The organism is Acinetobacter sp. ANC 4779 (assembly GCF_004331055.1).
GTDB lineage: Bacteria > Pseudomonadota > Gammaproteobacteria > Pseudomonadales > Moraxellaceae > Acinetobacter.
The window spans coordinates 1-57,671 of the sequence record NZ_SJNU01000006.1; the positions used below are offsets into that span (position 1 = coordinate 1).

Annotated in this window: 50 protein-coding genes and 1 tRNA gene (1 of these 51 running past the window's edge); 25 read left to right on the forward strand and 26 right to left on the reverse strand. The window is 40.9% G+C overall.

Annotation, left to right across the window (positions count from 1 at the left end):
* Positions 1–140 precede the first annotated feature (140 nt).
* From E0H80_RS08305 to E0H80_RS08335, 8 genes are all read left to right on the forward strand, one after another.
* Positions 141–1,349, forward strand: a complete 1,209-nt coding sequence (locus E0H80_RS08305; protein ID WP_131364851.1) for a replication initiation factor domain-containing protein — start codon at positions 141–143, stop codon at positions 1,347–1,349.
* 2 nt (positions 1,350–1,351) lie between these two features.
* On the forward strand, positions 1,352–1,639 hold the full coding sequence (locus tag E0H80_RS08310) for a hypothetical protein (protein ID WP_131364853.1): 288 nt from the start codon (positions 1,352–1,354) through the stop codon (positions 1,637–1,639).
* Positions 1,640–1,963: 324 nt separating this feature from the next.
* Entirely contained in the window at positions 1,964–2,248 is a 285-nt protein-coding gene (locus tag E0H80_RS08315; protein WP_131364855.1) for a hypothetical protein, read from the forward strand.
* 130 nt (positions 2,249–2,378) lie between these two features.
* Positions 2,379–3,680, forward strand: coding sequence for a hypothetical protein (locus E0H80_RS08320; RefSeq protein ID WP_131364857.1), 1,302 nt, complete (start codon positions 2,379–2,381; stop codon positions 3,678–3,680).
* The gene (locus E0H80_RS08325; protein ID WP_131364859.1) at positions 3,680–3,967 is read left to right on the forward strand and encodes a DUF2523 domain-containing protein; all 288 of its coding nucleotides are present in this window, start codon (positions 3,680–3,682) and stop codon (positions 3,965–3,967) included. Before E0H80_RS08320 ends, E0H80_RS08325 begins: the two co-directional genes overlap by 1 nt.
* Positions 3,968–3,975: 8 nt before the next feature.
* Positions 3,976–5,403 (forward strand): zonular occludens toxin domain-containing protein, encoded by a 1,428-nt coding sequence (locus tag E0H80_RS08330; protein WP_165494298.1) that lies wholly within the window; start codon positions 3,976–3,978, stop codon positions 5,401–5,403.
* Between the two features lie 181 nt (positions 5,404–5,584).
* A complete protein-coding gene (locus E0H80_RS17005; RefSeq protein ID WP_265937225.1) occupies positions 5,585–5,710 on the forward strand; it encodes a hypothetical protein in 126 nt (41 codons plus the stop codon).
* A gap of 254 nt (positions 5,711–5,964) precedes the next feature.
* Positions 5,965–6,201, forward strand: coding sequence for a VF530 family DNA-binding protein (locus E0H80_RS08335; RefSeq protein WP_004649279.1), 237 nt, complete (start codon positions 5,965–5,967; stop codon positions 6,199–6,201).
* A 353-nt stretch (positions 6,202–6,554) separates the two neighbouring features.
* Here E0H80_RS08335 and E0H80_RS08340 read toward each other — a convergent pair whose 3' ends face one another.
* The 8 genes from E0H80_RS08340 to E0H80_RS08375 form a co-directional block, all read right to left on the reverse strand.
* Positions 6,555–6,848 carry a TetR/AcrR family transcriptional regulator gene (locus tag E0H80_RS08340; RefSeq protein WP_131364863.1) on the reverse strand — a complete coding sequence of 98 codons (294 nt, stop codon included), beginning with the start codon at positions 6,846–6,848 and terminating at the stop codon, positions 6,555–6,557.
* A gap of 191 nt (positions 6,849–7,039) precedes the next feature.
* Entirely contained in the window at positions 7,040–8,371 is a 1,332-nt protein-coding gene (locus E0H80_RS08345) for a DcaP family trimeric outer membrane transporter (protein WP_131364865.1), read from the reverse strand.
* 143 nt (positions 8,372–8,514) lie between these two features.
* The gene (gene aliA, locus E0H80_RS08350; RefSeq protein WP_131364867.1) at positions 8,515–10,164 is read right to left on the reverse strand and encodes a cyclohexanecarboxylate-CoA ligase; all 1,650 of its coding nucleotides are present in this window, start codon (positions 10,162–10,164) and stop codon (positions 8,515–8,517) included.
* A 156-nt stretch (positions 10,165–10,320) separates the two neighbouring features.
* The gene (gene aliB, locus E0H80_RS08355; RefSeq protein WP_131364869.1) at positions 10,321–11,478 is read right to left on the reverse strand and encodes a cyclohexanecarboxyl-CoA dehydrogenase; all 1,158 of its coding nucleotides are present in this window, start codon (positions 11,476–11,478) and stop codon (positions 10,321–10,323) included.
* Positions 11,479–11,489: 11 nt separating this feature from the next.
* The gene (gene badI, locus E0H80_RS08360) at positions 11,490–12,272 is read right to left on the reverse strand and encodes a 2-ketocyclohexanecarboxyl-CoA hydrolase (protein ID WP_131364871.1); all 783 of its coding nucleotides are present in this window, start codon (positions 12,270–12,272) and stop codon (positions 11,490–11,492) included.
* A 75-nt stretch (positions 12,273–12,347) separates the two neighbouring features.
* Positions 12,348–13,115 (reverse strand): 2-hydroxycyclohexanecarboxyl-CoA dehydrogenase, encoded by a 768-nt coding sequence (gene badH, locus E0H80_RS08365; RefSeq protein WP_131364873.1) that lies wholly within the window; start codon positions 13,113–13,115, stop codon positions 12,348–12,350.
* A gap of 470 nt (positions 13,116–13,585) precedes the next feature.
* The gene (locus E0H80_RS08370; protein WP_131364875.1) at positions 13,586–14,782 is read right to left on the reverse strand and encodes an acyl-CoA dehydrogenase; all 1,197 of its coding nucleotides are present in this window, start codon (positions 14,780–14,782) and stop codon (positions 13,586–13,588) included.
* Between the two features lie 36 nt (positions 14,783–14,818).
* A complete protein-coding gene (locus E0H80_RS08375; RefSeq protein WP_131364877.1) occupies positions 14,819–15,973 on the reverse strand; it encodes an acyl-CoA dehydrogenase family protein in 1,155 nt (384 codons plus the stop codon).
* Between the two features lie 255 nt (positions 15,974–16,228).
* On the opposite strand from E0H80_RS08375, the gene E0H80_RS08380 reads away from it, so the two are divergent.
* From E0H80_RS08380 to E0H80_RS08395, 4 genes are all read left to right on the forward strand, one after another.
* Positions 16,229–17,008, forward strand: coding sequence for an enoyl-CoA hydratase (locus E0H80_RS08380; protein ID WP_131364879.1), 780 nt, complete (start codon positions 16,229–16,231; stop codon positions 17,006–17,008).
* A gap of 54 nt (positions 17,009–17,062) precedes the next feature.
* A complete protein-coding gene (locus E0H80_RS08385; RefSeq protein ID WP_131364881.1) occupies positions 17,063–18,583 on the forward strand; it encodes a 3-hydroxyacyl-CoA dehydrogenase in 1,521 nt (506 codons plus the stop codon).
* Positions 18,584–18,623: 40 nt separating this feature from the next.
* Positions 18,624–19,832: a 3-oxoadipyl-CoA thiolase gene (locus E0H80_RS08390; RefSeq protein ID WP_131364883.1), complete on the forward strand. Its 1,209-nt coding sequence runs from the start codon at positions 18,624–18,626 to the stop codon at positions 19,830–19,832.
* A 139-nt stretch (positions 19,833–19,971) separates the two neighbouring features.
* Positions 19,972–20,826: an IclR family transcriptional regulator gene (locus E0H80_RS08395; protein WP_131364885.1), complete on the forward strand. Its 855-nt coding sequence runs from the start codon at positions 19,972–19,974 to the stop codon at positions 20,824–20,826.
* Positions 20,827–21,035: 209 nt separating this feature from the next.
* Here E0H80_RS08395 and E0H80_RS08400 read toward each other — a convergent pair whose 3' ends face one another.
* The 3 genes from E0H80_RS08400 to E0H80_RS08410 form a co-directional block, all read right to left on the reverse strand.
* Positions 21,036–21,968: an FAD-binding protein gene (locus tag E0H80_RS08400; RefSeq protein ID WP_131364887.1), complete on the reverse strand. Its 933-nt coding sequence runs from the start codon at positions 21,966–21,968 to the stop codon at positions 21,036–21,038.
* Positions 21,969–21,985: 17 nt separating this feature from the next.
* The gene (locus E0H80_RS08405; protein ID WP_131364889.1) at positions 21,986–22,735 is read right to left on the reverse strand and encodes an electron transfer flavoprotein subunit beta/FixA family protein; all 750 of its coding nucleotides are present in this window, start codon (positions 22,733–22,735) and stop codon (positions 21,986–21,988) included.
* 500 nt (positions 22,736–23,235) lie between these two features.
* Complete coding sequence (locus E0H80_RS08410; RefSeq protein WP_131364891.1) at positions 23,236–23,841, reverse strand: LysE family translocator; 606 nt, start codon at positions 23,839–23,841, stop codon at positions 23,236–23,238.
* 114 nt (positions 23,842–23,955) lie between these two features.
* On the opposite strand from E0H80_RS08410, the gene E0H80_RS08415 reads away from it, so the two are divergent.
* Positions 23,956–24,450: an Lrp/AsnC family transcriptional regulator gene (locus E0H80_RS08415; RefSeq protein ID WP_131364893.1), complete on the forward strand. Its 495-nt coding sequence runs from the start codon at positions 23,956–23,958 to the stop codon at positions 24,448–24,450.
* Between the two features lie 330 nt (positions 24,451–24,780).
* On the opposite strand, the gene E0H80_RS08420 is transcribed toward E0H80_RS08415, so the two are convergent.
* From E0H80_RS08420 to E0H80_RS08445, 6 genes are all read right to left on the reverse strand, one after another.
* The gene (locus E0H80_RS08420) at positions 24,781–25,152 is read right to left on the reverse strand and encodes a hypothetical protein (RefSeq protein WP_131364895.1); all 372 of its coding nucleotides are present in this window, start codon (positions 25,150–25,152) and stop codon (positions 24,781–24,783) included.
* Positions 25,153–25,417: 265 nt separating this feature from the next.
* Positions 25,418–26,314: a tyrosine recombinase XerC gene (locus tag E0H80_RS08425; RefSeq protein WP_131365142.1), complete on the reverse strand. Its 897-nt coding sequence runs from the start codon at positions 26,312–26,314 to the stop codon at positions 25,418–25,420.
* Between the two features lie 256 nt (positions 26,315–26,570).
* A complete protein-coding gene (gene dapF, locus E0H80_RS08430; protein WP_131364897.1) occupies positions 26,571–27,416 on the reverse strand; it encodes a diaminopimelate epimerase in 846 nt (281 codons plus the stop codon).
* 13 nt (positions 27,417–27,429) lie between these two features.
* On the reverse strand, positions 27,430–28,674 hold the full coding sequence (gene lysA, locus E0H80_RS08435) for a diaminopimelate decarboxylase (RefSeq protein ID WP_131364899.1): 1,245 nt from the start codon (positions 28,672–28,674) through the stop codon (positions 27,430–27,432).
* A gap of 37 nt (positions 28,675–28,711) precedes the next feature.
* Positions 28,712–28,930, reverse strand: a complete 219-nt coding sequence (gene lptM, locus E0H80_RS08440; RefSeq protein ID WP_131364901.1) for an LPS translocon maturation chaperone LptM — start codon at positions 28,928–28,930, stop codon at positions 28,712–28,714.
* A gap of 132 nt (positions 28,931–29,062) precedes the next feature.
* Complete coding sequence (locus tag E0H80_RS08445; protein ID WP_067863590.1) at positions 29,063–30,466, reverse strand: amino acid permease; 1,404 nt, start codon at positions 30,464–30,466, stop codon at positions 29,063–29,065.
* 411 nt (positions 30,467–30,877) lie between these two features.
* Between E0H80_RS08445 and E0H80_RS08450 the strand changes: the two genes are divergently transcribed.
* The 4 genes from E0H80_RS08450 (at position 30,878) to E0H80_RS08470 (ending at position 35,813) form a co-directional block, all read left to right on the forward strand.
* Positions 30,878–32,233, forward strand: a complete 1,356-nt coding sequence (locus E0H80_RS08450; protein ID WP_067864493.1) for an alanine/glycine:cation symporter family protein — start codon at positions 30,878–30,880, stop codon at positions 32,231–32,233.
* Between the two features lie 113 nt (positions 32,234–32,346).
* A complete protein-coding gene (gene radA, locus E0H80_RS08455) occupies positions 32,347–33,738 on the forward strand; it encodes a DNA repair protein RadA (protein WP_131364902.1) in 1,392 nt (463 codons plus the stop codon).
* Positions 33,739–33,851: 113 nt separating this feature from the next.
* A complete protein-coding gene (locus E0H80_RS08460) occupies positions 33,852–34,823 on the forward strand; it encodes a Tim44 domain-containing protein (protein ID WP_131364904.1) in 972 nt (323 codons plus the stop codon).
* 477 nt (positions 34,824–35,300) lie between these two features.
* Positions 35,301–35,813 (forward strand): tetratricopeptide repeat protein, encoded by a 513-nt coding sequence (locus tag E0H80_RS08470; RefSeq protein ID WP_131364906.1) that lies wholly within the window; start codon positions 35,301–35,303, stop codon positions 35,811–35,813.
* A 53-nt stretch (positions 35,814–35,866) separates the two neighbouring features.
* On the opposite strand, the gene E0H80_RS08475 is transcribed toward E0H80_RS08470, so the two are convergent.
* Positions 35,867–36,391, reverse strand: coding sequence for a cysteine peptidase family C39 domain-containing protein (locus E0H80_RS08475; protein ID WP_131364908.1), 525 nt, complete (start codon positions 36,389–36,391; stop codon positions 35,867–35,869).
* Positions 36,392–36,626: 235 nt separating this feature from the next.
* Between E0H80_RS08475 and ahcY the strand changes: the two genes are divergently transcribed.
* The 6 genes from ahcY (at position 36,627) to E0H80_RS08505 (ending at position 46,523) form a co-directional block, all read left to right on the forward strand.
* Complete coding sequence (gene ahcY, locus E0H80_RS08480; protein WP_131364910.1) at positions 36,627–38,009, forward strand: adenosylhomocysteinase; 1,383 nt, start codon at positions 36,627–36,629, stop codon at positions 38,007–38,009.
* Positions 38,010–38,160: 151 nt separating this feature from the next.
* Positions 38,161–38,997 (forward strand): methylenetetrahydrofolate reductase [NAD(P)H], encoded by an 837-nt coding sequence (gene metF / locus E0H80_RS08485; protein WP_131364912.1) that lies wholly within the window; start codon positions 38,161–38,163, stop codon positions 38,995–38,997.
* 30 nt (positions 38,998–39,027) lie between these two features.
* On the forward strand, positions 39,028–39,744 hold the full coding sequence (locus E0H80_RS08490; protein WP_131364914.1) for a 16S rRNA (uracil(1498)-N(3))-methyltransferase: 717 nt from the start codon (positions 39,028–39,030) through the stop codon (positions 39,742–39,744).
* A 170-nt stretch (positions 39,745–39,914) separates the two neighbouring features.
* Positions 39,915–42,776, forward strand: coding sequence for an EAL domain-containing protein (locus E0H80_RS08495; protein ID WP_131364916.1), 2,862 nt, complete (start codon positions 39,915–39,917; stop codon positions 42,774–42,776).
* A 149-nt stretch (positions 42,777–42,925) separates the two neighbouring features.
* On the forward strand, positions 42,926–45,199 hold the full coding sequence (locus tag E0H80_RS08500; RefSeq protein WP_067863560.1) for an NADP-dependent malic enzyme: 2,274 nt from the start codon (positions 42,926–42,928) through the stop codon (positions 45,197–45,199).
* An 88-nt stretch (positions 45,200–45,287) separates the two neighbouring features.
* A complete protein-coding gene (locus E0H80_RS08505) occupies positions 45,288–46,523 on the forward strand; it encodes a multifunctional CCA addition/repair protein (RefSeq protein WP_131364918.1) in 1,236 nt (411 codons plus the stop codon).
* A 95-nt stretch (positions 46,524–46,618) separates the two neighbouring features.
* Here E0H80_RS08505 and epmA read toward each other — a convergent pair whose 3' ends face one another.
* The 5 genes from epmA to E0H80_RS08530 form a co-directional block, all read right to left on the reverse strand.
* Positions 46,619–47,605, reverse strand: coding sequence for an EF-P lysine aminoacylase EpmA (epmA, locus tag E0H80_RS08510; RefSeq protein ID WP_131365145.1), 987 nt, complete (start codon positions 47,603–47,605; stop codon positions 46,619–46,621).
* 2 nt (positions 47,606–47,607) lie between these two features.
* Entirely contained in the window at positions 47,608–48,675 is a 1,068-nt protein-coding gene (locus E0H80_RS08515) for a 4-phosphoerythronate dehydrogenase (protein WP_131364920.1), read from the reverse strand.
* 236 nt (positions 48,676–48,911) lie between these two features.
* Positions 48,912–50,141, reverse strand: coding sequence for a CaiB/BaiF CoA transferase family protein (locus tag E0H80_RS08520; protein ID WP_131364922.1), 1,230 nt, complete (start codon positions 50,139–50,141; stop codon positions 48,912–48,914).
* Between the two features lie 44 nt (positions 50,142–50,185).
* Positions 50,186–51,592 (reverse strand): MFS transporter, encoded by a 1,407-nt coding sequence (locus tag E0H80_RS08525; RefSeq protein WP_131364924.1) that lies wholly within the window; start codon positions 51,590–51,592, stop codon positions 50,186–50,188.
* 236 nt (positions 51,593–51,828) lie between these two features.
* Positions 51,829–53,046, reverse strand: a complete 1,218-nt coding sequence (locus E0H80_RS08530) for an acyl-CoA dehydrogenase (RefSeq protein ID WP_131364926.1) — start codon at positions 53,044–53,046, stop codon at positions 51,829–51,831.
* A gap of 248 nt (positions 53,047–53,294) precedes the next feature.
* Here E0H80_RS08530 and E0H80_RS08535 point away from each other — a divergent pair, with 248 nt between their 5' ends.
* Positions 53,295–54,251: a LysR substrate-binding domain-containing protein gene (locus E0H80_RS08535; protein WP_131364928.1), complete on the forward strand. Its 957-nt coding sequence runs from the start codon at positions 53,295–53,297 to the stop codon at positions 54,249–54,251.
* Positions 54,252–54,438: 187 nt separating this feature from the next.
* Here E0H80_RS08535 and E0H80_RS08545 read toward each other — a convergent pair whose 3' ends face one another.
* From E0H80_RS08545 to greB, 3 genes are all read right to left on the reverse strand, one after another.
* On the reverse strand, positions 54,439–55,830 hold the full coding sequence (locus tag E0H80_RS08545) for a hypothetical protein (RefSeq protein WP_131364930.1): 1,392 nt from the start codon (positions 55,828–55,830) through the stop codon (positions 54,439–54,441).
* Positions 55,831–55,987: 157 nt separating this feature from the next.
* Positions 55,988–56,078, reverse strand: a tRNA-Ser gene (locus E0H80_RS08550).
* A gap of 90 nt (positions 56,079–56,168) precedes the next feature.
* A complete protein-coding gene (gene greB, locus E0H80_RS08555) occupies positions 56,169–56,663 on the reverse strand; it encodes a transcription elongation factor GreB (protein WP_131364932.1) in 495 nt (164 codons plus the stop codon).
* A gap of 365 nt (positions 56,664–57,028) precedes the next feature.
* On the opposite strand from greB, the gene E0H80_RS08560 reads away from it, so the two are divergent.
* Positions 57,029–57,671, forward strand: the 5' portion of a protein-coding gene (locus tag E0H80_RS08560) for a transglycosylase SLT domain-containing protein (protein WP_131364934.1). It continues 467 nt past the right edge of the window; only the first 643 of its 1,110 coding nucleotides appear in the window; its start codon is at positions 57,029–57,031; the stop codon falls past the right edge of the window.

The following is a 57,671-nucleotide window of genomic DNA, read 5'->3' on the forward strand; positions in this document are numbered from 1 at the left end:
TCTGCTTTTGAATCTGAAAAGGCTCTTTTCCATATTGAAATGTGCATGAACGAGTGGGGCTATAAGTCCGCTTTAGTTTCTGAATATTGTGATGCTGTACAACAAGAAAACGACAAGATGCGCGATTTGGGGATCGAAGAATGAAAAAGAATCCTGTTTGGTCTCTCAATGAATCTTTCTATGGTTCTTCTTTCGAAAAGTCAAAAACACCGAGTTTACAGTGGGGGTTGGAAATAAATCCTTTAAATACCCCCATTAATAAGATGGGGGTAACGGTATCGAATTCATGCACTCCACCTACGGATTCTGATATTCCATTCCCAACCGAATTTCCTACGCTTTATACGCATTTAGTTAAAACAAGTTCTGGCGTTAAAGAAGTTCCAGTACGTTTACCTGCTGATAATGAAATTGCAATTGTTGATTGGGTCAATTTTACGATTGGTCTTGAAACTTTAGGTTCTGCATTTTTTGAACCTGTAACCGATGAAAACATAGATGAAGTATGTCGTTCTGCAATTCATGTATTAGATGATCACCTCGAATATATTTTCGGTTTTTCATCTACTGCTAAAAATCAGTCAGGTCGTAACTTCTATAAACAGTCTTATGTACTTGGTCGTGATATGGGTCAAATCTGTATCGGTGGTCAACGAAATACAATCCTTGTAATGCTTTCAGGTAAAGGCTGTTCTTTTGCTTCCGAAGGTTGGGAAAGACGTTTATATACCTTCCTTACAACTATTGCTAAACGTCCAAAGCTGACCCGAATTGACTTGGCTCATGATGACTTTTCAGGTGAAAAGATCAGTGTTGATTGGGCTGAAGCTCAAGATACTAATTCAGAGAAGGGTACTGGTTTTCAAAATGGTGCTAGAAAACCGAATGTAGAGCATAAAGGAAACTGGAAGCGTCCTAATGGCCGTGGTCGTACTCTAAATATTGGTAGCCGTGAATCTGGAATGTATGTCCGTGTCTATGAAAAGGGTCGTGCGGAAGGTGATCCTGAAGATAACTGGCAACGTGCGGAAGTTGAATTTAAAGCATCTGATCGCATTCTTCCTTTTGAAATGCTTCTTGCACCTACCGAATATTTTATGGGTTCTTATCCGTGTTTTGCTGAATTAAAAAATGATTTGCAACCTGCAAAAATTGAAGCTCTAAAAAAGAATGCTTCTATCACGATGACAGCTGCACTGGCCATCATTAAGCACCAGTACGGAAAATATATAACCTTCTTTTCTAAAATTTTTGAAGATGCTGAGCTTATTCAGCTTATTTCACATAGTGATCAACTCGCCTTTCCAAAACGAATGGACAGCGCAATTTTAACTGCAATGAGGATGTAAAAATGACACAAAGCAAAGTAACTCTAGTTGGTGCTAAATCTACAGATTGGAAATCGGAAGACGGTCGTCATTACGATTATGTAAAGTTATTTGGAATTATTCCTTTAGATCTTTCGCAAGGTAATGCAGTCGGTCAGGGTGTAGTGGAATTTAAATGGCAGGATTCAAGAAATATCGTTCAGTTGCAAGGTCGTCAATTTCCGTTAGAAGCCATTTTAGAGCTTGATATGGTTTCGACTGGTAAAGAAATGAAGCAGGTTTTAACCAACGTTATTTTGCCGACTAAGTAACTATGAAAATTAAATCAGTGCATCAGATAGATATTGTTGATTGCCCGATCTGTTACGCGATTATTTATAAAGGCACTCTTTTTCAGCATGTTTCTGTTTGTACTGGTTAAGGATTTTAAGAAATGGACACTGATCAAACTACCCAACAACTAAATCAGTGTCTAATTGCACTAAGCAACGCTAACGTGCATTGGTGGGACGCTATGGCAATTACGCAATCTCAAGCTGACGCTTTTTCATTAGTAATAGTGAAATTGATGGCTGCTGCAATTGCGTATGCACTCATAGCGTACTTATTAAAAACTGCCTAAAGGGGGATTTCCAATGGGTGAATTACAAAACGTAGAGATTGAACAGCAACAAGTTCATCAAAAAACATGGTTTAAACGTCACTGTCCAACATTTGCCGCTGGTGCTGCTGCTGTTGCTGGTTCTATGGCCATTACTCAATCTGCAAATGCAGCTTTAGCAGCAACGATTTTGGAAGCTGTAACAGGTGAAATTACAGCAATTGGCAATTCACAAGAAGCAATTTACGGTCTGTTAGTTATTGTCTTAATTGGCTTCCTGATTTGGCGTTACAGCAAACGTACTGTCAATAGTGGTTAATGAAAATTGCCCTTGCCATTGCAGGGGCTTTTTTTACAACAACGAGCGTGCTCACCGTAACGCGGGTCACGCGAAAACGGGGAGAGCGCGAAGTGGAAGAAGCTTCTGTATTATTTTGGATTGAGCCGGCATGTTATTTTCTAATACTTTTTCTCATAGTCTTAAAAATATAACTTTTCCTTTTTTAAAAGTTCTACTTTCTTTTGTCCTTTATTTTAATTTAATAACTCAAGCCAATGCTGGAACTGTTGGCGGTTGGTCCATGGGTAATCCTGTTGCTCAAGGCGCTTCTACTGTCTATACAGGTACAAAAAATATTGTTTTAAACGGTGCTGATTACGTTAAAAAAGGCACTGCAATTATTGCTCCAACTGCTACTGGTGTTGCTAAAGTTCTTGCTCGTGGTGTTGCAGGTGTTGCTTTATCTGTCGCTGTTGAACAATTACTTGGTGCTGTAGATTGGGTTCTTGATCCTGCTAATAATCGTATTGTTTATTATGAAAATCCCGTTGCTTCTCCGTCTTCATGTAATCAGATTTTAGCATCTTCTGGCATGGGTCCTAATTGGCAAACGTCACTCGGTGTTACTTCAATTTCTTGTTCTGCAATTACATACGATAAAGCTTCTAATGTTTCTTGTTCAAAAATTACTTACACTTATAAAGATAAAAATACAGGTAAATCTATTACTATTAATTCAGGTAATTATTGTGTTTCGGGTCAATTAGTTAATGAGAGAGAAGAAAAATATCTACCTTTACCCGTTGTTGCTCAAAAAGTTATTTCAAATGCTGAATCTGGTGATACACGCGCACAAGTTGCTACTCTTGCTGCTGCTGCTGATATCGTTGCTGAAGCTGAAACTGATGATGCTAAGGCTCGTCCCATTGCCCAACAATTAGAATCTTCTTCAAAAACACAACCTGCAGATCAAGCTGCTGCTGATAAAGCCAATGAAGCTACTGGAACACAAACACAAAACCCAACAAAACCTGATACTACTGATTTAAAACTTGAATTTCCTATTTTCTGTAATTGGGCACCTATTGTTTGTGAAGCTGCTCAAAAAGTGATTTCTTTCCCTATAACACTTACACAATGGTGGGAAACTGGAAAAGAAAAAGCAGAAGGTTGGGCTACTTCAATTTCACAAGCTTGGGCTTCTACTAAAGAATATTTTAAAGAAGAAACCAAAGAAAAAGAAAATACAGAAGTTGATATTGAAGATATTCCAATCCCACAAAAGGGTGTAACTGTTTCCATTGGTGACAATACATGTCCCTCTATGCCAGTCAACATACATACACCTTTTAAAACGATTCAGTCTGACATAAGTCCTGTTTATCTTTGTCAAATTGCTACTGGCATGAAAGCTTTCTTTATTGCTCTAGGCTTTTTTACTGCCTCTCTTATTGTCGGTAGGAGAAATTAATGTCTTTTTGGTCAGCTTTAGCTTCTGTCACTAAATCATCACAAGATGGATGGTTATCACGCGTTCTTACTGGTGCAGGCATTTCTGTAGCTTCTTTTGCCCTTCATAGCCTTTTATTAGAACAATACATAAATGACTACGTTAATTCACTTTCAGGTGTTTCGGGGTTTGGTGCAAGCCTCATACATATGAGTGGCTTGGATATTTATATACAGATTGTTTTAACAGCCCTTATTGCTGCAATGGCTCAAAACTCATCACAATTATTTTTAAAGGCTCGCTCATGATAAATCTAGTGACTGCTCCTCCAGGCGTTGGCAAAACTCTTTATGCAACAATGCAACTTATTAAAGCCCATGAATTAAATCAGGCTAATTTACCTAAAGCACGTGATTACTATATTCATAACCTTGAATTGCTCGCAAAAAATCTTGATAAAAAACTCGTTGTTGATCTTGTTGAATTTAAAGGTAATCAAAACCTATTTGCTGAATTACGGCTTGCTTTGCAAGCATATGATGGCAAAGAAATAACACTTGATGAATATTTTACCTGTTTTAATCATTATGATTTCACAGATTTTTATTCTGAAAAGGTCACACCAAAACATTATTATCTTTCTACTTCTTATAATTTGATTGCTAACTTCGTCAATAAAACGACTGGCCTTAGCTTCAAAATGATTCCTCCAGTACGTCAGATTTATTCTGATATTAATGGGCTTCGTGTAGAAGATGTTTTGCATAGTCCTGATGATTGGCGTGAATGTCCTGACGGTTCAATTATCTTTTATGATGAAGTACAAAACCGTCCGATTTATAAAAATACCAAAGCAAAGAATCCAATCATTGAGGATCTGACTGTACATCGTCACCGTGGCTTTGATATTTGGTTTATCACACAATTTCCTATTTTGATTCATACAGAAGTTCGTGCTGTAGTTGGTCAACATTTTCATTTATTCAGACCTTGGGGATTACCTCAAGCTTATGTTCATGTCTGGTCTTATTCCGTTGTTGATCCCAATTCATTCTCTAAAAAACGTGCTGCTGAGCGTACCTTTCGATTTTCTTATCCTAAGAAAGTTTTCAAGATGTATACCTCATCAACTATGCACACTCATAAGATCAATTTACCTAAAAAATTGCTGCTTTATGGCTTCGGTCTTTTAATAGGTATTGTTATGATGTATCGCGGATTTTCAGGGGGTACTATTTTTAATGAAGGTACAGACAATAAAAAGCCTGAAACTGCTCAAACTTCTGGAATTATGCAAAAAGTTGATACTGCAAAACAATCCAATCCTTATGCTAAACCGAATGACACTTTGAGTTTAGAGTGTCGTAAAGCAGTTAATGTTGAAAAACCTGAATGCGTTGAATGGTTCAATAATCTTTCAAAAAATGGTTCATCTGTAAATTCTACAGGTTCAGTTGTACAAGCTGTCTCTTATAATCCAAGTAAGCCTTATGATTTCGATTATCAGCCACAAGTTACACCTACTGATTTTCCTAGAATGTCAGGTGTTATGAAGCTCTCTAGTGGTAAATTAATGGCCCTTGATCAGCAAGGCAATTACATGCAAAACGTATCACAACAAGATTGTCAGAAGTGGCTTAATGGTTATCGACCTTTTAATTACTTTGCACAAAACCAAACCCAACAGAGGGAACGGAGTGTTCCCGAACAGCCGCAAATGAATCCTGAAACTTCTTCTCTCTGATTACAAGCTCCCTTGTAATTCTAAAACTTAGAGTGAAAGCACCGTAGCTTGCGTAGGTGCTACAAATGGCAAGTGAGGGGTGGAAAGGTTAGCTTGATCGAGTGATGATTTTTTTAATTCTGGTAAGTTAATGAACATATATGCATTAATAAGATGCAGGTAAAGATCACTGGAGAGATCAATGCAACAAGAATATATAGATCAGGCTTTAGTGGTTGCAGATTCTTTTTATAATTTGGGATTTGCTCAAGGTCTAGCTTTCGGTATTTTTATTGCTTTTATGGTCTACATTAAAGTATCAGACTGATTTCGTATAATATAGATTATGTTAAATTGAGTGCACTTTAAAGAGGTCGTTTTCTTATAGCTTTTTAAAGGTAGCAGATATTAAAAAGCTTTCTTTGAATTATTAATTATTTGAAATATTTTATTCATCAGAGCTGTTGTAAATAGCAATATAAGCTGTAATTTTCTATGTTAATTACATTTAAATTCCAACCCTCTCATTTTTCAACTAGCTCAGGTTATAATAATGGCCTTCCAAAATATGGTTAATCTATTATGAACACCCCCAATGACCCTTTACACGGCAAAAAACTTGCTGACATTTTGGATGAATTATTGGATTACTACGGTGGCTTTGAAGGCTTAAATCGTAAAATTGAAATTAGATGTTTTTGCATAGATCCAAGTGTTAAATCATCATTGCGATTCTTACGTACCACACCATGGGCACGTGAAAAAGTAGAAAGCTTATATTTGTATGTCTTACGCCAAAAAGCCAAACAGAAATCGTAGCTATCAAAACCCTAGCCTCAGCATAATATTTTATACCAAATAGTAAACTACACTTATTGAATAGCCACCGATTTTGTAGACACCTTTTAATTAGTGGTGGACTGCCACCACTCTCCTAGACAAATTTGATCTATTCTTAAGACATTTTTAGTCGAAAAATATATGTATTTAACTAGGTTCATGAAGCAAGGATTTTATAAACTAGTAATTTAATCGTCTAAGTTATTAAAATTATTGTTAATTAAATATAATTTTAAATATGAACTAAACTTTAGGGAAACATCAGTTAAATGAGATACACCACGCCATAACTTCATGTAGCTTCTACTTTGCTTAGATTTCAATAACTTAATTTAGTACCTAATTACTTTTAAATTGTGATATGTCGACCTGTGAAATACCTCATATATATCTTTACTGTAATTTATTGAAATATCCAACAAGCGTTTTTCATTTTGAATTAAAAGCTCCAGAGATATTCGATTTTTACTCTTAAAATATTTATAGATTGTGCCTTTTGCCATATCTACTTCTTTTGCTAAATCATCAATAATAATTTCCTGATAATTATCAATTATAAGCCTTTCTGCTACCTCCATAATTTTTTGTTTATTTAATATAATTTTTTGATTTTCCACTGAACTCATATAATTTATCCCTGATAATTCTTACAAAATTAGGGTTATTTTAGTCCAGTGAATCCTATCTGATTGAGATAAAAATGACAGCTCATTAGAAGACCTATACGTATTCCGCATAGGCCTAAAGATCATCTAAAGAAGCTTGATTTTATAAAAAGATAGAACCCACACTAAATTAACTTCTAGTTAAAATTATCTTAAAAATCATAAATTGCGGTGAAATTCACCCGGTTATCTATACCTTTCTGATCGGCAAAAGTTTTTCGTTCACCATACATATATTCAATCCCCAAATTGATAGGTTTAACGGGGTTATAGAACATATTGATCCAACCTTCTTTTAGCTCTTTGTTTTGAGTTGGATCATTACCTACTAACGCTGCAAAACTGTTGTCATTATTCGCTTTCATATAACCAAACCCTAAGGTAGAACGAATTTTGGGGCTAATCTGCTGTGTTAATCCTAAAGTGACTGTATCAAATTCATTCGGTTTCATCTTATTATTGGCATCGAAGACATAGGCATAATTGGACCAGAGTACATTTTTGGTATCACCTTTGATGTGGTTATAATCAAAACGCACTAATGTTGTGTCTGTAACCTGATATTTTCCGCCTAATGCAGCCCCCCACGCCAAGAAATCATCATTTCCTTCATGATTGGTCGATTTTTCGGTTAAAAACATCCGTCCTGAAAGTGCAGCACCATTATCAAACTTATAGTTCAACCGGCCGACCGCAGAAGGAAGTTTCAATTTCGCCTGAGCATCCGTGGTGAATCCTTGGGTGCCTGAGGTTGTCATCGTTTCAGCTTTAGAATCCTCTAAGCTAAAGGCAAGATTCATATTTTTATCTACGGGATAGCTGAATTTTAGTTGTGGAACACGGGTTAACGATCCTCCCAAAGATAAAGAAGCATCCACAGTTTCCGGGAAATATTCAATTGCATTGAAGTTTGACCAGGTTTGACCAATGAGCCACTGATCATAAGTTAAATAGGCATGACGGATACGGAAGGAATCCCGTCCAGCCCCTCCAAAAAAATCCATTTCGACTTTACCGCCAACGCTGTGTTCACCCATTTTTGGCGTTTTAAAATTAAAGCCGAATCGCGTTGCACTTAAGGTGCTTTGAAATTTATCTGAGTTATTTCTTTCATTGACACTGCCTTCTAAAGGTACCGCACTAATATAGTTATACATGGTGCTTGGCCCTTTGAACTGATAACTCGCATCCGCACGAACGTTCCCATACAATTCAAATTCAGCTCCCCCTTTGCTCAACAACTGTTTGAATTGCTCAGGCTGAGACGGTTTTTCTGCTGGTCTTTGTATTAGTGTTGGCAGCTCGGCAGAAATTTTTTCACTGGCTTGGCTTTGCTGCTGCATTAAAGTCTGCAATTCCTGAACTTGCTTTTGCAAATGGGCCACCTGTTCTTCCAGGGTCATTGCCGCATAGTTTGAAGTCGTAATCATTAATATAGCGAGACCAAGTGCAGGTTGAGCCATGTGAGCTAAATATTTTTTCATTGTTAAATTCCCTTTTTGTTCTAGATTTATCAAATTTTCCTTATTGAAAATCTATTTTTAAAGATGCAGTACTTCCTTGATCAATATCAGCAGAGATATTTATCCAGGATAAGTTTTTTATTCATTCTTAAATCTAATACTTTTTATACTTGTGCACTTTGCAGCAACAAGTCACGAAGTTTAAATTTTTGAATTTTGCCGGAAGGCGTCATGGGTATGTCCTCCCATATTTCCAAACGCTCTGGCAAATACTGATTGGCCAGATTATGCATTTTCAAGAAATCGATAAGATCCTTTAACACAATTTGGTCAGCACCTTCTTTTAGCTTCACAATTGCACAGGCTTTTTCACCCATTCTATCGTCTGGATAAGGGACTAAAGCGACGGTGGCAACAGCTGGATGTAAATAAATTAATGATTCCACTTCGGCAACGGGAATATTTTCACCGCCCCGAATAATGACATCCTTTTTACGGCCAGCAATACGGATATAGCCCTGTTCGTCCTGATAAGCGATGTCACCCGTGTCAAACCAATCTTCTCCGTTAGTTTCATTTAAATGAGGACGCTTCAGATAGCCGCCAAAATTCGAGCAACTGCGAATCATCAGCGTGCCCGATTGATGCGGTGCTAGTACCTCACCATGATCATCCACAATTTTAACTTCAACCCCGGGAAGTGGTAGTCCATCCGTATTAAATGAACGCTCGTCATCATCTTCTGGGCAAGTCGTCGTTACAGCACCACACTCGGTCATGCCCCAAGCTGAAATGACTTTAACCCCCATGTTTTGACGTGCTTTTTGAACCAAGGTACTTGGAATGGGCGCTCCCGCACATAGGAACAACTTCAAGCTATCTAACGATTGATGGGTATCTACTACCGCTTCAGATAAATCATTTAAAAATGGGGTAGAAGCCATGGTAAATGTAACTTTATGCTTATGAATTAAATCAATGGCAGTATTTACCTCCCAAACATCCTGTAATACGGCTTTGGCTTTTAACAAAACCGGCATAATTAGGCCGTACATAAAGCCGGTTTGGTGCGCCATTGGCGAACCCATAAAAATCACATCGTCTTTGCTTAAATGTAAACGCTTGGCATAGGGTACAATATTGGCAAATAAGGTATTCGCTGAATGCATTACCCCTTTAGGTTCGCCTGTAGTACCTGAAGTAAACACCAGTTGAGCAATATCATCCGCCGTAATCGTGACATCATTTAGGGTATTTAAGATTTGCGGGTCATTATCCAGCCCGTGATTGAGTAATAATTTTTCAAAACTATTCTCGCCCTCTCCACCCACGACGACGACGTGCTCTAGGCTTTCAGTATTTTTCTGTAATTGATAGGCCAGTTTTTCATGATCAAACTTGCGAAAGACTTTAGGGACAATGAACACTTTACTTTCAGTATGTTTCAACATAAATGAAAGTTCGCGCTCTCTAAAAATTGGCATGAGCGGATTAAGGATGGCGCCTATACGACGACAAGCGATATACAATAAAGTGAACTCCCACCAATTGGGTAACTGGCAAGAGACAACATCTTGCTTTTGAACACCTAAACGCTTCAGTCCCAAGGAAATTTTATTGGCAGTATGCAGCATTTCCCGATAGGTAAAGCTTTTTTCAGATTGATCTTCAGTTTTATAACTAACCAATGCCACTTTATCAGGATATTGCTGTACCGCTTCATTCAGTGACTGAAGAATGGTTTTATTTAACCAATAGCCTTGTTGCAACATTTCTTCCCGACGTGGGGGTAAAAGAACCGCATCGAAATCCATTTCATAACTCCAATTTATAATTATCCAATTGTTCTCTTTGTTAAATCACACAATAGACGTCAGCCATCAAATTGCAGATCCAAATTTTCCAGATTGCTCAAATCGCTATTTGAACAATCTGAACGATTGATTACGAATGATGGTGATGCGTTGGTTTTAAGCGGGTACCGCTTTGCGTCCTGCTTTTTTACGCGCAATAATGGTTTTCATGATTTGTGCTGTACCATCCCCAATCTGGAAGCCCAATACATCACGCATGCGTTGTTCGATCACACCACGGTCATAACCGGCATGACCAAAGGTTAGCAAGCATTGATGAATCACGTCATAAGCCAGTTTCGGTCCCCACCACTTACACATCCCGGCTTCGGAAGTGTGCGGTAAGTCATGATCTTTTAGCCATAAGGTTTGCAAGCAGAGTAAACGTGCCGCTTCTACCTGAGTTTCATACTCGGCCAAGGGATGCGACACCCCTTGGAAAGCCGTGAGAGGCTGGCCAAACGCTTGACGTTGTGCCGCATATTCCCAAGCTTCATCCAGACTGACACGAGCCACCGCCAAAACCTGCAACCCAATCAAGGCACGTGAAAAGTCAAAACCTTGCATGACTTGAACAAAGCCCTTATTTTCATCACCAAGACGGTGATTCACAGGGACACGCACATTATCAAAAAAGATAGAACCGCGCCCAATCGCACGCTGCCCATGACAGTCAAACCGTGTCGTGGTAATACCCGGCAGATTCATGGGAACCAGTACCGCTGTGACGCCATGTGCACCTGATTCTACCGTTCCGGTACGACCAAAAATCACCGAAGCATCCGCCTGATCGGCAGCTGAAATCGAGGTCTTTTCACCATTTAAAATATATTCATCACCATCACGTTCGATTTTCAAGCGTAGACCACCCGCATCCGAGCCCCCACGTGGCTCAGTTAAACCAATCGAAAAGATCGCTTCACCCGCGGTGAGTTTTTTCAGCCAAGGTTCAACCACTTCAGGTTCACCATGTTCAGCCAAAATTTGGCCGTTTAAAGAAGCCAGTAAATTAATATATGAAAAGCTCAGATCAGCTTTGGCTACCGCTTCATGAATTATGCCAGCAGCCAGACGCCCCATGCCTTGACCACCATATTGCTCAGGTAGCTCAGGGGCAATAAAACCCATTTCACCCATTTTTTTGACCAGATCACGGTCAAAGTTACGACTTTGATCACGCGCTAAAAATCCTGGAGCAATATATTTTTGCGCAAACTTATCTGCTGTTTCTGCTAAAAACTCTAAATCTTCGGTAATGTAAGGATTTTTACTCATGCGATTACTCCTTACTTAAAGAATTTACGGAATTCTGGTTTGCGTTTTTCTTTCAATGCATTTACGCCTTCACGTGATTCTTCAGTGTCGTAATACAGTTTCAAGGCATACATGCCCATGCCGGCAATACCTGCTTGATGTGCAGTATCCATATTGAAACTGCGTTTTGCGATTGCGAGGGCTGTAGGGCTGCGTTCGCACAGTTCTTCACCCCAGGCTTGTACTTCTGCATCTAACTGATCTGCCGGAACGCACTTATTTGCTAAGCCAATTTCAACAGCTTCCTGGCCTGAATAACGACGACACATGTACCACATTTCACGTGCCTTTTTCTCACCCACCACACGAGCGAGGAAAGCGGTACCATAACCTGGATCAACTGACCCCATTTTTGGGCCAACTTGACCAAAAATGGCTTTCTCGGAACAAATCGTTAAATCGCAAATGGTTGCCAATACATTACCGCCACCAATGGCATAGCCCTGCACGCGCGCAATCACTGGTTTTGGCACATCACGAATTGCCGTATGCATTTCTTCCATCGGTAAGCCAATGGTGCCACGACCATCATAATTGCCATTGTGGGCAGATTGGTCTCCACCCGTACAGAAGGCTTTTTCACCCGCACCTGTCAGGACAATTGCCCCCACGTCACGGTCATAACCCGCCTTATTCAGTGCGCGGATAATTTCATCACAGGTTTGACCACGGAAAGCATTCATTTTTTCAGGGCGGTTAATCGTAATCCAAGCAACGCCATTTTTTACTTGGTACAAAATATCTTCAAAATTCATTGTCTTTTCCTTTCCTTGAAAACTGCAATTGACAGTTTAATTTTATTTTTTATTCCTGTTAAAGGCTTAGATCCCTTAACCATTCATTGTTAGACCGCCAGATACACTCAATACTTGACCTGTAATAAAGCTGGCATCATCACTTAAGAAAAAAGCGATAGATGATGCAAGATCATCAGGTTGGCCTAAACGACCTAAAGGAATAGCACGAGTAAACGCTTCACGGAGTTTTTCTGGATTTGAAGCACCTTCAGTCACACCTGCCAATAACGCCGTGTCTGTTGGGCCTGGGCAAATAACATTCACAGTAATGTTATTGCGAGAATGTTCACGAGCTAAGGTTTTAGAGAAAGCCAGCAAGCCACCTTTACATGCTGCATATACAGCTTCCCCGGATGAGCCTACACGCGCAGCATCAGAGGCAATATTGACAATGCGCCCCTTATTGCGCTCTACCATGCCTTTTAGCACCGCATGATGCATATTCAACATGCCTACTAAATTAATTTGAATCAGTTTTTCCCATTCATCTGGAGTAGATTTAATGAATGGCTTAAAAATGTCCCAACCTGCGTTATTTACCAAACCATCGATTGGGCCAAGTTCAGATTCAGTAATAACAATCGATTGATCAACAACTTCTTTATTTGTGATATCACAATGCACTGCAAGGGCTATACCGCCAGCATTTTTAATATCATCCACTACCCGCTGTGCAGCTTCTAAATTCATATCAAATACCGCAACCTTTGCACCCTCTTGAGCTAATCGTTTACAAGTCGCGCCACCAATACCACCCGCACCACCCGTTACAATAATTACCTGATCCTTGAGCCCTTGCATACCGCTATCCTTTTTGGTGTTATTCAAAATAATGATTCTTCGTTCATAATTCCAACATAGACAAAAAGGAAAATAATTTCAATTATCAAATATGATATTTCGCGATGCGAAATATAACGAAAAAGAAATAAATTAAACTAACATATTGTTAATTATAATTTTATACAAATTAAAACCATCAATAATGAAATATTTAGTTACATATTTTAATAGAAAGTAAATTAAAAGCTAAAGTTTGATTTAAAATTAACTTTAAAACGTAAATAGATGGAAAGAAACAAAGCTTATTTTAAGTATATATTTTGCAATACGAAATTTTATTACTAATAAAAACACACTTTAATGATAAAAGTTGAAATAAAAAGGCATTACATGCTGATGTAATGCCTTGGAGAATAAAAGTTGAGTCAAACCGACATATTGCCTTTATGAAGCAACAATAAAAATGTTTTTATATTTTTTATTCTGCATTAATTACAAAATGCAGCAATCCCGGTCTGTGCACGACCCAGAATCAAAGCATGCACATCATGAGTACCTTCATAGGTATTCACTACTTCCAAATTCACCAGATGACGTGCCACACCAAACTCGTCGCTAATCCCATTACCACCAAGCATGTCACGTGCCAGTCGTGCAATATCCAGTGCCTTGCCACAGTTATTGCGTTTGATCAGCGAGGTTCCTTCCACCGAAGCAATACCTTCATCTTTCATACGGCCAAAACGGAGGGCCACTTGCAGGCCCAAGGCAATTTCAGTCTGCATGTCAGCCAGTTTTTTCTGAATCAGCTGATTCGCCGCCAATGGACGGCCAAACTGTTTACGGTCCATGGTGTATTGATGTGCGGTATGCCAGCAGAACTCTGCTGCACCCATTGCACCCCAGGCAATGCCATAACGTGCACTGTTCAAGCAGGTAAATGGGCCGCGTAAACCACGGATTTCCGGGAAGGCATTTTCTTCAGGCACAAAGATATTGTCCATCACGATTTCGCCGGTGATTGAAGCACGTAAACCGACCTTGCCGTGAATCGCTGGGGCAGAAAGCCCTTCCCAGCCTTTTTCCAGAATAAAGCCGCGGATCTCGCCGACATTGCCCTCTTTGGATACTTCTTTGGCCCAGACTACAAAGACATCGGCAATCGGGCTGTTGGTAATCCACATTTTCGCGCCCGATAAACGATATCCTCCGTCGACCTTTTTGGCTCGGCTAATCATGCTGCCCGGGTCAGAACCATGATCAGGCTCGGTAAGCCCGAAACAGCCGATGTATTCACCGCTCGCCAGTTTGGGCAAATACTTCTGCTTCTGTTCTTCAGAACCAAATTCATTGATCGGTACCATCACCAGCGAGCTTTGTACACTGGCCATGGAACGGTAGCCCGAATCGACATATTCAATTTCACGTGCCACCAGGCCATAACTGACATAGTTCAAGCCTGCACCGCCGTAGGCTTCCGGAATGGTTGGGCCCAGCAGACCTAACTCGCCCATTTCACGAAAGATGGAAGCATCAGTTTGTTCATGACGGAACTGTTCCAGTACCCGCGGCAACAATTTGTCCTGACAATAGGCATGGGCGGAATCGCGGATCATGCGCTCTTCTTCTGTCAGTTGCTGCTCGATTAAAAATGGGTCTTGCCAGTTAAACTTTGCTGTTTTCATGAGTCATCCTTAAATCTAATATTTAATATTTAATATTTATGCAGTTGCCTTTTTAATCATGTCACGCGCAATAATAATTTGCTGAATCTGTGTCGTTCCTTCATACAAGCGGAAAAGACGTACATCACGGTAAAAGCGCTCTATCGAATATTCACTGATATAGCCTGCACCACCGTGGATTTGCAAACAACGGTCTGCAACACGGCCACACATTTCCGTGGCAAACATTTTTGCACATGAAGCTTCGGTACTGATGTTTTCACCTAAATCACGACGTCGCGCTGCATCCAATACCATACATTTCGCTGCATAAATTTCAGTTTTAGAATCGGCCAACATAGCTTGAATCAATTGAAAATTTGCAATTGGCTGGCCAAATTGCTTACGTTCAATCGCATAATTCAAAGCATCATCCAGCATTCGTTCCGCCATACCGGTACTGTAAGCAGCAATATGTAAACGCCCCTTATCCAAAACTTTCATGGCAGTTTTAAACCCGACACCTTCGACACCGCCAATCAATTGATCTTTATGCACTCGGCAATTATCAAAAATTACATCACAGGTATATGAACCTTTTTGACCCATTTTTTTATCGATTTTTCCCAGTGACAAACCTTCTGTTCCCGCTTCCACGAGGAAAGCAGAGATTGCAGAAGCACCTTTGATTTCAGGATTGGTTCGCGCCATAACAGTAAAGGTCTGCGCTCGCGGCGCATTGGTAATAAAGCGTTTAGTGCCATTCAAAATATAATAGTCACCCTCTTTAACCGCTGAGGTTTTTAAGGCTGCGGCATCAGATCCTGAATCTGGTTCAGTTAAGCAAAATGAACCGATAATTTCACCACTGGCATAACGCGGAAGATACTTGTGCTTTTGCTCATCCGTGCCATCAATAATAATACCACTTGACCCAATACCGTTATTGGTACCAATTAAAGAACGAAATGCAGCCGATGTATGCCCCAATTCAAAGGCCACTTGAACCTCTTCTTCCATGGTAATGCCTAGCCCCCCAAACTCCTCAGGAATGGTTAAGCCAAACAACCCCATTTCCCGCATTTGTTGCACAATATGTTCTGGAATGGCATCCGTTTCATCTACTTCATGCTCTAAAGGTCTTAATACATTTTGAACAAAATCACGCAGGGTGGATAACAATTGTTCTAACATCTGTTCGTCACGAATCATTTTTTTCCTACTCCATTTGAGGATTAGATGTCCTTAAATTTTATTTAATCTTAGAATTAATTTCATTATGCGAAATACATTATCAATTTAATCCAATCCTGACAATATAAATATAGAAATTTAACAGAATAATCCTTAAAACCCCCCGAATACACCTCTAAATCGTATTTATTCTGCGCTTTGAGATTGAATATTTAATAAAACTGGCTTAGATTAATCCTGTAATTTAATTTTGCTATACGGAATTTTATTAAAATGAATGAAAACTCAGTGGTTCGTGTCGATTATGCTATTCCAGCAGTCGCCATTATTAAGATTAATCGCCCTGAAGCCAAAAATGCACTGAATACTCAAGTACGAAAAATGCTTTCCGAAGCAGTTGCATTACAAGTGGATAATGATGAGATTCATGTCATTGTGATTACAGGGGGGGAAGATGTTTTTGCCGCTGGGGCCGACTTAAAAGAACTGGCAGAAGCCAGCGCTATGGACGTGTATTTACGCAGAGCTGAACGCTATTGGCAAACTCTTGTCAATTGTCCAAAACCGATTATTGCGGCTGTGAATGGTTTTGCCTTAGGGGGTGGCTGTGAACTGGCCATGCATGCAGACATTATCATTGCGGGTAAAAGTGCTCAATTTGGCCAGCCTGAAATTAAAGTTGGTGTGATGCCTGGTGCGGGTGGTACACAGCGCCTCGTTCGTGCTGTCGGTAAATTTCATGCCATGCGTATGATTATGACAGGTTGCTTGATTTCAGCAGAGCAAGCCCACTCTATGGGTCTGGTTTCACAAGTCACTGAAGATACTGACACCTTAAATACCGCATATAAAATGGCGCAGCAAATTGCCAGACTTCCACCTATCGCGCTAGAACAAATCAAAGAAGTGGTATTGCTCAGTGAAGATATGCCTTTGAATGCAGGCCTAGCGCTTGAGCGTAAGGCCTTCCAGCTTCTGTTTGACACACAGGATCAAAAAGAAGGCATGTCAGCCTTTTTAGAAAAACGTAAACCCATTTATCAAGGCAATTAATCAGGCCTTTCTAAAGCAGGCTCACATTGGATTGGCAAGCAGTAGGATTATCACATGAATAGGGAAATCAAAAATATCGGCATTATTGGTGCCGGAATCATGGGAACTGGAATTGTGCAAATTGCGATACAGTCCCAGCACCATGTTTATCTCTATGATGCACAGCAAGGCGCAGCGCTCAAAGCGCAATCAAAGCTTCAAGATACTTTAAACACGTTGCTCCAAAAGAATAAAATCTCTCAAGCTCAGCTTGATGAAGCTTTAGGCTATTTACATATTGTCGAAAATATTGAACAACTTCAGCAATGTCATTTAATCATTGAGGCAATCGTTGAAAAATTAGCCATTAAACAGGCGTTAATGAAACAGCTTGAAGCAATTGTCGACCCACAGACCATTCTTGCTTCGAATACATCTTCTCTTTCGATTACCGCGATTGCTTCTGAATGTCAGTACCCTGAACGGGTTGCTGGGTATCATTTTTTCAATCCTGTGCCTTTAATGAAGGTGGTCGAAGTTATTCAAGGGCTGCATACCCATCCTGAAATTTTAGAAAAATTAGCAAGCCTCACTCAAAAGATGGGGCATCATCCTGTGCATACTAAAGATACGCCAGGATTTATCATTAACCATGCTGGTCGCGCTTACGGCACAGAAGCATTGAAAATTTTAAGTGAAAATATTGCCTCTATTGCTGAAATTGATGAAATTCTTAAAACCTCCCTGGGTTTCAAAATGGGGCCTTTTGAATTACTCGATTTGACCGGCTTAGATGTATCACATCCTGTCATGGAGTCTATTTACAATCAGTATTATCAGGAACCACGTTACCGTCCCAATGTACTGACACAGCAAATGCTGACAGGGAAAAAATTAGGCCGCAAAACCGGGGAAGGATTTTATCGTTATCTAGAGCAAAAAAAACAAGAGATTGCCAGCGCACCGCGCTATATGGCCAATCGCAATGAAATTAAAAAAGTGTGGTTACACACTGAGTTTAAAGATGATTTTGAACGCTTATCAGACTATCTAGGCCATCAGCATATTCAGATTAATCATGCAGAAACACCAACAACTACTGATCTGATTATTATTGCCAGTTATGGAGAAGATGCAACTCACAGCGCCCTGCGTTTAGGACTAAATCCTGAACAAGTGGTCTGTATTGATATGCTTGGAAATTTTGAGCAAAGTCGGACCTTAATGCCAAGCCTGGTCACCCAGCAAAAGCTGATTGAAGCTGCGCTACATATATTCACCCAAGCAGAATGTAAAACATTTTTAATTGAAGAAAGCCTCGGGTTTATCACGCAGCGCGTTCTCGCGATGATTGTGAATTTGGCTTGTGATATGGCGCAGCAGCAGATAGCCAGCGTGGAAGATATCAATGCAGCCGTCAAGTTAGGTCTGGGCTATCCGCATGGCCCAATCGAATGGGGCGATTTAATTGGGCGAGAAAAAATACTGCTCATTCTTGAAAGAATATCAAGCATTAGTCATGACCCTCGATATCGGCCTAGCCCTTGGCTACAACGACGCTGCAAGTTGAATTTGTCACTCATGCAGCAGGCATAAAAAAATCCAAATTTTTAAAAGAACCTTAAGAGCAAATTTTATGAACGCTTATATTTATGATGGGTTACGCACACCGATTGGCCGCCATGCAGGAGCTCTAGCCAGTATTCGTCCTGATAATTTAGCCGCGCATGTGCTGAAGTCTTTGCTGCATAGAACGGGAATTGATGCGGCAGATGTTGAAGAAGTGATTCTAGGCAGCACCAATCAGGCAGGTGAAGATTGCCGTAATGTGGCACGCAATGCGCTTTTGGTCGCGGGACTTCCCGTCACGGTTGCGGGCCAGACGGTCAACCGGTTATGTGCCAGTGGCTTAGCAGCAGTTATCGATGCAGCACGTGCCATTCACTGTGGTGAAGGCAATCTGTATATTGCAGGTGGTGTGGAAAGCATGTCACGCGCCCCTTTTGTTTTAGCCAAAGCTGAATCTGCTTATAGTCGAGATGCCAATATTTTTGATACCACCATCGGCACCCGCTTTCCAAATCCGGATTTAATTCAGCTATACGGTAATGATTCAATGCCTCAGACAGGTGACAATGTGGCTGAAACTTTTGGAATTAGCCGGGAACAGTCCGATCGCTTTGCAGCATCCTCACAAGCCAAATATGAACAAGCCAGACAAGCAGGCTTCTTTAAAGATGAAATTTTAGCTGTTGAAGTCCCTCAGGGGCGTAAAGCACCAGCAAAAATTATTGATCAAGATGAGCATCCTCGCCCAGCTTCAAACTTTGAAGCATTACAAAAATTGAAGCCCCTGTTTGAAGGGGGTGTCGTTACTGCGGGTAATGCATCAGGTCTGAATGATGGTGCTGCGGCTTTGCTGATTGGTAATGAAAGCATTCAAGAAAAATATGGTATTCACCCTCTCGCTAAAATATTAGCTTCAGCATCTTCTGGAATCGAGCCGCGTATTATGGGTGCAGGGCCAATCGAAGCCATTAACAAGGCACTCAAACGCGCTGATCTAACTTTAAATGATATGGATATTATCGAAATTAATGAAGCATTTGCACCACAAGTGCTGGCCTGCCTAAAAGGTTTAAATATTACGTTTGATGATCCCCGGGTCAATCCAAATGGCGGTGCAATTGCGATTGGTCATCCATTGGGTTGTTCAGGTGCACGCCTTTCTCTTACCGTTGCGCGTGAATTACAACGCAGAAATAAAAAGTATGCGGTCATCAGTCTTTGCATTGGGGTTGGACAAGGCTTGGCGATGGTGATTGAAAATACTCAGCTCTCTTAGATTGCTGCTCATCCCATCAGACTCAAGTTAAAAAATTGATCGCTATACAAATTTCCAGGAATAAAATGTTCAAAAGTTTTGTATAGCGAAATTTATTGCTATGATAAGCACAAATTGACTTATTACCCATTGGAAGACTATGTATCATCAAGATGATAATGCTCCAGAGCACGTAGAAAAAAAAATAAACTTAGATGAGATTCGACTCGATCCTATTTCACATATTCATCGTGAAAATAATCCACAATTTATTGCTTCATTAGCGCGTGGATTAGAGATCCTACGCTGCTTTACCGCATCAACACAAATTCTGGGTAATCAGGAATTATCTCAGTTAACTGGCTTACCGAAACCAACAATCGCACGTATTACCAATACTTTAGTATCTTTAGGTTATTTAAAACAGTTACCCAATTCAACGAAATATACACTGGATACTGGCGTACTCGCATTGGGCTATGCTTCTCTATCCAATATTTCAGCACGTATTCATGCACGTCCTTATATGGAAGAAATGGCAAAATATGCACAAGCACCTGTCGCAATGGCAACTCGCGATCGTTTAAATATGTTGTATTTAGATGTGGTGCAAGCTGAGTCAAATTTAACCATGCGCCGCCCAATCGGCTCTACTATTCCTTTGCACAACACCGCAATGGGACGCGCTTGTTTGGCGGCGATGCCTGAAAATGAGCGCAGTTTTATTATGGAAGCGTTAGCAAAACGTCATAAAGAAGACTGGCCAGCGGTGAAGCGCGCTTTAGAACGCTCTTTTCATGACTATCAGAATTATGGTTATTGCCTGTCACTGAGTGAATGGCATAAAGAAGTAAACTCTGTTGCTGTGCCCATGACGCATCCCATGCATGGTTTGTTGGTCTTTAACTGTGGTGCACCCAGCTATTTAGTCAATCAGGAAAAGCTGGAGAATGAAATCGGCCCGCGTTTAATTTACATGGTGCAAAATATTCAAGAAGCCTTAAATGCCATATAAGCTAAAGCTTACTCAAGCTAATGTTTACATTGCACTAATCATGGGCTGATTTTAACAGCAGCGTTTTTTTCAAATCCCTTTTCCTTGCAAATTTGTTCGATCTACCGCAGATCTACTTTACAAATAAAATCAGCAATAAAAAACCAGTCAGACCTTTCTCTGACTGGTTCTCACTTAATCACTCTGCTTATTAAACTAAGGCTCGGTTTCTATAGTTGAGATGCTAACTGTGGAACAACAGTATTCAAGTCACCCACTAACCAGTAGTCAGCAACAGCATTGATTGGTGCTTCTTCATCTTTGTTGATCGCAACGATCACTTTAGAATCTTTCATCCCTGCCAGATGCTGAATCGCACCGGAAATACCGACAGCGATGTACAGGTCAGGTGCAACGATTTTACCTGTTTGACCCACTTGCATGTCGTTAGGTACGAAACCTGCGTCCACCGCAGCGCGTGAAGCACCTTGAGCCGCACCCAACTTGTCCGCCAATGGATCAAGGATTTTATGGTAGTTTTCACCTGAACCTACACCACGACCACCCGACACGACAATACGTGCAGCGGTTAATTCTGGACGTTCAGATTTAACAATCTCTTCAGAAATAAACTTCGAGATGCCCGCATCTTGAACGTCGCTGACTGCTTCAACTGTTGCAGAACCACCTGTAGTTGCTACAGGATCAAATGCAGTACCACGAACAGTGGCCAGCACGATAGATTCAGAAGATTCAACCGTTGCAATGGCGTTACCGGCATAGATTGGACGCTTGAAAGTGGTTGGGCTTTCAACAGCAATGATGTCAGAGATCATGCTGACATCTAACAATGCAGCCGCACGTGGCAGTACGTTTTTACCATTTGAGGTAGAGGCAGCCAGGATATGTGAATAACCTGTACCCACTTGTGCAACTAAAGCAGCCACGTTTTCAGCCAGCTGGTTTGCATACGCCGCGTTGTCAGCAAGCAAGACCTTGCTGACACCAGCCACTTGAGCCGCTTGGTCAGCAACGGCCTGAGCGCCCGAACCCGCAACCAATACAGTGATATCACCACCGATTTTTTGAGCTGCAGCAACAACGTTTAAAGTTGCACCGTTTAGTGCTTTATTGTCGTGCTCAGCGATAACTAAAATACTCATGATATTATCCTTCTGTATTAGATCACTTTCGCTTCGTTTTTAAGTTTTGCCACAAGCTCGTCCACAGATTTCACTTGTACGCCAGCTTTACGCTCTGCGGGTGGTTCAACCTTCACTGTTTTAAGTTTGGTGGTCGCTGCAACGCCATAATCTGCAGGAGACTTCACATCAAGCGGTTTTTTACGCGCTTTCATGATGTTTGGAAGAGCGGCATAACGTGGCTCATTCAAACGCAAGTCGGTGGTGATAATGGCAGGCAGGTTCAATTCAACCGTTTGTAAACCGCCGTCCACTTCACGGGTAACCTGAACTTTGTCGCCCGTCACATTCACGATAGAAGCAAATGTACCTTGACCGGCGCCCAGTAAAGCACCCAGCATCTGACCGACCTGATTCGAGTCGTCATCAATGGCTTGTTTACCCAGAAGGATCAGTTCCGGTTTTTCTTGTTCTACAATGCCTTTCAAGATTTTAGCCACTTCAAGTGCACCAATCTCGTCAGCAATTTCTACCAGGATACCGCGGTCAGCACCTAAAGCCATGGCAGAACGGATTTGTTCTTGCGCTTCTTTAGGACCGATAGAAACCACCAAGATTTCTGAAACTGTTCCTTTTTCTTTTAAACGAACCGCTTCTTCCACTGCGATTTCACAGAATGGGTTGATCGACATCTTAACGTTAGTCAGGTCTACCCCACTATTGTCCGGTTTAACGCGAACTTTAACGTTGGCATCAACCACACGTTTTACAGCAACAAGAGCCTTCATGTAATCCTCGGCTGTTTCAGCAAAAGTAAATGTTGAGAAAAGTTATAATAACTCTTCACTTAAAATTTTTAGGTGCCCTATCTTGCAATGCGTATGGCATTTCGGTCAAGTCACAATTATCGAAAGAGCGGTTAAAATGCGTAAAATTACTTGAACTAGGCGTTCATATTTTTTTCAAGCATTCTTATTAAGATGAAATGCCTCAATATTTATTAATTTTTTAAGCATTGATTTGTATTATTTTTTTATCTGATTAAACTCATCAGAAGTTCTGATTTAATACTTTTTTTCGATTACTTTTTAACTCAAACAGCTTACGCTTTTTGCACAAACCATAAAGTTGCAAACTGTCATTTAAGACAGATTGACATCAATTTGGTGCTATATCTGCAGAAAAAATGATCATTTTTTAGCATAAACGTGTAATAAATTACTTTTAATTAACAAATCCAGTTCTAGTTAAAAAAGCATGCCACCGTGTCATGCTTTTTATAGGCATGTTAATGAATGATGAGCCAAGTGGCAGCAAGCATTAATAAACCGCCCGAACCACCGTCAATCCATTTTTGTTTACGTTCATCAATTTGGGTTTTTTGGGTAATTTTGGCAAAAATTAAGCTTAAACTGCAGTACACCACAAAGATTAATCCGATAAAAATAAACGATAGAATCAAACCTTGAGTAACCGTATCACCGCTTTTATTAATAAACTGCGGTAAAATCGCAAAATAAATCAACATGCCCTTTGGATTCAGCAAAGCGGTAAAGAAACCTTTTTGAATCGGGTTCGAGGTGCTTTTGTTTTCAATCGCCAATTTTTTATTGCTAAAAACTGACTTGATTAAACTAAAGGCCAAAAATAATAGATAAGCAATCCCGAGCCAGCGAATGGTTTCAAATAATAGCGGGAAGGAAACAATAATGGCGGCAATGCCGAGCGCCACCAAAACAGAATGTACCAAATACCCCAGACATACCCCTACAGTTGCCATCATGCCTGCTTTTGCATCTTTTCCCATCACTTGTGACAGGATAAATAACATATCTGGTCCAGGTGTAAAAATAAGTGGGATAACCGTTAAGGCAAACAGTGCAAATACAGACATTTCCTTTTCCCTTTCCATGTCTTGAAAGTGAAAATTAGTATCGAATAAATACTACAAAATAGGATTTCAATTTATTCTATAATTCTAATTATTTTTCGAATTATATTCTAATTTATGAAATTATCTTCCCAATCTATTTCAGTAAAACTCGATCGTACCGACAAAAATATCATTCGTGCACTGCAAAATAATGGTCGTATGCAAAATAACGATCTTGCCCGTGAAATTGGACTTTCACCTTCTTCATGTTTGCGTCGGGTGAAATTACTCGAAGAAGCCGGAGTGATTCAGAACTACACCACCGTAGTGGATCCGCAAAAAATTGGTTTACAACTGATTTTGTTTTCGCGTATCTGGCTGGTGGGTCAGGATGCCGAAACCATTGACTGCTTTATTGAAGCGATGAAAGAACTGCCTCATGTGATGGAGTGTTATATTATTTTGGGTGAATGTGATGCCATGCTTAAAGTGGTCGTACCAGACCTGGAAAGTTACCGTAAGTTTCAGTCCACACATTTAACCAAGAAAAACGGCATTACCAGCGTCAAAACAGATTTACCCAGTCAAATTATTAAACAGAGTTTCCAGCTTCCCCTGGATGATCTTTAAGACAGTATGAGGAGTGTACAGTTTGAGACACCGTAATTAATTTTAAAAATAGGGAAATATTCTGATCTCAAGTGGTTTTATGCACTGAAGTGATGCGTTATTTTCCCCTTGTGTAAATCGGAAACAAATTAAACTTTACTTTTGATTCGCTCAAACTAAACCCGGTTGCATTCACTGCAGTACAAAGCACCAAACCCCAAGCCCTTATGCAAGGTTTAGACATGCAATTTAAACACGACTTCAACTACCCGGCTTTAGATAACAGTATTCCCTTGCAAAGACCTATGCTTTATCAAATAGATAAGGCTAAATTTAGGCAGATTCTCCCCATTAAACATGATGATGTTGTAAAAAATCACGGTGAATATGGCTTAAATCAATCAGGTCATATTCATGAAGGTTAAATATTTTCCACACTTCTAAAAAGTCTTGTTTTAAATCCACACCCACTGTAGCAATCGGTCGATGCTGCCATTGCAAGTCTGAAATCCAGATATAGCCTTGTTGTGTCTCTGTATTGACCGCTTGCACCTTCCCTTCAGCATTGATGCCTTGAACATGAGTATTTTCTGGCAAAGAGGGTTCAATAGTGGGCAAACTTATTTCAACAAAATGCTTTACCTGACGCAGACCATAGCCTGCAAAAATCTCTTTTTGTTCCGTACTCAATTGGTCATATTTTTCTTGAATATCTGAAATCATTGTTTCCCCTATCATTTTTCACTTCCCAACTCTGTTTAACATTCAGTGAAACAACACATGATTTTATTAACCTGCATTATTTATGCCACCTATTTCATATTTATACTTGATTCTTATACCTGATAAATTGGTTTTTTATTATTCTACAATAGTTTAAAACGCCCAAAATATTCCGCAATACTACCTATAGATGTATTTAAGTTTTATTAATTTATGTTCTGTTTCTCAAAAAAACCAGTTTCACTTTTAGACAAAAGGTAGATCTCTACTCAGATTTTTTAAGTTGGGCACGCGGATGTGCCTGGTCATAGACTTGCGCCAAACGGTCAAAATCAACGTGGGTATAGATTTGCGTTGTGGTTAAGTTGCTGTGCCCCAACATTTCTTGTACAGCGCGTAAATCTCCGCTGTTCGACAGCATATGACTGGCAAAACAATGACGCAATAAATGTGGATGCAAATCGACATTTACTCCGGCTCGTTGCGCCTGAAATTTAACCCGATTTTCAATTTGTCTTGCGCCCAGTGGATTACCCTTTTGCGTGATAAATACATTGGCATCAGGGACAAAGTCACCATTCCATAACGGATAAACTTGTAGCCACAACATCACCGCATCTTTAGCTTTAGATCCAAAAGGCACCACACGGGTTTTATTGCCTTTACCCGTTATGCGTAACAGCTGCCGATTAAAATCTATATCCTTAATGCGTAAACCTTGTACTTCTGCCAGTCGCAAACCACTCGAATACAGCAATTCCAAGATCGCTTTATCGCGTAACCACATTTGTTGTTCGATGTGTTTTTCAGGTTTGGGCTGATCTAGAATTTGATTAATGGTTTCAATATCCACCATACCGGGTAGCGGTCTAGGCAATCGTTTCAACTGAAAATCATCGGCAGGATTAAAAGCCAGATATTGCCCTTGCTCCGCCCATTTCATGAATTGACGAATGGAAGATAAAAGCCGTTGCAAACTGCTGGAACTCAATTGCTGCTGCTCAACCTTTTGCGCTAGGAACTCACGCAGATCAGTCGATTCAACATTTGCCAGATTCATTTTTTTTACGACACAAAAATTTAAAAAATCCGAAACATCACGTTCATAGGCCTGCAAAGTATGTTTGGACTGATTTTGAATCTCTCTTTCTTTTAACCACATCAGCAATAAATCAGCAGGAGAACGTATCTGCAGCTCTGGATCAATCACGTTTTTCTCACTGTATTTAATGGACGCTACTCAACGACAATTATTGATTTCATGCTTAAACTGCTTAGATTTAATAATCAAGCACAGCATAGGATACGCCTTTTCATTTTGATTCTATCGGTTTCATCGCTATTTACACAATCAATCATTCTACAGATAAAAAAAGCACCATCATGCCGACAGTGCTTTTTGAGTCAAACCATGAGTTTTATTGCTGGTAAAAACTCAAGTCGATACGACCTTCATAGACATTTGCAGTTGGACCGGTCATCCAAACCACATCGCCCTCTTTCCATTCAATTTGCAACTTACCACCGGCAAGTTCAATTTCTACCGCATTAGCAAGCAAGCCACGGCGCATTCCTGAAATTGCAGCCGCACAAGCACCTGTACCACACGCCAATGTCTCGCCTACACCACGTTCAAACACCCGTAAACGCGCATGATTTTCATCAATGATTTGCATAAAGCCAGCATTGACGCGTTGTGGAAAACGTTCATGCGATTCAATTTGAGGCCCCATGCCGGCAACATCAGCGGTAAGCACATCTGGAACAACAGTCACTGCATGCGGATTCCCCATGTTCACCACATCAATGGTAATACTTTCATCATTGGCCAAGGCCAAGCTGTAGAGATTTTCAGGCTGATCTGCAAGGAACGGAATCTGGTTCGGCAAGAATTTTGGATAACCCATATTCACGCGAACCCAACCATTTTGCCCCAGTTCAGGCTCAACAATACCGGCTTTGGTTTGCACTTTAATTTTAGTTTTTGTGGTCAATCGACGTTCATGCACAAAACGGGCAAAACAGCGAACGCCATTGCCACATTGCTCGACTTCAGAGCCATCTGCATTAAAAATACGATATTTAAAATCGACATTGGGTAAATCGGGCGGCTCAACAATTAAAAGCTGATCGAAACCAATCCCGAAATGACGATCTGCCAAACGCTGAATGGTCATACTATCTAGGTAAGCGCGCTGACTGATCAGATCAACCACCATGAAGTCATTGCCCAGACCATGCATTTTGGTAAATTCTAAAAACATCTTGCATTACTCCTTAAGGCAATAAACGTTCTTTATCCCACAATGATTCAATGCTTTCACGCTCACGAATCAAATGTGCCTGATCAGCATCGACCATCACTTCAGCCGCACGACCACGACTGTTGTAGTTTGAACTCATTACAAAACCGTATGCACCTGCGCCCAATACTGCAAGCACATCATTTTCCTGCAAGGCCAGTTGACGTTCTTTACCAAGAAAATCACCGGTTTCACAAATCGCGCCGACCACATCCCACTCTTTCGTTTCAACATCACTACGTGGAGTGACTTGCTGAATATCCATCCATGCTTCGTATAAAGCAGGACGAATCAGGTCATTCATTGCGGCATCAATAATGGCAAAATTACGGTGATTGGTCGGTTTCAACAAATCAACTTTGGTCAGTAACACACCTGCATTGGCAGAGATACTACGTCCTGGTTCCATATACACTTTGAGACCCAATTTTTCTAAAGCCGGTTTCAGCGCATTGGCATATTCGACAACAGTTGGCGGAACTTCATCTTTATAAGTAACCCCCAAACCACCACCAATGTCGATGTGTTTTAAATGGATACCGAGTTCTTTTAATTGCTCAATCATCATGATCACGCGGTCAAGCGCATCAACGAAAGGTTGCGTTTCGGTCAATTGTGAACCGATGTGACAGTCGATACCGACTACGTCCAGATTCGGTAATGATGCTGCATATTGATAAGTTTCAAATACGCTGTCCGATGGAATACCGAATTTATTTTCTTTTAGACCGGTCGAAATATAGGGATGGGTTTTGGCATCGACATCCGGATTTACCCGTAAAGAAATCGGGGCTTTTTTACCCAGTTCAGCCGCCACTTTTTGAATGCGATCCAGCTCTGCATAGGATTCAACATTGAAGCAGGCAATACCGACTTCTAAAGCTTTCTTAATGTCCGCTTCTGATTTTCCTAAACCGGAAAACACAATTTTAGCTGCATTCCCACCCGCTTTGAGCACACGGGCCAGCTCACCGCCAGTGACAATATCAAAACCTGCACCCAGCTTCGCCAGTACATTCAAGACCGCAATATTAGAGTTCGACTTTACCGCAAAACAAATTTGATGATCGATAAAGCCAAATGCACGATCCATATCGAGATAATGCTTTTCAAAAGTGGCCTTTGAATAAACATAAAGTGGCGTGCCAAATTGCTGCGCAAGTTGTTGCAACGAACATTGCTCTGCGTGCAGAACCCCATTAATGCGGGTAAAACTCATGAATGTATCCTTTCGATGACGCGTTTAGATATTAAAATTAATTCGTTTCAGCAGATGAAGCAGGAAGCTCTTGTACCGGAGCTGCTTCCTGCTTAGGCGAAGATTGCTGTTTTGAATCGACATTGGGATATAACAAATATTTCGCACGCTTGTCGTAATTCTGATCACTCGGCAACTGCAAAGCTCCGGATTGACCACAACCGACCAAGGCAACACCTGTTGCCAATAAACTGATGTAGCAAATGACAAGACGCATCTGACCACCTATCCTATATTTTCGAAGAAGTATAACTCGATCACCGCCGTGACCAAAGGGCTAAACGCTAGAGATTATCGCTAGTTAAAAAAAAACGCCAGTTTCAAACTGGCGTTTTCACAAACAAAGGGCTTATTTATGTTTCGGTTTGTAGAAACCAAAGTAACCAATAATCAAAATAATAAACCAGATTGGACTCACCATCAGCGCTTTCATGGTATCTGCTTCTAAGGACAAGACGTAAATCATGCCAATAAAGAAGATGATCACCAGCCAACAGGTAAACAATCCACCCGGTAATTTAAAGGTCGATTTCGCATGCAGTTCTGGACGAGTTTTATAGTAAACAATATAACTCCAGATAATCATCAACCAGACACAGATGAACAGGATGGTTGAAAGCGTGGTTGCCAAAGTAAAGGCTTCCACGGTGTTTGGTACAAAGTACTGAAGTGCAGCACCCAGAAGTAAACACACCGCAGAGAAATACAAAGCATTCGCAGGAACAGCACGCTTATTTAAATGTCCAAACGCTTTTGGACCTTGCTCTTCACGTGAAAGGCCAAACAGCATACGACTGGTCGAGAAAACACCACTGTTCATGGATGACATGACTGAAGATAATACTACCAAGTTCATGATAATTGCCGCAGCTGCAATACCGGCTTGACTAAACAGATTTACAAATGGACTAATGGTTGGATCAATTTTATTCCACGGCGTTACCGACATCACAATCACCAAGGCCAGTACGTAGAAAATGATGATACGAATCGGAATCGAGTTGACCGCTTTAGGCAAATTGCGCTCTGGATCTTTGGTTTCAGCCGCAGTGGTACCGACTAGCTCCACCCCAACAAAGGCAAAGATCGCAATCTGGAAGCCTGCCAGAAATCCGGATACTCCGGTGGGGAAAATCCCGTCATGTGCCCAGAGATGGGTAAATGATGCTACTTCACCTGCAGTTGAAGTGAATCCGGTAAAGATCATCCACAAACCGACAGCAATCAGTACCACAATGGCAATAATCTTGATTAAGGCAAACCAGAACTCTAATTCACCGAATAATTTAACGGTAACCAGATTCAAGCCCATAATAAAGATGATGGCCGCCATACTGATCATTACCCCTTCGCCAGGCGTAAACGGCAGCCCTCCGTTAAAGAATTGCAGGTAATAAATAATCGCGGATAAGTCAGCAATACCGATGGTGATCCAGCACAGCCAATAGGTCCAGCCGACAAAATAACCCGCCCATGGACCGATTAAATCTGTCGCAAAATCAATAAAAGACTTGTATTGCAGGTTAGACAGTAACAGTTCGCCAAGCGCACGCATGACCAAAAAAACCATAAAACCAATAATCATATAAATGATCAGAATTGAAGGTCCGGCCAGGCTGATGGTTTTACCTGAGCCCATGAATAAACCGGTACCAATTGCCCCGCCTATTGCAATCAATTGCAAATGTCGATTAGACAAACTTCGCTGTAGTTCACCACCTTCACTGGTCGAACCTGTATTTTGATTTGACATTTATTTCATTCATCTTCGACGTCTATCGCAACAAATTACCGCAAAAAACAGAGAAAACAACAAAAAATTGTGAACTATCTATATTTTCTAATTAAGTAAAAAAGTTAATTTATTTTTCTCATATACTAAACTGGTGAATAATTGATTTAAAAATAAACATTAAAAATTCATTTTTAATGCTTGTAAAAGTGCTGAACTTTAGCTAAAAAATAAATAACCAAAAGAATATACTGATAAAAATTGAATTTTCGACAAACAAAAATTAAAACACTTTTAAAGCATAAGGAATAAAAATTCATTCTCGTTATAGCAAATAATCAGGAAGATCCAAATATGGCACATCACTTGCTTAAGCATTGATAAATCTAAATAAGCCATTTACCAAACTCAGGACGACAAGAAGAAAATATGATGCAAAATTTACAGTCAATAATGGAAACACTCAGCGGATGGGTTTGGGGTCCATATATGCTGGTACTGATAGTGGGTACCGGTGTATTTCTCACATTCCGCCTCATGTTCTGGCAATTCCGTATGCTGCCTTTGGCCTTTAAACAGGTTTTTGGCAAGCATCCTCAAGCTAAATCACACGCAGGAGATATTTCACACTTTGCCTCCCTGATGACGGCACTCTCCGCCACCATTGGTACCGGTAATATCGCAGGTGTTGCGACAGCATGCGTTCTGGGGGGACCTGGCGCTGTCTTCTGGATGTGGATGACGGCTTTATTTGGCATGGCAAGCAAATATGGTGAAGGCGTATTGGCAGTCAAATATCGCGTTAAAAATGAAAATGGCTTGATGTCCGGTGGACCGATGTATTACATCGAACAGGGCTTAAAGTGGAAATGGCTTGCGCTGATTTTTGCATTCTTTGGCACAGTGGCTTCTTTTGGTATTGGCAGTTCAGTACAGTCCAATACCGTGGCACTTGCGGTGCAAAACAGTATGGGCATTGAAACCTGGATCACGGGCATTGTGATTACGGTCTTCTCGGCATTGGTGATTTTAGGCGGTATTCGATCGATTGCCAAGGCAGCGACCCTGATTGTGCCTATTATGGCGATTGGTTATGTTGCAGGTGGTCTGGTCATTATTCTAAACAATCTTGATCTGGTGATGCCTGCCCTGGAATTAATCTTTAAAGATGCCTTTACCGGTGAAGCAGTTGCAGGTGGTGCCATTGGTGCTGTGATTCGTTACGGGGTCGCACGTGGCGTCTTCTCGAACGAAGCAGGTATGGGTTCTGCACCTATTGCAGCGGCAGCGGCAAAAACCGATCATCCCGCACGTCAGGGTCTGGTTTCAATGACCGGAACATTTATTGACACCATTATCGTATGTAGTATTACCGGTATCGTCTTGGTGATGGGTTTCATTATGGCCGGCAATAGTTTTGGAAATGAAACGGGTGCCGTGCTGACGACTCATATTTTTGATCAATTATTGCCGGGTGTGGGCGGTTGGGTAGTGACCTTCGGTATTATTTTCTTTGCCTATTCCACTATTTTGGGTTGGTGTTATTACGGTGAAAAATGCTGTACTTATATTTTTGGAGAAAAGTACGTACTGGTGTATCGGGTGATTTATATCGCTTCAGTTTTCATTGGCTGTATCGCCACGCTGGATTTGGTCTGGTTATTTGCCGATACTTTCAATGGTTTGATGGCAGTTCCAAACTTAATAGCTTTACTGTTGTTGTCAGGCGTTATTGTGAAAGAATCGAAAGACTTTATCGCAAAACGTAAATCCGGCGAACTGTATTAATTCAAGTTTCTTTATCATGACCAACAAGCCACCTTAGCGGTGGCTTTTTTATTTGCATCTAGCGCTGTATGCTGTAGCCAGTTTCCAATTTTTGTATATTTCAAATAAAAAATATGGCCAAAGCGAAAAGTGTTTATCGATGTGAACAATGTGGTGCTGACCATCTAAAATGGGCAGGTCAATGTAGCGAATGTGGTGAATGGAACAGTCTGACCGAAGTCAGCATTGCACCTGCCGTGACTCATCGTGCGCAACCGAAAATAAGTGGCGGTTATGCAGGTCAAGTCGCCAATATTACGACGTTAAATAAAGTTTCCGTTTCACATGAATCACGTCTAGCGACTGGCATTAGTGAATTTGACCGTGTGCTGGGCGGTGGCTTGGTGACGGGTTCTGTGGTGCTGATTGGCGGTGATCCAGGAATTGGTAAATCCACGATTCTTTTACAAACCGCCACGCATATGGCCTCGGCACAAAGCTCTGCGCTGTATGTCACCGGTGAGGAATCACTTTCGCAAGTCGCGTTGCGTGCCCACCGCTTAGAGTTACCGACAGACTATCTTCAAGTCATGGCAGAAACCTGTGTGGAGCGAATTTGTGAAGTCTTGGCGCAAGTACGTCCTGCGGTTGCCATTCTCGATTCGATCCAAACGCTTTACACTGAAACGCTGCAATCTGCACCGGGCGGTGTTTCCCAAATTCGTGAATCTGCCGCTTTACTGACCCGTTTTGCTAAAAATAGTGGCACCTCATTATTTCTTGTGGGGCATGTGACCAAAGAAGGTGCTTTGGCGGGCCCGCGTGTTTTAGAACATATGGTCGATTGTGTTTTATATTTTGAAGGTCAATCTGACTCGCGTTACCGCATGATTCGTGCGGTAAAAAACCGTTTTGGTGCAGTCAATGAATTGGGCGTGTTTGGCATGACCGAGAAAGGCCTGCGTGAAGTTTCCAATCCCTCTGCTATTTTCCTCAGTCGTTACGATGAAGCCATTCCTGGTTCGATTGTGATGATTAGTCGTGAAGGTACACGCCCCCTCCTTGTTGAAGTGCAAGCATTGGTAGACGATGCACACGGTCAACCGCGTCGTGTCGCTTTAGGTTTAGATCAAAACCGATTGAATATGCTACTTGCGGTGATGCATCGTCATGGTGGCGTACAAACTGCAGGACAAGATGTCTATGTGAATGTGGTCGGTGGTTTAAAAATTACTGAAACAGGCTCTGACCTTGCTGTTTTACTGGCCTGTGCTTCAAGCTTGCGGGGGAAAGCATTACCTCAGCAACTGGCTGTGTTTGGCGAAGTGGGGCTATCGGGTGAAATTCGCCCTGTGCCGAATGGCCAGGAACGCTTAAAAGAAGCGGTTAAGCATGGTTTTAAATACATTATTCTGCCTAGAGGCAATGCACCACAAAAACCGATTCCCGGTGTACAGATCATTTCTGTAGCACGGTTACATGAAGCATTAAGCGAAGCCATGAACTTAAGTGAAGAATTGGCTTAAGCTTCAACATATGAAAGGTTATGTAAAAAAACACCATTTTGATATTGAAATTCGGTGCAAATGGCTGCATAACTATAGGGCTACAATTTACTTTTTTATTTAGGAAAAATTCGATGGAAGTTCGACAGCGTGGTTTGATGGCAGGTCTTTTAATGGCAGCTTTGGTGGTTGCACCAATGGCTGAAGCGAAACGTGCAGGTGGTGGTAAAAGCCACGGCATGAGTCGTTCTGCTGCTCCAACCCAGTCTTACCAACAACCGCGTCAAGCTACTCCTGCCCCACAACCGACTACCGCACCTGCTCAAAAATCAGGTTCTGGCGTAGGTAAAATGGTTGCTGCTGGTGTTGCAGGTGCTGCGATTGGTGCAGTTGCAGCCAATGCACTGGCAGATGACAAACCTGCTGCAAGCAGTGCTGATACTACAGCACAACAGCAGGAAGAAAAAGGCGGACTTCCAGGCTGGATCTGGATTCTTCTAGCAGCTGCAGTCGCATTCTTCTTGTTCCGTAAATTCGGTGCAAAAAAAAAACTAGCCGCTAACAATCCCTATGCACCAAACAATGCTGGCAATACAGCACCGTTTGGTCAACAAAATGCAGCACCACGTACCTCAAATGACAGCAGCAATATTTTTGGTCAATCCGTAGGTGGTTCTGCAGGTGCAGCAACTCAAGCGCCTTTTGGTGCTGCTTCAACCAGCAATGGCAATCAATTGCCAGATGGTACTGAACCTGCTGCATTCTTACGTGTTGCTCGTCAGCGCTTTAACCATATTCAGTCCATGAATACGGCCAGTAATATTGCTGAAATTCAACGTTATTTAACGCCTGATCTTTATCAGTCTATGCATAACGACATTATGGCAAACCAAGATCAAGACGTTGCTGAATTCTCTAACCTCAATGCGATGGTGGTCGATTCTTCAACGGAAAATGGTCAGTATGTGGTGAGCGTACGTTTCACGGGCACTGTAAGCGAAGATTTAAACAGCTTACCGCAACCTTTTGCAGAAGTTTGGCATTTCACCAAACCTGCAGCTTCTAACCAGGAATGGTTGGTTGCCGGTATTCAACAAGAGGCTTAAGGTCTTTTGAGCTAAAAACAGCGACTTCGGTCGCTGTTTTTTTTGTGATTTTAAATCACAGATCAATTTCAATCCCCCCCTCATTGTATTTCAATTAGGCTGTGTCCTAACCCGGTGCCTGTCTAGAAACCAAATTAAATTTTTCATTGTAAGCTTAAAGTATCTAAAACTGTCTTATCCGTATTTCCGGCTGAAGTTTGCTGCTCCGCCTTAGTGCTGTATATTTGCAAGGAAATTTAAGCAATATGATCAGCTATTGGTTAGGTTTACTTACCTTCTCGGCTTTATTTATCGGATTGTATTTGAGTTACATCGAATCCCAAATTAAGAATATTACAAATGCAACCGCAATAATTTGGATTATCAGCACGTTCAGCTCTTTAATCTAAAAATGAACAGTGTAAAAAGCCAATCTTCAGATTGGCTTTTTTGTGCCAAACATTTAGGCTATAGCAATTATGTGCTTTGGATTTTTGAATGTCTGATCTCCCTATTTCTACCGAACTTTTTAACCGTGCGATGGCAGGCAATCGTGATGCACAATTTGAGCTTGCTGAAATTTATATGCAAAGTGAAGATGATGATCATGTTGCACTTGCTGAAGAATGGGCACTCAAAGCCGCTCAACTGGGTCATGTTGAAGCCATGTACTGGCTGGGTGAAGGTTATGCATTTTATGCAAAAGACATGCGGGAAGAAGATCCGGAGGAAGCAAAAACCTATTTTGAACATGCTTACCGCTGGTTAGAACAAGCCGCGAAACATAAACATCCTGCTGCTCTTTTAGAATTATCGAATTTTTATCGCCGTGGTGATGTGGTGGAAAAAGATATGACCAAGTCGGTTGAATTGGTCAAGCAAGCCGCTGAACTGGGTGAAGCTCAAGCCATGCGCGATTTGGCCTGCATTTATGAACACGGTTTAGGTGTCGATGTCGATGATGCAAAAGCCGATTATTGGCATGATAAAGCTCAATCTGCTGAAGAATAATGAGATGAAAAGCCTATCGATTGATGGGCTTTTATTTTATCCAGTTTTAAATATTAACTTTCGATATAATTATTTTCTTCAACAATAATCACTTGTCGACAAATTCCGTCTACTCGACGCTGCTGCTCAAAGAGAGCCGCGGGCATCGGATCAAAACTGTCAAAGAAACAGATTTCATCCACATTTACATCATAAACAAGTGAGTGATTACCCACATCTTCTAATGTATCGTAATAGACAATCACAAATTTATTTTGATCGAACGCTTGCTGGATTTGCTCATAATTTAACGCAGGCAGAATAGGCAAACCCAGCTGCTCTGCTTGTTGATAACTGAGTTTTTCACTCTCTTGAAGATCAGGGTCAGGATCGGTATAAAACTGAACCGTAAAACCAAACTTTTTTAATCCTACAGCCAAACCTATGGTCGTCGTGCCATTTTCAGCACCATATCCACAGACATCTACCAGTTGCTGAATATCGGCATCAATCCCTAAGTGTTGCAGCAACATCCATACCGCAAAAATTCCACCATTTGCTTCTAGATTTGCTAATTCTTCAGGCATTTCTAAAGCCATAATCTTCATCCAAAATATGATTGTGCTGATAATAATCAATTTCAGATTGGAACAAAATCAATTTCCAAGTACAATAGCCGGCTAGTCGAGGGATGCTGCGACTTTTTCACAGGCACTAAATGTGAAATCGCTAGGCTCGACGATCCGGTTAAAGCTTATTTAAAATACTGGTTTTGATCAAAAACGGCATCCGCGAACATAACGATCCAATCTATTTTTATCCTAGGAGATCCTGATGAACGCGGTTAATGCTTCATTTACAGATTATAAAGTTGCCGACATTTCACTTGCTGAATACGGTCGTAAAGAAATCAAACTTGCTGAAGCAGAAATGCCGGCACTTATCGGTTTACGTAAGCGTTATGCTGCGGCTAAACCACTTGCAGGCGCGAAAATTCTCGGCTGTATCCACATGACCATTCAAACTGCCGTTTTAATTGAAACGCTTGTTGAATTGGGTGCTGAAGTTCGTTGGACTTCATGCAACATCTTCTCTACTCAAGACCACGCTGCTGCTGCTATTGCTGCGCGCGGTATTCCTGTTTTTGCTTGGAAAGGCGAAACTGAAGAAGAATATAACTGGTGTCTTGAACAGCAAATCAATGTAAACGGCAAACCTTGGGATGCCAACATGATTCTGGATGATGGCGGTGACTTGACTGCTGTTGTTCACGAAAAATACCCAGAATTGATTGCTAAAATTCACGGCGTGACTGAAGAAACCACTACGGGTGTGCAACGCCTTTATGAAATGTTACGTGACGGTACTTTGAAAGTTCCTGCTATCAACGTAAACGATTCAGTGACCAAGTCTAAAAACGACAACAAATACGGTTGCCGCCACTCTCTAAACGATGCAATTAAACGCGGTACAGATATGTTGATGTCTGGTCGTCGTGCACTTGTGATTGGTTATGGTGACGTAGGTAAAGGTTCTGCTCAATCACTTCGTCAAGAAGGCATGATTGTTCGCGTAACTGAAGTCGATCCAATTTGTGCAATGCAAGCCTGTATGGACGGTTACGAAGTTGTATCTCCATACAAAAACGGCGTGCAAACTGGCAACAAAGAAGACATCAACGTTGATCTTCTTCAAAACACTGACCTGATCGTAACCACTACGGGTAACTACCACGTATGTGACGCTGCAATGTTAGATACATTAAAAGCAGGTTCTGTGGTCTGTAATATCGGTCACTTTGACACTGAAATCGACACCAACTACTTACGTGGTTACAAATGGGTTGAAGTTAAACCTCAAGTACATCAGGTTTATCGTTCAGAAGATGAAAATAACTACTTGATCCTTCTTTCTGAAGGTCGTTTGGTTAACCTGGGTAATGCAACGGGTCACCCATCACGTGTGATGGACGGTTCTTTTGCTAATCAGGTGTTGGCTCAAATGCATTTGTTCGCTGAAAAATTTGCTGATCTTCCTGAAGATCAAAAACAAGCTGCGATTCGTGTAGAACTTCTGCCTAAGAAATTGGATGAAGAAGTTGCTGCTGCAATGGTTGCTGGTTTTGGCGGTGTATTAACCACGCTTACTCAAGAACAAGCAAACTACCTTGGCGTACAAGTTGAAGGTCCATTCAAATCTGAGAATTATAAATACTAAGTTTCAGTTTTACCCTCATCCTAACCTTCTCCCATAGGGAGAAGGGATTTTTCATAATTAATTCAATTGATATTGAAAATTCCCTCTCCTTTTAGGAGAGGGTTAGGGAGAGGTGAAATCAAGTAAGTATTGATAAAAAAGGATTTGAAAAATGACCAAACGTGTCCCAATTTCGTTTGAATTTTTTCCAACCAAGACTGATGTCGGTGCGGAAAAACTTCGTGTTGTTCATAAAGAATTACAACTATTGAATCCTGAGTTCTTCTCTGTAACTTATGGGGCTGGTGGTTCGACCCGTGAACGCACACTCGCTGCAATCAATGACTTTAATGGCAAAGGCACACCTGTAGCCCCTCACCTGTCTTGTATTGGTGATGACAAAGCACGTATTGCAGAATTGCTGGATTTATATAAGTCACAAGGCATTGATCGTATTGTTGCGCTGCGTGGTGACTTGCCTTCTGGTCAAGTGGGCTTAGGCGAATTGCCTTATGCACAGGATCTGGTTCGTTTTATTCGTGAACATTCAGGTGATCACTTCACCATTGAAGTCGCAGCTTATCCTGAAATGCATCCACAAGCGGACAGCTTTGACAAAGATATTCAACATTTTGTCGAAAAAGCCAATGCCGGTGCTAATGCTGCTTTAACACAGTTCTTCTTTAATCCAGATGCGTATTTCTACTTTGTAGATCGCATTAAAAAAGAAAGCGTTAACATTCCTGTGGCTCCGGGTATTATGCCGATTATCAATGCAAGCAACCTGATTCGCTTCGCAGACGGTACAGGGGCTGAAATTCCACGCTGGATTCGCAAGCAACTGGCCACTTATGGTGATGACTCTGCCAGCATCAAGGCTTTTGGTCATGAAGTTGTGGTGAAATTGTGTGAACGTCTGCTTGCAGGCGGTGCACCAAGTTTGCATTTCTACACCATGAACACCACAGATCCAACACGTCAACTTGTGACTGATCTTGGTTTAGCTTAATTTTTAATTTGATTTGTGAGTAATACTTAAATGCCGCGTTTTTATATTGAAGCTGATTTGGCTGTTAATATGAATGTTGAATTAACCGAAACGGTTTTTCATCATTGGGTCAAAGTATTGCGTGCACAAGTCGGTGAAAGAGCCACCTTGTTCAATGGACAAGGTGGTGAATACGAAGTAACGCTGGTGAATATTTCAAAAAAATCAGCCAGTTTTTCTGTCGATACATTCAATCCTGATGATCGGACACCCGCATTTACAACTTTACTTGGACAAGTGATGAGTAAAGGTGATCGCATGGACTATGCCATTCAAAAAGCAGTTGAACTGGGTGTTGCAAAAATTCAGCTCCTCACCTCAGAACGCTGTGAGATGCGTCTTAAATATGACCGGGATCAAAAGAAAATAGATCATTGGCAAGGTATTGCCATCGCGGCTTGTGAACAATGCGGAATGAATAAAGTTCCCGAAGTGTTAGCACCGCTCTCTTTGCAAGACTGGTTGGCCAGTGAATTACCTGCGACAAAACTGGTACTCGCTCCCAATAAAGACCAAGTCGATGTTTTAGCGCATGCTACACCTGATATTGCCCTGTTAATCGGTCCTGAAGGGGGTCTCAGCGAAGCTGAAATACAATTATCCAACGATGCTGGATTTATTAACTGGTGTATTGGCAATCGCGTCTTGCGCACCGAAACGGCCCCAATTGTTGCTTTATCTATTTTGAATTATAACGTAACTGTATAGTTCATCTGATTTTAGCTAAATAGTAGCCAATTTGATTGATTTTTCTGAATAACATAACTAATCTTGATTTCAATATACAAATGTATATGTAAAATACAGTTTAGTTTTTTATACACTAACAATATTTAAAAATTAATTTATCGCAAAACAAAAATAAGGCTTTTGCTTTTATGTCAGATGTTCAAGACGAGTATATTAAAGAGCATGTGAGTGCTGCTCAAATTACCAATACGATTCGACTTAGTCGATTCTTTCTCGTCAGTATTATGATCCTTTCCTTATATGTTTATTGCATTTATGCGTTTTATTTTACAAAACCATCTTTCTATTTCAATTTATGGTTTATTGCGACCGAACTTTTGAGTTGTCTAAGTTTACTCATTATTAGCATCTATTTTAAGCCACATCATTTCACACTCCATCACGCACATCGTTGGCTACAATTTCAATGTCTGGCAATAGGAAGTTGTATTGCTGTTGGTATTGGTGTGATTTACTATTATCTACCGCAATATAACCCCAATTTTAGCGAGGTTAATGCTTTAATCCTTTCCGCTTTATTACTGATTGTGAGTCAGGCATTTGCTCTGACTTTTTTAACCCAACGTTTAAATTATTTTTGTTTGGCTTTTATACCCTCGGTTTTTCCCTATCTGGCCTCCCAATTTATTACTACACAGATTTCAAATCCTTTATTCCATTTAACAATCAATTTTTCACTCATTGTCATCTTACTCTGCGCAAATTCTACAACGCGCATTCACAAGCGTATTTCAGCACTATATTCCAAAAATAATCGTCTGGTTAAAAATGCCGAACAACAAGTGCTCTGGACTGATGAGCTATGTCAGCAATTACAAACTGAAATTAATAAATCCAAGGAAATCGAATTACAACTTCAACTCAACAACCAATTGCTTGAACAAAAAGTTAAAGAACGAACTTTTGATATTGCTAAAATGAATGCTGATCTAGAAAATCAGCAGCAAAATTTAATGTTGGCACATGATGTTGCGGGACTTCGACCGTGGGACTGGAATATTAAAGATCGGGAAATTTTAGTGACCGACTTTAAGCATCAAAAGACCTTAAAACCTTCAAAAGTGCATCATAGCCAGCTCCAAAACATCCTCCATCCCGCAGATATCGAACACTTCAAAATATCGATGAAGCAAAATTTACGCGGTCAAACTGATCAGTATGAAGCCACTTATCGAATTCAGAACAGCAATGGCAAATGGAAATGGGTGCATGATATTGGCAGAGTCATTGCACGTGACCCAGTTAATCAGAAGCCTTTGCGGATGGTCGGTATTCGTCGGGATATTCATCAGGAACGTACCGATCAGGAACGCTTAAAACTTGCAGCGAATGTGCTTCAACAAGCGGCTGAAGGAATCTTTATTCTTGATGAACAACTTTGCTATATTGACGTCAATCCGTTCTATGAACAATTAACGGGTTTTACCCATGAGCACATGATTGGTAAACATTTATTTGATATCGCTGCAAAGTACAAGTCGCAACAAAGAAACAGCCATTCCGCCATCATCAATCAACTTGATAAAATGGGTGAGTTTGATGGCGAGCTCAATGAAAATTTTCTGTCTGGTAAAGAACTTACAATCTGGATGCGGATTAATGCCATTAGCGATGAAAAAAATCGGGTCACGCATTATATTGGCATCGTCTCTGATTTAACGGAACGTAAACTGCAAGAACAGCGTCTGTCCTATTTAGAAAATTACGATCCACTGACCGACCTGCCAAATCGGTTTTATTACAACTATCAATTGCATCAGTATCTCGTCAGTCAAAAGGATTCGATTGAACAACTCGCTGTGATTCGTCTAAATATTGATCGTTTCAGACCTTTGAATGAATTTCTGAGCAATAGCGGTGGCGATGAACTGTTACGTCAGGTGGCCCAACGACTACGGCTTACCAATGCTGAAGCATTATTTGTAGCCCATTTAAATGGGGATGACTTTGCCATTGTCTATGAAGTCTCGCATATTCGCCCTTCGGTTCAGCAGCACTGTGAACGGATGAGTAAAGCATTTTCATTGCCATTTAACATTTTTGGTCAGGATCATATTATTACCCTGTCTATGGGGATTGCTTTCTATCCAGAAAATGGTCGCCAACTGGATTATCTGAATAATTGTGCAGAACAGGCTTTAACCGAAGCGAAAAGTTTAGGTGGCAATACCATCCGTTTTCACTCCAATAAAAATAACACTTTACTTGAGCAAGGAATTTATCTGGAACGCGATTTAAGACTTGCGATTAACAACAATGAACTGATTGTTTACTATCAGCCAAAAATTAATTTTAGCGATCAAAACATTTATGGTTTTGAAGCGTTGGTTCGCTGGAATCATCCAAGCAAAGGCATTATTCCACCCAACCTGTTCATTCCCTTAGCTGAACAAACCAGTTTGATCTCGGATATTGGCAGAATTGTTATACAACAAACCGCTAAGCAAATTAGGAACTGGAATGATTTAGGCTTTAATAATATATGTGTTTCGGTCAATGTTGTTGCACAGCAATTGCAACGCGGACAGTTACTCGAAGACCTCGATCATGCCATTCAAACCTATAAAATTTCCGGGTCGAGCCTGGAGCTTGAAATTACCGAATCATCACTACTTGAGAATTCGGTTACAGTAAAAAATCTGCTCGATGAAATCAAGAAACGTAAGATCAATATCTCTCTGGATGATTTTGGAACAGGCTATTCTTCTCTATCTTATCTTGCTGATTTTCCAATTGATATCTTAAAAATAGACCGCAGTTTCATCTCCAGAATTGGGCAAAACAAACAAGAAGCCATTGTCAGTGCCATGATTGCCATGGGCAAGGCCATGGGTATGGTCGTGGTTGCAGAAGGCATTGAAACAGAGGAACAGCTTCAGTATCTACAAAATCTGGAATGTGATATTGCCCAAGGCTTCTTGTTTTCAAAACCTTTACCCGAAAGTGAAGCAACCCTCTTTCTAGAACAACATCGACTTATACCTTCTTGATATAAGTCAACAGGTCTAAATATCAGTTTGCTTGAAAATGGCATATTCACGACTGTGCTAAGGTCGCAACAAATGTTATATTCAATCAAATTAAGCAAAAAACCACCACCAGCTCGGGCTGGGCAACTCAAGCAACAATAGAGATACAGATGGACGATCAATCATTAAAACAGCAAGCTTTGTACTACCACGAATATCCAACCCCAGGGAAAATCAGTGTTACGCCAAGCAAACAGCTGGTCAATCAACATGACTTAGCGCTGGCTTACTCTCCAGGTGTCGCAGCACCATGTTTAGAGATTGAACGCGACCCATCAACTGCAGCACTTTACACAGCACGTGGCAACCTTGTTGCAGTGATCAGTAATGGTACTGCGGTTTTAGGTTTAGGTAACATCGGTCCTTTAGCCTCTAAACCGGTTATGGAAGGTAAAGGCGTACTGTTTAAAAAATTCGCAGGCATAGATGTATTTGACCTCGAAATTGCTGAAAACGATCCAGACAAAATTGTGGACCTCGTCGCTGCATTAGAACCCACTTTTGGTGGTATTAACCTTGAAGATATCAAGGCACCAGAATGTTTCTACATCGAGCAAAAACTTCGCGAACGCATGAATATTCCTGTATTCCACGATGATCAACATGGTACGTCGATCATTGTCGGTTCAGCTTTACTCAATGCTTTACAACTGACTGGCAAAAAAATTGAAGAGATTAAAATTGTCGCTTCAGGTGCCGGTGCAGCTGCATTGTCCTGTTTAGATTTGCTTTGCGCTTTAGGTGCAAGCAAACACAATATTACCGTTGCCGATTCACGCGGTTTGCTTACCACTCACCGTGATAATCTGGATGCATCAAAAAAACGTTATGTGCAGGATATTGAGGGCACTCAATTAGCAGACGTAATTGCCGGTGCAGATATGTTCTTAGGACTTTCTGCAGCAGGCATTTTGACCAAAGAAATGGTTAAAGTGATGGCTGAAAATCCAATCATTTTTGCTTTGGCAAACCCGGATCCAGAAATCCTGCCTGAACACGCACACGAAGTTCGTGATGACGTGATTATGGCAACGGGTCGTTCGGATTATCCAAACCAAGTTAACAATGCCCTTTGTTTCCCGTATATCTTCCGTGGTGCTTTAGACGTTGGCGCAACCACCATTAACGAAGAAATGAAAATTGCCTGCGTACATGCCATTGCACGTATGGCGCACATTGAAGCAGATGCAGCCTCTTATGGTGAAAAATCTGCATCATTTGGCCGTGACTACCTTATTCCACGCCCGCTTGATCAGCGCTTAATTCTTGAAATTGCTCCTGCGGTTGCACAAGCGGCAATGGATTCTGGTGTCGCGACTCGTCCAATCCAGGATTTCTCTGCATATCGTCAAAAATTGTCTGAGTTTGTATATAACTCTGCATTCATGATGAAACCGATCTTTGCTCAGGCAAAAACAGCACCTAAGCGTATTGCATATGCTGAAGGTGAAGATTTACGTGTGCTTCGTGCCGTACAAATTGCGGTAGATGAAGGCTTGGCCTTCCCAATTCTTGTCGGCCGTACTGCGGTCATTGAAGCAAATATCAAGAAATTGGGCTTGCGTCTTGAACACGGTGTAAACATTGAAATTGTGGATCAAGAAAAGAACCCGCATTACGAACAGTTTGCTGATGACTACTATCAAACTATGCAACGTCAGGGCGTAACACCTGAATACGCACATCGTGAAGCACGTCGCCGCTCTACCCTAATTGCGGCAATGTTAGTCAAACACGGTCATGCAGACGGTATGCTGTGTGGTACCTATTCAAGCTATGACATTCACCTAGATTTCGTGAAAAACGTAATTGGCTTAAAAGAAGGCCGTAGCACCTTCTTTACCCTCAATGCACTCATGCTTCAAGATCGTAACTTGTTTATTGCCGACACTTATGTCAATACCAACCCAACAGCTGAACAGTTGGCAGAAATGACCATTTTGGCAGCTGAAGAAGTGCGTCGTTTTGGTGTAATTCCACGTATTGCCTTGTTATCGCATTCAAGTTTTGGTTCTGACCAAACTGATGCAAGCGCACAAAAAATGCGTAAAGTATTTGAAATTTTAAGTGAAATTGCACCTGAACTTGAAGTAGAAGGTGAAATGCACGGTGATGCTGCACTGGATGAAAATATTCGTCATTTCGCATTCCCGAACTCGCGCTTCAAAGGATCTGCAAACTTACTCATCATGCCAAACCTGGATTCAGCGAATATTTCATTTAACCTGTTAAAAGCAACTTCAGGTAACAATGTAACGATTGGCCCAATTCTGTTGGGTGCTGCGAAACCTGTTCATATCTTGACACCGACTGCAACAACACGTCGTGTGGTAAATATGACCGCATTGACGGTTGCTGAAATTCAACAGTCACAAGAAGGCTAGTATTTACCTTTAGCAAAAAGCTAAGGTTCTTTACTTGAGAAAACCTCTATTCTGTAGCATGATTGCTTGAAGAATAGAGGTTTTTTTCATGCGAGTTTATTTAGTAGGCGGTGCAGTACGTGATCACTTACTCAGTCACCCCTATCACGAAAAAGATTATGTGGTTGTTGGTGCAACACCTGAACAACTCATGGCTCAGGGCTATCAGCCTGTGGGTAAAGATTTCCCTGTTTTTCTTCATCCCCAAACAAAAGAAGAATATGCTTTAGCCCGTACCGAGCGTAAATCCGGTCAGGGTTATCATGGCTTTGAATTTTATACAGATACAAGTGTCAGCCTTGAAGAAGATCTGATCCGCCGTGACCTGACCATTAATGCGATGGCGATGGATGAAGATGGCCAGGTATATGATCCTTATCATGGTCAGCAAGATTTAACCAATCGAATATTGCGTCATGTATCCGATGCTTTTGTTGAAGATCCGTTACGTGTTTTGCGTATTGCACGCTTTGCCGCACGTTATAAATCACTGGGATTTACGGTGGCAGCTGAAACTTTGGCCCTGATGCAACAACTGGCTGAATCGGGTGAATTACAGGCATTGACTCCAGAACGGGTATGGAAAGAAACCTCCCGCGCCTTGATGGAAGATCATGCTGATGAATATTTTGAAGTACTCCGTGCCTGCGGTGCTTTAAAAGTCCTGTTTCCGGAATTAGAGGCTTTGTATGGCATTCCGCAACGTCCTGAATATCATCCGGAAATTGATTGCGGCATTCACACCATGATGTCGCTACAACAAGCCTGTAAAGCCAACTATTCACTAGATGTCCGCTTTGCTGTTCTGGTTCATGATTTAGGAAAAGCCCTTACGCCAACAGAGGAATTACCGCGTCATATCATGCATGAAGAACGTGGGATAAAACCGGTCACCGAAGTGTGTGAACGTCTTAAAGTTCCGACCAATGCCAAACAGCTTGCCCTTGCAGTATGTAAAGAACATTTAAAATGTCATCAAGCTTTGAATCTTAAACCGGGCACTTTATGGCGCTTATTACAACGACTAGATGTATTACGTCGTCCTGAACGTGTAGAAGCTTATGTTCAGGCCTGTGAATGTGATTCACGTGGTCGCTTAGGCCTCGAAGATCGTGAGTATCCGCAAGCACGATATGTGTTAGATGCAATGGAAGTGGTTCGTAGCATTAAAGCGCAGGATTTACCACCAGATATCAGTGGCCCTGATATTGGTGAAATGTTGATTCAACGGCGTATTCAAGCGATTGAAGAATTAAAAGCCCGGCAGATTATTGCTGCTGAATAACTTATAAAAAGCTTCTCTTTTGAGAAGCTTTTTAAGTCGCGAGGATGATAAAAATTCCCACTTTATCAAAGAAGGATTTAAGACGATGATTTATATCAGGACACATCCGCAGGGAAAGTAATCACTTTTTCAAGTTTCATCTGTTCAGTCGCAACCATCAATAAACGGTCAATGCCTAAAGCAATGCCTGAACATTCAGTCATATGCGGTAAAGCTGCCAGTAGATATTCATCAATCGGCATCACATGCAAGCCAAGCTTTTCACGCTCAAAATTATCAGCTTCAAAACGGCAACGTAATACCGCAGCATCAATCAGCTCATCATAGGCATTGGCCAATTCCAAACCTTCAATATAAAGCTCAAAACGTGCTGCGACCTGTTCCCCATCTTCATCAATTTTAACTTTGGCAAGTGATGCCATTTCCGGTGGAAAATCGGTTAAAAATACCGGCGTATCAAAACCCAAACTTGGTTCAACCATATGTGAAAATAACAGGTCGATATAACCCAAGCGGTCATCATCCAAATCCAAATTTAAACCGACACGATTACAGCAGTCTTTGAGCTGTTTTAAACTGGCTTGTAATGGATTGAGATCAAGACGGTCCATAAAAGCATGTTTATAACTTAAAATCGTCGGACGGACATCACCAAAACGATGCGCCAAAGTCACATTGAGCAAATCGGTGACTTCAAACATTAATTTTTTCAAGCTTAAATTGGGGCGATACCATTCCAGCATGGTGAATTCACTATTGTGTTTGCGTCCATGTTCATCATCCCGAAAGACTTTGCAAATTTGGTAAATTGCACCGCTACCACTGGCCAGCAATCGTTTCATGGCAAATTCAGGCGAAGTCTGCAAATAATGAGTGTGTTTACGACCACCGAGATGACGTTGGGCTTGAATAGATGCTAGATGCACATCGGTTACCCCCGCTTGGGACAATATCGGTGTTTCCACTTCAAGCACATCACGTTGAGCAAAAAACTGCCGTATTTGACCATACATTTTAGCGCGGGCTTTTATAGCTTTGATATCGCAGGTCGGTTGATAATTGATGCTTTCTGTATTTGCCATGCTCATGCTTTTGGGCCTCCGTGTGCTGCCCATTCACGGCGTAAGGGATAGGTTTTACGCAAATAATCAAAGGCTTTTTGATCCACCTTGCCCTCTTTTAAGCAGGCACGCAGATTGGCATCGTCACGTGCAATATCATAAATTTGAGCAAGATACTGTTTTAGTACCTGTTTCAAATCCTGATTCTGGAAATATTGTTCACATATGGGGAGCTGGGTTTCAAAATTTTTGTCTGCGGTGAAATCAAAATTTTTACAAAAGGCATCGTAAATCATTTGCGTACCTCGTGCCTTCCCTTCCAGACTATAGCCCGCAATATGCGGTGTAACCAATCGAATCAGAATTAACAGTTGTTCTGAAATTTCCGGTTCATGTTCAAACACATCCAAAACAACTTGACGCTTGGTCTGTTGAAGATCAGCAATCAGTGCCGCTTCCTCGACTACGGGACCACGTGCTGAATTAATCAAGATCGCTTCAGCTTTCATTATTGCCAAGGCATCAGCATTGATCAAATGAAAAGTTGGATGCTCACCGGTTGTGGTCAAGGGTACATGAATAGAAATGGCATCTGCTGTTTTTAATAATTGTTCTAATTCATCTTGCTGGATATGTTGATGGTTTACAAAGGGATCATGGCCAATCACGTTCCAACCAATTAATTTTGCCATATAAGCTAGACGTGAACCGACATTCCCCAAACCAATAATACCGAGGGTGAATTGCTCATTTTTATCGATTAAATCGGATTGTAAATATAACAGTGCGGTAATTACATATTCCGCCACTGCCTGTGCATTACATCCTGCCGCATTTGACCATACAATATTGTGTTTTTCTAAAGCAGAAATATCCAGATGGTCTGTACCAATAGTGGCACTGCCGACAAATTTAAGAGAAGTATTTTGAATCAGTTGTTCATTTACTTGGGTCACAGAACGAACAAGCAAAGCTTCAGCATCCTGTACATCTGCATGGGTTAAAGTCCGCCCTACTGCTTGCTGAATCTCGCCAAAATCTGCAAAGAAATATTCGGTAAAGGCCAGATTTTCATCTGCAACGATTTTCATAGTGCGTTCCAATGACATGAAGACCGCTATAATAACCCTTGAAAGCGAATCTGACTATGCACGTTAAAGTAGAAGCAAATGCTTAGCGCGAGATTAAATCGTTCTTAACCCCCCATTTTTTATTTTCCAGATTGTTCGACTCGCTTATCAATTCGATGTTGAACTAGCAAAAAAAGACCGAATTCTGTAAAAAAAATCGGTCAAAACAGCAATCAGTAAAGCTTAAATCAAATAGATTAAGCCACTGCATCATCAATAATACCCTGTGCTTTTAAAGCCCTTAATTCATCCTGAGTTTTAAACTGTGATAAAACCTGTTCGGTATGTTCACCCAACTGTGGCGCAGCATGCCTATATTCAACCGGAGTATCAGATAACTTGATCGGTGAACCAATCATTTTAAATTGATCATTCAATGGATGTGCGATCTCCACCACCATGTTACGCGATTGAATTTGTGGCTCATTTAATGCATCTTCGACTGAATTAATCACTCCGACCGGCACTTTAACGGCATGAATCGCAGTAACCCACTCTTCAGCCTTTTTAGCCAAGAAATATTCTGACAGTAAAGGAATCAATTCATCGCGATGTTTAACGCGATCCTGATTGCGCTGGAATTTTTGCTCTCGCCATAATTCCGGCAACCCAATGGCGATGCACAGATCCTTAAACTGTTTATCATTGCCGCAGGCAATAATAAATTCTTTATCTTTGGCTTTAAAAGTTTGATACGGCACAATATTGGGATGATGATTCCCCATACGCTTTGGAGATACGCCCGTAGTTAAATAATTCATGCCTTGATTAGCTAACGTAGCGACCTGAACATCGAGTAAGGATAAATCGATATATTGTCCACGACCGGTATGTTGACGTGCCAATAAAGCAGCCTGAATAGCAACGGTCGCATACAAGCCAGTTTGAATATCTACAACCGCAACACCGACTTTTTGTGCACCGCCACCGGGTAATTCATCCTTTTCACCGGTAATACTCATCAATCCTGACATGCCTTGAATGATAAAGTCATAACCTGGTTCTTCAGCACGTGGCCCTGTTTGGCCAAATCCGGTAATCGAGCAATAGACCAAGTTTGGATTAAGCTGATTTAAAGATGCATAATCCAAACCGTATTTTTCCAATGAACCCGCTTTATAGTTTTCAATCACCACATCGGCCGTTTTGGCAATTTCCCGAATCAGTTCCTGACCCTGTTCACTTGCAATATCGATTGCAACTGAATATTTGTTGCGGTTGGCACATTGGTAATAACCGGATTCGCCGGTTGCAATGCCCTGATTATTCAACATCCACGGTGGCCCCCACATACGGGTATCATCCCCCACTTTTGGACGTTCAATTTTAATTACTTCAGCACCCAGATCTGCCAGAATCTGCCCACACCATGGACCTGCCAGTACGCGGCTTAAATCCAGAACTCGAATTCCTTGTAATGCACCCATGTTCTACTCCAAAAGCCAGCAGAAGACACTGCTGGCTATTTTTATTATTTAGCGCTGAGCGTTGTGTCTGTTGTTGCCACAGTACTTGCTGTTTTGGCTTCTGTATCTGTCGCTATTACGAATGAAGATTGCTGCGGATCATACTGGCGTTCACGAATGAACAAGCCTGGAATCACCCCCGCAATAAAGTAGGCCGCACCCATTACAATAAATGCCATGGTAAATGAACCACCTGCCGCGATAATGCCGATGGTGGCAGGTGCAATCGCAGCGCCTAAACGTCCCATGTTATACGCGCCGCCAATGGCTGTACCACGTACATCGGTCGAGAAGGTTTCTGCCATATAGGTTGCATTTACACCGTATGGAATTCCATAAAGGAAACCGAAGGTGATTAACAGATAAGCAATATTGGTTGGTGTGTTAAAAAAGATAATGATAGGTAAAAATGCGGCTGTTGCCACGGTTCCAAAGACAAAAGTTACCCGACGACCCAATTTATCTGCGGCGTATCCGGCAATAATTTTACCCAAAATCATCGCTGTATATGCACCTACCATATAGCCGGTTAAAGCTTTAAAGTTCATATTCAGTTCTGTTTCTAAATAGGTTGGCATCCAGTTATTGACACCGTAATAGCCAAATTGCAAGAAGGCAGCGGTACTCATCCACAACAAGAACATTTTGCGGTGTTGGGTATGTCCAAAAATACGTTTATACACACTTTCAGAAGGAGCTTTTACAGCAATTGCATCAGGGGTAGGTTCAATTTTTAATTCTTTACGTTTAAATTGCTCTATTTTTGCTTCCTGCCAAGATGCCGGCTCAGGTACAAAACGCATGAAGATAAGCGCAAAAGCAGCCGGAACAATGGTCACATAAAACAGCATACGCCAGCCATGGTCAGGAATAATTGCCCCAGCCAATAAAGTCGCCACGATATAACCGACTGTTTGACCTGTCTGCAATGTACCTAGAACAGTGGTGCGATACTTGGTAGGAACATATTCCGCCATGAGCGTATTACATGCCATATATAGCGAGCCCAATCCAAATGCGCCAATAAAGCGCAGAGTCATGAACTGCTCATAACTTTGGGTTAAGCCCAAAATACAGGTCATGATTGAAAAGAAAACCACAGACCAGGCAATGGTTTTTACCCGGCCAAATTTGTCACATGCCCAGCCACCGGTAATACCACCAAGTGCCATTCCTGCAAGGGATGAACTTCCCAGCATACCGGCCTGAAATGAGGTCAGTCCAAACTCAGCCTTTAAACTGGTCAGACTGAATGACAACAGCATGATGTCGACGCCATCAATCACCAAGGAAATAAATGCAAAAACAAATGCAATTTTCCAGGTGTTTTTATGAATACGGTTCGCTGTACCTATATTGGAGGGTAGTTTTCTGCTGAGCGTTCCTGCTCCAGCGTTCATATCATTATTCATTTCCATATCCCTCATTTTCCCAAATGAGTCATCGCTAATCCTTTATTTCCCTACATTTACTTTGGGTTCTTTATTGTTTTTCTATCATTCCGTTTGAACTTTAAGCGTATAAATGTACAGATTTACAAGAATATTTCACGATGAATCCTTTAATTTAAGTTCATTATTGATTTTTTTGAGACGAACCGTCTCTAGGATGCCTACGAATAAGCATCCAGATTATTGTTCAGAATGATTTAATTACCGAATGCGGCAATACCTGTCTGTGCACGCCCCAGAATCAAAGCATGCACATCATGGGTACCTTCATAGGTATTCACTACTTCCAGATTCACCAGATGACGTGCCACACCAAACTCGTCACTAATCCCATTACCACCAAGCATGTCACGTGCCAGTCGTGCAATATCCAGTGCCTTGCCACAGTTATTGCGTTTAATCAGCGAGGTGCCTTCCACCGAAGCAATACCTTCATCTTTCATGCGACCGAAACGTAATGCCACTTGCAAGCCCAAGGCAATTTCAGTCTGCATGTCGGCCAGTTTTTTCTGGATCAACTGGTTTGCCGCCAATGGACGGCCAAACTGTTTACGGTCCATGGTGTATTGATGCGCGGTATGCCAGCAAAACTCTGCTGCGCCCATTGCACCCCAGGCAATCCCGTAACGTGCACTGTTGAGACAAGTAAATGGACCGCGTAAACCACGGATTTCCGGGAAGGCATTCTCTTCAGGCACAAAAACATTGTCCATCACGATTTCACCGGTGATTGAAGCACGCAAACCGACCTTGCCGTGAATCGCTGGAGCAGAAAGCCCTTCCCAGCCTTTTTCCAGAATAAAGCCACGAATCTCGCCGACATTACCCTCTTTGGAAACTTCTTTGGCCCAGACCACAAACACATCGGCAATCGGGCTATTGGTAATCCACATTTTCGCGCCCGATAAACGGTAACCGCCCTCTACCTTTTTGGCACGGCTAATCATGCTGCCCGGGTCAGAACCGTGATCCGGCTCTGTAAGCCCAAAACAGCCAATGTATTCACCGCTTGCCAGTTTGGGCAAATACTTTTGCTTTTGTTCTTCAGAACCAAATTCATTGATCGGCACCATCACCAGCGAGCTTTGTACACTGGCCATGGAACGGTAGCCTGAATCGACATATTCAATTTCACGTGCCACCAGGCCATAACTGACATAGTTCAGCCCTGCACCGCCGTAGGCTTCCGGAATGGTCGGGCCCAATAGGCCTAATTCCCCCATCTCACGAAAGATGGAAACATTGGTTTGTTCATGACGGAACTGTTCCAGTACCCGCGGCAACAATTTGTCCTGACAATAGGCATGGGCAGAATCGCGGATCATGCGCTCTTCTTCTGTCAGTTGCTGCTCGATTAAAAATGGGTCTTGCCAGTTAAACTTTGCTGTTTTTTTCACATTGATCATTTGATTCATCGCTTCCTCTGCTCGATATCAGGTTCTATTTATCTGACTCGATGCTATGGCGAAAAAATGATTCTATCAAACGATAAATTTGCATGCAGATATACCATTTACGCATATCTAGTTTTGAGCAGATAGATAACAATAGATTTGGCAACTGTATTCATCCAGCATTATTCAATTTTTAGACTAAAGTTGGATAGGTTTCGCATCATCATATGCAATTTTAAAATATCTGGTTCAGATAAAAGGATTTATCTATGCGTCGTCACATCCCTTCTTTACAAAGTTTATTGTGTTTTGAGTCGGCAGCAAAACATGCCAGTTATACGCATGCCTCACAAGAACTGTGCATTAGCCAAAGTGCAGTGTCGCGGCAAATTCAACAACTGGAAGAATTTCTCAAACTTGAATTATTTACCCGTACCCGACATGGCGTTGAACTGACCCTTGCAGGACAACAGTATTACAGCCTGATCAAACCTTATTTATTGGGTCTGGAGCAAAGTACTTTAGATATCATGGCACACAAAGGTTTAGGGGGAACGCTAAAATTAGGGGTGGTTCCCACTTTTGCAACCTGTTGGCTACTTCCCAAACTGCACCGCTTTAACGAAATTTATCCTGAAATTACCGTGCATTTAGAAACCAGCACCAAGCCCTTCTTATTTAATGAAACTATCTTTGATGCTGCAATATATGCAGGAACTCCGCAACAAATTGCACACTGGCCAGGTGTACAAACCCATTACCTCATGAAAGAAGATCTGATTGCAGTTTGCTCCCCGCAGCTGATTTTAAAAAACTTCCCAGATGCGCAAATGATTAATGCATACAGCTATGATTTAAGTCCTGAACAGCTAATTCAGCTTGCGCTATTACAACAAACCACGCGCCCGACCATTTGGCATGAATGGTTTAAAACCCATCAAATATTTCATCCAAAATCCTATGATGGTCATCGGCATGAACTGTTCTCCATGTTAGCGGTTGCAGCCAAGCAATCCATGGGTATGGCGCTCATTCCACAAATACTGATTAATCCAGAATTACATAATAAAGAATTAGTCATTGCCTCCAGTAAAAAACTGGAAGGAAGCCGCTCTTATTATTTAGTACATTCTAGTCAAGAGTCCTCTCCACTGATCCAAAAATTTATTGATTGGATTCAACAGGAATTACAGATTGCAGCGAGCAGAAATGAAGTTGATGTATAAAGCTATGCTTAAAGGCTAAGGTGCTAAAAAGTTTTCAAAGGCGTTTAGCTAAAGTCGAAACCAACAGAAAGAACAAAGCGACTACTATTCAGTTAGTAGGCGCTTTTCCTGCTATTTTATCTTATGATGAGTGGGAAGCTATCGCTGTACCACATCAACAACAATTAGTTGACGATACTAGACATAATTAAAATGGTAGATCACTATCATCAGTTGACAACAATGCGCTTAAAAAATCTTTTTCAGGTTTTTCCTCTTCTTTTACTTGTTTCTCAATATTAACTTTATCAACATTGCTAAAAAATTTAGGAAATTTCTTTGAATCTATTCCGTGATATCCCATTAATATTTCATATTTTTTAAATAACATTTTATAAACTAAATTATTACTTCCATAGAATTTTCGTCTATCGTAAATTTGTGAGTTATTTTCACTTACTTCTAAATATTTTTGAAACATTTTAAAGTCATAATCATTTATATAATCCTCAACGTAAATATTAAAATTAGCATCTGCTTCATCATAACTTGGAGAATTACCATATTCTTCTATCCCTAGTATCATAACTTCATTTTTAACTAAAAATTTATCTGATAGTTTTAATAAATACTTGAATGTTTCATGAGTTGCTTTCGGTAAAAATTCTTTTAGGTGTTCAGAAATATTTTTAGACAAAAATGGACAATAAATTTTCATTTTTTCATTTTTAGTTAAATAGTTAGAAACTATTGCTTTCCCACTAGAATCAAGTAGATCATAAATAAACTCAAATCTTGATAGTAAAGCTATATAAACATACAAGATATTGTCGTCTGTAGTTACCTTATTTATATAATCTTCCTTTTGAAAGACTTCCTTACACTGCTCAGGATAATGTCCAATTATTTGAAATAAAAATTCTGCATTAAAATGTCGATTTTCATCAATTTTAGGATCACTTTTAATAAAACAAAATTTCCATAATTCTTTTATTAGAATGGGAACTATTTCCTTTGGCAGATGTTTTATATATCTTTTTTGGATTACATCTTTAAATGAATCAATATCTAATCCGGCTTCACGTAATTTATCAATATCTGTCAAAATAGAATCTTTAAGAGCATGTCTTGAAAATCCTGCTGGAACTATAAGTAAATCTTCAAGCGCATGACGGATGAATGACTTCGTTTCTTCAGGCGTCGGCGTATATAACTTATTATCGCTTTCCTGAATCAAAGGATGACTACATAAATGACGTTTCTTTTGTAAATGCAAAAGATTTTCATATGTGTCTTGGTCAAAAAATTTCATTCGCTCATATACATCTTTAACAATAGACTGCTCCCAATCACTTCCTTTTTCTCTTTTTTGTTGTTTAGTTTTTATTTCGGCTAAAATTTTATGGGCTGTGGAATCATTAAAATCTATTTCAACCTTTTGCAATTTTGAAACTATATCTGTTACAACTACAGACCACAGTAAACCAACAGCAGCTCTATAGCATCCAGCTTCATAGCACTTGTACACTTCTAAAAAATTTTCTTTAGAATTTTTATCTATAATTTTCTCAATTGCTAACTCGATTGAAAATGGTGTCATAAGTTAGTTATTCCGTTATTAATGATTTAATTTGTTTTGATTTGATTTTAACAATTTATATAAGTTTAGTATTTATTTTTATGCTTACTACAGGCTTACGTTGCATAAACCCCAAAAACAACAAAGCCCCGAAAATTGGGGCTAAGTCATTGATATTTGGCGGAAGCGGTGAGATTCGAACTCACGGAGGGGTATAAGCCCTCGTCGGTTTTCAAGACCGGTGCATTAAACCGCTCTGCCACGCTTCCAATGGCGGCTATGATATAAATAAAAACTCAACTTGGCAAACACTTTTATACTTTTTTCTTATCAAGTGATTAAAATAAAAACAAAATATATTAATTTGCTGAATTTTCGGGCTTTTCATAGCGAATTTGATTGATATACCACTGTTTTTTCCCAGAGGGTATCAAAACCTCCACTTCATCATCGACTTGTTTTCCAAGCAAAGCACGTGCCATCGGCGAATCAATTGAAATATGCTGTGGATGGTGATCATAAATTTCATCCACGCCAACAATACGTATGGTTTTTTGTTCGCCCTCATCATTTTCAATGTCCACCCAGGCACCGAAATACACTTTACCCTCTTGCTCAGGCGAAAAATCAATAATTTTAAGCTCTTCTAAACGCTTGCCCAAGTAGCGAACACGACGATCAATCTTACGCAAAATCTGCTTATTATATTGATAATCAGCGTTTTCACTACGATCGCCGAGACTCGCTGCCCAGTTCACTTTTTGGGTAATTTCTGGTCGTTCTTCATGCCATAAATGTTGTAATTCTGCGACAAGTTTGTCATGTCCAGAACGTGTAATTAAGTTAGATTTCATAGTATTTTTTGATGCTTAACTTACAATTTATTTACAAGAATGGTCCATTTTATCCGCTATTTACACATAACTAAAGTTTATAAAATTAATTCTTCAATTAAATTAATTCTTTATGTTACATATTTCCAAAAATCTTAGTACAAAATTTGACAAGTTTATTTTTCGCCCTTATTATTCGCGCATGTTTTTAAATCGCTTATTTTTTAATCTATGTAGAAATTCTACATTATTCTCCTTTTAATCCAATGTCATTTTTGAATGACGTCATGACTGCCCTACCCTTATTGAATTTATCAAACTTGAAGAAGCTTGAGGCATATTCGCCTTTGCTTTATAGGGCATAAATTACTTGTAGCGGAGACAACATGCACAGTAGTTCAACTTCTGGGGTGAGGCTTTGCCTTAACTCTTTAAAATCTTCTCTCTCATTAAAAATTCTTGCATTCAGTACCCTGTTAATTCCGTTTCATAGTATTAATGCAAGTAAAACGTCCCAGTACGATTCTGTAGTTAACGGCAAGCAACTCACCGTCGTTGCAGTGGAAAATTCGACCACCGTATTTAAAGATGGTGCGCATCTACATGGTTTTGGTTATGACCTGGCACGCAACTATGCCAACAGCTTAAATGTTAAGCTGATCTTTAAAACCGTACCGGATAATACGACTGCACTCAAATGGGTATCGCAAGGTAAAGCCAACTTTGCCATGACCACCGCAGATCTCGGTTCAATTGAACAGAAGCGTTTAACTTCTTTTTCTGCAACTTGTGGTGATATTGGCAGCTTGCAAAAAAATGGTCTAAATACAAAGCTGAATTGGGTGTTTAAACAGGCTGATGATCCACTCACCCAAACTGCGAGTGGTTTTGTCTGCAAAGGCAAACAATCGGGTGCAATTCGACAATTGGCTTCATTCTATAACCAGAATGCAGTTAAAGAAGAATCATGGGGTAGAATTCAGCGTGATCTGAATAAGCGTATGCCGATTTATAAAGCCAGCTTTAAAA

Coding starts and splice junctions, on each gene's coding strand:
- E0H80_RS08305 (WP_131364851.1), top strand. CDS start 141: ATGAAAAAGAATCCTGTTTGGTCTCTCAATGAATCTTTCTATGGTTCT.
- E0H80_RS08310 (WP_131364853.1), top strand. CDS start 1,352: ATGACACAAAGCAAAGTAACTCTAGTTGGTGCTAAATCTACAGATTGG.
- E0H80_RS08315 (WP_131364855.1), top strand. CDS start 1,964: ATGGGTGAATTACAAAACGTAGAGATTGAACAGCAACAAGTTCATCAA.
- E0H80_RS08320 (WP_131364857.1), top strand. CDS start 2,379: ATGTTATTTTCTAATACTTTTTCTCATAGTCTTAAAAATATAACTTTT.
- E0H80_RS08325 (WP_131364859.1), top strand. CDS start 3,680: ATGTCTTTTTGGTCAGCTTTAGCTTCTGTCACTAAATCATCACAAGAT.
- E0H80_RS17005 (WP_265937225.1), top strand. CDS start 5,585: ATGCAACAAGAATATATAGATCAGGCTTTAGTGGTTGCAGATTCTTTT.
- E0H80_RS08335 (WP_004649279.1), top strand. CDS start 5,965: ATGAACACCCCCAATGACCCTTTACACGGCAAAAAACTTGCTGACATT.
- E0H80_RS08340 (WP_131364863.1), bottom strand. CDS start 6,848: ATGAGTTCAGTGGAAAATCAAAAAATTATATTAAATAAACAAAAAATT.
- E0H80_RS08345 (WP_131364865.1), bottom strand. CDS start 8,371: ATGAAAAAATATTTAGCTCACATGGCTCAACCTGCACTTGGTCTCGCT.
- aliA (WP_131364867.1), bottom strand. CDS start 10,164: ATGGATTTCGATGCGGTTCTTTTACCCCCACGTCGGGAAGAAATGTTG.
- aliB (WP_131364869.1), bottom strand. CDS start 11,478: ATGAGTAAAAATCCTTACATTACCGAAGATTTAGAGTTTTTAGCAGAA.
- badI (WP_131364871.1), bottom strand. CDS start 12,272: ATGAATTTTGAAGATATTTTGTACCAAGTAAAAAATGGCGTTGCTTGG.
- badH (WP_131364873.1), bottom strand. CDS start 13,115: ATGCAAGGGCTCAAGGATCAGGTAATTATTGTAACGGGTGGTGCGGGT.
- E0H80_RS08370 (WP_131364875.1), bottom strand. CDS start 14,782: ATGAAAACAGCAAAGTTTAACTGGCAAGACCCATTTTTAATCGAGCAG.
- E0H80_RS08375 (WP_131364877.1), bottom strand. CDS start 15,973: ATGATTCGTGACGAACAGATGTTAGAACAATTGTTATCCACCCTGCGT.
- E0H80_RS08380 (WP_131364879.1), top strand. CDS start 16,229: ATGAATGAAAACTCAGTGGTTCGTGTCGATTATGCTATTCCAGCAGTC.
- E0H80_RS08385 (WP_131364881.1), top strand. CDS start 17,063: ATGAATAGGGAAATCAAAAATATCGGCATTATTGGTGCCGGAATCATG.
- E0H80_RS08390 (WP_131364883.1), top strand. CDS start 18,624: ATGAACGCTTATATTTATGATGGGTTACGCACACCGATTGGCCGCCAT.
- E0H80_RS08395 (WP_131364885.1), top strand. CDS start 19,972: ATGTATCATCAAGATGATAATGCTCCAGAGCACGTAGAAAAAAAAATA.
- E0H80_RS08400 (WP_131364887.1), bottom strand. CDS start 21,968: ATGAGTATTTTAGTTATCGCTGAGCACGACAATAAAGCACTAAACGGT.
- E0H80_RS08405 (WP_131364889.1), bottom strand. CDS start 22,735: ATGAAGGCTCTTGTTGCTGTAAAACGTGTGGTTGATGCCAACGTTAAA.
- E0H80_RS08410 (WP_131364891.1), bottom strand. CDS start 23,841: ATGTCTGTATTTGCACTGTTTGCCTTAACGGTTATCCCACTTATTTTT.
- E0H80_RS08415 (WP_131364893.1), top strand. CDS start 23,956: ATGAAATTATCTTCCCAATCTATTTCAGTAAAACTCGATCGTACCGAC.
- E0H80_RS08420 (WP_131364895.1), bottom strand. CDS start 25,152: ATGATTTCAGATATTCAAGAAAAATATGACCAATTGAGTACGGAACAA.
- E0H80_RS08425 (WP_131365142.1), bottom strand. CDS start 26,314: ATGTGGTTAAAAGAAAGAGAGATTCAAAATCAGTCCAAACATACTTTG.
- dapF (WP_131364897.1), bottom strand. CDS start 27,416: ATGTTTTTAGAATTTACCAAAATGCATGGTCTGGGCAATGACTTCATG.
- lysA (WP_131364899.1), bottom strand. CDS start 28,674: ATGAGTTTTACCCGCATTAATGGGGTTCTGCACGCAGAGCAATGTTCG.
- lptM (WP_131364901.1), bottom strand. CDS start 28,930: ATGCGTCTTGTCATTTGCTACATCAGTTTATTGGCAACAGGTGTTGCC.
- E0H80_RS08445 (WP_067863590.1), bottom strand. CDS start 30,466: ATGTCAAATCAAAATACAGGTTCGACCAGTGAAGGTGGTGAACTACAG.
- E0H80_RS08450 (WP_067864493.1), top strand. CDS start 30,878: ATGCAAAATTTACAGTCAATAATGGAAACACTCAGCGGATGGGTTTGG.
- radA (WP_131364902.1), top strand. CDS start 32,347: ATGGCCAAAGCGAAAAGTGTTTATCGATGTGAACAATGTGGTGCTGAC.
- E0H80_RS08460 (WP_131364904.1), top strand. CDS start 33,852: ATGGAAGTTCGACAGCGTGGTTTGATGGCAGGTCTTTTAATGGCAGCT.
- E0H80_RS08470 (WP_131364906.1), top strand. CDS start 35,301: ATGTCTGATCTCCCTATTTCTACCGAACTTTTTAACCGTGCGATGGCA.
- E0H80_RS08475 (WP_131364908.1), bottom strand. CDS start 36,391: ATGGCTTTAGAAATGCCTGAAGAATTAGCAAATCTAGAAGCAAATGGT.
- ahcY (WP_131364910.1), top strand. CDS start 36,627: ATGAACGCGGTTAATGCTTCATTTACAGATTATAAAGTTGCCGACATT.
- metF (WP_131364912.1), top strand. CDS start 38,161: ATGACCAAACGTGTCCCAATTTCGTTTGAATTTTTTCCAACCAAGACT.
- E0H80_RS08490 (WP_131364914.1), top strand. CDS start 39,028: ATGCCGCGTTTTTATATTGAAGCTGATTTGGCTGTTAATATGAATGTT.
- E0H80_RS08495 (WP_131364916.1), top strand. CDS start 39,915: ATGTCAGATGTTCAAGACGAGTATATTAAAGAGCATGTGAGTGCTGCT.
- E0H80_RS08500 (WP_067863560.1), top strand. CDS start 42,926: ATGGACGATCAATCATTAAAACAGCAAGCTTTGTACTACCACGAATAT.
- E0H80_RS08505 (WP_131364918.1), top strand. CDS start 45,288: ATGCGAGTTTATTTAGTAGGCGGTGCAGTACGTGATCACTTACTCAGT.
- epmA (WP_131365145.1), bottom strand. CDS start 47,605: ATGGCAAATACAGAAAGCATCAATTATCAACCGACCTGCGATATCAAA.
- E0H80_RS08515 (WP_131364920.1), bottom strand. CDS start 48,675: ATGAAAATCGTTGCAGATGAAAATCTGGCCTTTACCGAATATTTCTTT.
- E0H80_RS08520 (WP_131364922.1), bottom strand. CDS start 50,141: ATGGGTGCATTACAAGGAATTCGAGTTCTGGATTTAAGCCGCGTACTG.
- E0H80_RS08525 (WP_131364924.1), bottom strand. CDS start 51,592: ATGAATAATGATATGAACGCTGGAGCAGGAACGCTCAGCAGAAAACTA.
- E0H80_RS08530 (WP_131364926.1), bottom strand. CDS start 53,046: ATGAATCAAATGATCAATGTGAAAAAAACAGCAAAGTTTAACTGGCAA.
- E0H80_RS08535 (WP_131364928.1), top strand. CDS start 53,295: ATGCGTCGTCACATCCCTTCTTTACAAAGTTTATTGTGTTTTGAGTCG.
- E0H80_RS08545 (WP_131364930.1), bottom strand. CDS start 55,830: ATGACACCATTTTCAATCGAGTTAGCAATTGAGAAAATTATAGATAAA.
- greB (WP_131364932.1), bottom strand. CDS start 56,663: ATGAAATCTAACTTAATTACACGTTCTGGACATGACAAACTTGTCGCA.